A 47,564-nucleotide genomic window follows, 5' to 3' on the forward strand; every position below is an offset into this window, starting at 1 on the left:
GCGACGGCGGGGTGGCAGGAGCCGTAAACGCAACCTGCCAACGCTTTCGACGACCGTGGAGGTCAGCCCGGTGAGCGTGAACATCAAGCCGCTCGAGGACAAGATCGTCGTCCAGGCCAGCGAGGCCGAGACCACGACCGCTTCCGGCCTCGTGATCCCGGACACCGCGAAGGAGAAGCCCCAGGAGGGCAAGGTCCTCGCGGTCGGTCCCGGCCGGATCGACGACAAGGGCAACCGCATCCCCGTGGACGTGGCTGTCGGCGACGTCGTCATCTACTCCAAGTACGGCGGCACCGAGGTCAAGTACAACGGCGAGGAGTACCTGATCCTCTCCGCCCGCGACGTGCTGGCCGTCATCAACTGACGTTCCGGCCGGACACGTGGAGAACGCCCCGGCGGCCTCGGAGAACCGGGGACACCCCGGGGCGTTCCGCGCATCTGAGAGAGGCTAGGTATGGCCAAGCAGATCAGCTTCGACGAGGACGCTCGTCGGGCTCTTGAGCGCGGCGTGAACAAGCTGGCGGACACGGTCAAGGTGACCCTGGGTCCGCGCGGCCGGCACGTGGTGCTCGACAAGAAGTTCGGTGGGCCGACGGTCACCAACGACGGCGTGACCATCGCCCGCGAGATCGAGCTGGAAGACGCCTTCGAGAACCTGGGCGCGCAGCTCGCCAAGAGCGTGGCCACGAAGACCAACGACGTGGCCGGCGACGGCACCACGACCGCGACCGTCCTGGCCCAGGCCATGGTGCGGGTCGGTCTGCGCAACGTCGCCGCGGGCGCCAACCCGACGTCGCTGGGCCGCGGCATCCAGGCCGCCGCCGACGCCGTCGTGGACGCCCTCAAGGCCAAGGCCACCCCGGTCAAGGGTCGGGACAACATCGCGCAGGTCGGCACCGTCTCCTCGCGCGACGCGTCGATCGGCAACCTGCTCGGCGAGGCCATCGAGAAGGTCGGCGAGGACGGTGTGATCACCGTCGAGGAGTCCTCGACGCTGGCCACCGAGCTGCAGATCACCGAGGGCGTCCAGTTCGACAAGGGCTACATCTCGGCGCACTTCGCGACCGACCTGGAGGCCCAGGAAACCGTCTTCGAGGACGCGCGCATCCTGCTGCACCGCGAGAAGATCAGCGCCCTGGCCGACCTGCTCCCGCTGCTGGAGAAGGTGGCGGAGGCCGGCAAGCCGCTGGTCATCGTGGCCGAGGACGTCGAGGGCGAGGCGCTGTCCACCCTGGTGGTCAACGCCCTGCGCAAGACGCTGCGCGTGGTCGCGGTCAAGGCCCCGTACTTCGGCGACCGCCGCAAGGCGTTCCTGGACGACCTCGCCGTCGTCACGGGCGCCACGGTGATCTCCGCCGAGGTCGGCCTGAAGCTGGCCGAGGCCGGGCTGGACGTGCTGGGCTCCGCGCGGCGGGTCGTGGTGTCGAAGGACGACACGACCATCGTCGACGGCGCCGGCGCCAAGGCCGACGTGGCGGGTCGCGCGGAGCAGCTGCGCCGCGAGATCGAGGCGACCGACTCGGACTGGGACCGCGAGAAGCTGCAGGAGCGGCTGGCGAAGCTGTCCGGCGGCATCGCGGTGATCAAGGTCGGCGCGGCCACCGAGACCGAGCTGAAGGAGCGCAAGCACCGCATCGAGGACGCGGTGGCGGCGACCAAGGCGGCGGTCGAGGAGGGCATCGTCCCCGGCGGCGGTTCCGCGCTGGTGCACGCCTCCAAGGTGCTGGACGGCGGTCTCGGCCTGTCCGGTGACGAGGCGACCGGCGTCGCGGTCGTGCGCGAGGCCCTGGGCTCGGCCCTGTTCTGGATCGCGGCCAACGCGGGCCTGGAAGGCGCCGTGGTGGTCAACAAGGTCCGCGAGCAGGACTGGGGCTTCGGCCTCAACGCGGCGTCGCTGACCTACGGCGACCTGCTGGAGGCCGGGATCATCGACCCGGTGAAGGTCACCCGCTCCGCCGTGGCGAACGCCGCGTCGATCGCGCGCATGGTGCTCACCACCGAGAGCGCGGTCGTGGAGAAGAAGGAAGAGGAGCCCGCCGCGGCCGGTCACGGCCACGGTCACGGCCACGGCCACTGAGGCCGACCGGCTCCACGCTCGTCCGAAGGGGGCGGCACCCACACGGGTGCCGCCCCCTTCGGCGTTCGAGCGGGCGCGCTTCGGCGGTTGGGCCTGGCGGTGGTTGGGCCTGGCGGGCCTGGTGGCGGCCGGCCTCAGGTCGACGGGTTCGGCGGCTGGGCGGTGTGCCGGCCCGGCGGCGGGGTGGGCCTGGCGGACAGTGGCCAGCCCGGCGGTTGGCGAGTCCGGCGGTGGGGGCTGCGGGTCCGGGCGGCGTGGTGTGTGTCGTGGGGGCGGGTCGTGAGGTGGACATGGCGGAGGGGCGGCGTGCGGAGCGCCGCCCCTCCGGCCGGAGGTGGTCTTCCCCGTTCGCGTCAGGCCATCGCGGGCTGGCGCTTGCGGGCCTTGATGATGCTGTCCCGCTCGGACTCCGAGAGACCACCCCAGATCCCGTAGGGCTCCTGCACCGCCAGCGCGTGGCGCCGGCACATCTCCAGCACGGGACACGTCAGGCACACGGCTTTGGCCCGTGCCTCCCGCCGCGCCCGCGCCGGACCGCGTTCCCCGTCCGGGTGGAAGAAGAACGCGCTGTCCATCCCGCGGCACGAGCCGCGCATCTGCCAGTCCCACAGGTCGGCGTTGGGACCGGGAAGCCTTCGGGTGTCCGCCATCGAGACCGCCTCCTTGGCCCACTGACGAGAACTGCTCCATTCGGCTTAACGATGATCCACCGTAGAACCGCGCCAAAACTTGTTCAAGGGGGTGGGCCGCACAAATGCGCAATTCATTCGATGGGTGATCAGTCGAGGTCACCCCCGGAGTTGCCCGTGACGTCAGGTGAACGGACGATGTCAGCGTGATGACGCCCCCCGAGCCCACCGCGGCGCCGCTCGACGACGCCCAGGAAACCGTTGCGGCAGAAGACGATCCTGCGCATTCGGTGCCCCTGTCGGTGGCCGCGGTCGCACGGCGGCTGGGCGTCGCGCCGGCCACGCTGCGCACCTGGGACCGGCGGTACGGCCTCGGACCCAGTGATCACACCACCGGGCGACACCGCAAGTACGCACCGCACGACGTGGCCCGGCTCGAACTGATGCAACGGGCCCTGCTGCGGGGCGCGTCGAGCGCCGAGGCGGCCAAGTACGCCCTCGCCACGCCCGTCCCGCAGCCCCGGCTGGTCCGCCGGACCGTCGCCCCGCCGCCCGTGCTGACCGGCGGCGAGTTCGACACCGGCGCACCGCCCGCCGGCGGGCGCGGGCTCAAGCTGCCGGGCGCGAGCCGGCTGGCGCGCGGGGTCGGCCGGGCGGCGCTGGCGATGGACTCGGCCGCCGTCCAGGTGCTGCTCGCGGACTCGATCGCGCAGGACGGCGTGGTCGCCACCTGGGACGACGTGGTCCGGCCGGTCCTCGCCGCCATCGCCGCGCGCTGGGAGCACTCGGGCGCGGGCGTCGAGGTGTCGCACCTGTTGGACGAGTGCGTGCTGGCCGCGATGGTCCGCGCGACCCCGATCGTCGCCGAACCGCGCAACCACCGGCCGGTGCTGCTCGCGTGCATGCCGGAGGAACGGCACAACCTGCCGCTGTACCCGCTGGCCGCGGAGCTGGCCCGGCGCGGGATCGACGTCCGGCAGCTCGGCGCGGCCCTCCCGCTGGACGCCCTCGCCAACGCGGTGAGACGGACCGCGCCCGCCGCCGTGGTGCTGTGGGCGCAGTTGCCGCGTTACGCCGATCCGGGTGCCGTGACGGCCCTGCCCCGGACGCGGCAGCAGGTGCGGCTGTTCGTCGGGGGACCGGGCTGGGAGCGCGGGGTCGTGCCGTCGCCCGCGGAGCGGATCAACGGCCTGGCCGAGGCGGCGGACGCCGTGGAACGGGCGGTGTGCTGACCCCGCCTACAGTGGCCGGGTGGACGAGCTGCGAGCTGCGGCGTTCGGCGACCGGCCGGGCGCGGACGTGTGGTGGGCCCTGGCCGGGACGCCGCGCGAGCGGTGGCTGGCGGCGGTCGCGCTCGGCGGCCGGGGGCACTACGCCGCGGCGGCCACCGCGTTGGGCGGACTCCTCCGGTCCGGTGATCACTTGATCGTCTCCCTGGCGGCCTCGACCCTGGCCTCCCACCGCCGCCAACTGGGTGGCCACACCGCCGCCCGCCCACTGGACGCCCTGGCCCTGACCGCCGCCGCCCACGCCGCCGCAGCCGCCGCCCCGCCCGCCGCCGGCGCGACAACCGCCCCGCCCGCCGCCGCCCCGACAACCGCCCCGACAACCGCCCCGCCCGCCGGCGCGACCGCCACCGGCCCCGCGACCACCGCCACCGACCCCGACGGCGTCGATCCCGCCGGCGCCCGGGCCGACGCGCTCCTGGGCCTGGCCGCCGACGCCCTGGGAGCCGGTCGCACCGACGAAGCCCGCCGCCTTCACGCCCGCGTCACCCCCCACTCCTGGCGCACCCGCGTCCGGCACGGCTGGGTCGCCGCCGAGATCGAGCTGGGCAGCGGTCACGCCCAGCGAGCGGTCGGGCCCGCCGAGGCCGCTCTCCGGCACGCCGAGGCCGCCGGCGCGACGCGACACGTCCTCAAGTCCAAGCTCGTCCTGGGGACCGCATTAGTGGTGTGGGGGACACCCGAAAGCGTCGATCGGGGCGTCCGCCTGCTACAGTGTGACCTAAATCACACCAACCACCACGGCCTCTCCTCGTTGATCTGGCCGACGGCGCTCGTGCTCCTGACCAGCCCGGCAGTCCGCAATAGTGCGGAGACCGCCGAGCTCCGGGAAACCGCCGCCAACGCTCTGAGCTGCGTGTTACGGAGAGCTGATCCGATCAGCCGACGAATCGCCGCCTCTTCGCCGTGGGTCCCGGCATCGCTGCTCCGTTCCGGGGAACCCCCGAACGCAGACGCTGAGACGAACTTCTTGACGGATTAAGCACCGGATCGTGTCAAGGTTCCGCCCCTAGCGTCCGATAGGGGAAGTGGAACGTCACTCGGCTGCAGGAAGGAGTCCCCGTGACCACGGTCCTTATTTGCGACGACCGGCGCAGTGTGCGGGAGGGTCTCACCCGCGTGATGTCGGCTGTCCCCGGGGTTAGCCGCATCGACTGCGTAGCGCACGGTGACGAGTTGTTGGCGCGTTTCTCCCGGCAGCCGGTCGACGTGGTGCTGGTGGGAACCCAGCGCGCCGTCCCGACCGGGGTCGAAGCGACCCGGCGACTCGTCTCGGCCAACCCGCAGGCAAACGTCATCGTCTTCGGGGCGCCCGACGACGCGGGGAGCATCGCCGCCGCCATCGCCGGCGGCGCCCGCGGCTACCTCCGCTGGGACGCCTCGCGTCCCGAGCTGGTGGCCGCGCTCGCCCACACCCTCGCGAGCACGTCCGTGCCCGCGCCGCGCCAGCCGTCCGACCCGGGGGTCCAGCTCACCGAGCGGGAGCTCCAGGTGCTGCGCGGGATGAGCCAGGGCAAGTCCAACGGGCAGATCGGCCGCGAGCTGTACCTGTCCGAGGACACCGTCAAGACCCACGCGCGCCGGCTGTTCCGCAAGCTCGGCGTCCGCGACCGCGCGCAGGCCGTCGCGCACGGCTTCCGCCGCGGCCTGGTGTCCTAGGACATCGGGACTCCCTCCTTCGCCGATTCGACTGATTCGGCCCGGTGACGTCACCGTCGCCGGGCCGGCTCGTTGTTAGGGCGTGTCGGCAGGTCAGATGGGGTCCAAAGACCCCTTTTGCGTGCATCCGGTCCCGCGACCGGTACGGTGAGTGTCACCGGTACGGGCGACGTCCGTCGCACCGTGCTGTTCGTTGTCGGTACGCCTACACGTAACACCAGGGCTGTTGTCTGCGATGACCAACTTGGGGGACGGACTGGACGCCGAAGTGGGCGCGGCCGTCGATGGCGACCGCCACGCGATCGAGCGGCTGCTGGCATCCATTCGTCCCTTGGTGGTGCGGTACTGCCGCGCCCGAGTCGGAAGGCAGGAGAGGTCTTTCGCTTCGGCGGACGACGTGGCCCAGGAGGTGTGTCTCGCGGTGCTGACGGCCCTGCCCAGCTATCGCGACCAGGGTCGGCCGTTCTTGGCGTTCGTCTACGGGATCGCAGCGCACAAGGTGGCCGACGCGCATCGCTCAGCTGCCCGGAACCGGTCCGAACCGGTGCCGGAGGTGCCCGACGCCCCCGAGACGGAAGCCGGTCCCGAGCAGCGCGCCATGCAGGGCGAGCTGTCCGGCCGGATGGCCCAGCTCCTGAAGATCCTTCCGGAGAAGCAGCGGGAGATCCTGCTGCTTCGCGTGGTCGTCGGCCTGTCGGCCGAGGAGACCGCCGACGCCGTCGGCTCCACGCCGGGCGCCGTTCGAGTGGCGCAGCACCGCGCCTTGGCCCGCCTCCGCAAGTCGTTGGCAGCGGAGGAGGTGGTCTGAGTGGCCGACCAGCACGAGAAGGGCGATGGAGAAGTCGTGCGCGGACGAGATGAGAGAACCCCGCTCACCTCGGATGACCCCTTGGTGGAGCCCGGTGACGACCTCGCGGGGATCCGAGCGGATGACGCTCTGCTGGACGCGCTGGGCGGGCGCGGACACGCGGAAGGGCTCGTCGAGGACGAGCTGAACGCGCTGCTGCTCGCGTGGCGGCGCGAAGTGGACAGCCGCCCGGTGGGCGAACTGGTCGACACCGACACCGCGGTGGCCACGATCGCCGCCGCGCAGCCCCAGCAACGGGGCCGCCACCGGTTCCTGATCCCGCTGGCGAGCGCCGCCGCCGTGCTGGCGATCGCGTTCACCGGCGTCAGCCTGGTGGCCCGCGACGCCCAGCCGGGTGACGCGCTGTGGGGTCTGACCAGGGTGTTGTACTCCGACCACGCCCGGTCGGTGGAAGCGGCCGTGACGGTCCGCACCGACCTGGAGACCGCCCGCGCCGCGCTGCGCGAGGGCCGCTACACCGAGGCCCGCGAGCTGCTGGACAAGGCGAGCACGGTCCTGCCGTCCATCTCCGCCGACGACGGCAAGGCCGACCTGGCGCAGAAGCACGAGTCGCTGGTCCGCGAGCTGACCAGCACCAACCCGGCGCCGACCAACCCGCCGGCGAGCCACTCGCCGTCGACGACCTCCGTGCTGCCGACCGAGCCGAGCACGCCGTCGTCCACGTCGCCGACCACGACGACCCCGGAGCCGACCACGACCACGGCCCCGACCACGACGACGACCGTGCCGACCACCGACGGCACCGCCGCTCCGCCACCGAGCAACGACCCGCCTTCGGGCGGCGAGACCCGCAACGAGCCGGGTTCAGAGCAACCGAACGCGAGCCCGACCGGCAATTGAGCGGTGTCGGATTGCGCGCCTCCGGCGCGCGGCCTCGCAAAACGAAGCCCGCCCCCAGGTAGCAGGGGCGGGCTTCGTCACATTCGGGCCGAGTCTTCCGTCACACGGCTCAGCGCGCGCCCTCGGTGGCGGTGACCCCATCCGCGTAACCGCGGCAGTACTCCCACGACACGTACGCCGTCGGGTCCGGGTCGTAGGCGGGCTCGTGGGGGCGCATCCGGCCGTCGGAGAGCAGCTGTTCCAGCGACGACCGCAGCAGTGCCCAGTCGTGGTAGTGCGGCTCCTGGCACTCGCCGCAGTCCACCACGATCCCCCGGACACCACGGTGTTCCAGCAGCGCCTGGTAGACGGCGAGGTCGCTCAGGTCGCCGATCAGCTCGGCCCGCTCGACGTCGTCCATCGGCGGGTGGTCGTGGTCCTCGTCGGGCGAACCCAGGGACAACGCCGGGTCCTCGGGGTCGCCCGCGAACGGGTCTGGTGGCAACGCGTCGTGCGGCACGACCCCGCACGGTACCGAAGAGACCCCCGACCACGTCCAGATACCATGGGCTGAACCCATCGCCGCCTGCGGAAAACCCCACTTCGCGGTCGGCGGGATCGCCGCACGACGGAAAGGCTCACCGGCCGCCATGACCAGCGAGTTGAACGCTGACGGAGTCCCGAGCAAGTTCGCGATGCTGGGACTGACCTTCGACGACGTGCTGCTGCTGCCGGCCGAGTCCGAGGTCGTGCCGAGCGGCGTGGACACCAGCACCCGCATCTCCCGCAACACCACCCTCCGCGTGCCGCTCGCGTCCGCCGCGATGGACACCGTCACCGAGAGCCGGATGGCGATCTCGATGGCCCGCCAGGGCGGCATCGGCGTGCTGCACCGCAACCTGTCCGTCGAGGAGCAGGCGCGGCAGGCCGAGACGGTGAAGCGGTCCGAGGCGGGCATGGTCAGCGACCCGGTGACGTGCTCCCCCGACGACACGATCCGCCACGTGGACGAGCTGTGCGCCCGCTACCGGATCTCCGGCGTCCCGGTGACCGACGCGCAGGGCAAGCTGGTGGGCATCATCACCAACCGCGACATGCGCTTCGAGGTGGACCACTCGCGCAAGGTCAGCGAGGTCATGACCAAGGGCCCGCTGGTCACCGCCCAGGTGGGCGTGTCCGCGGAGGCCGCGCTGGGCCTGCTGCGCCGCCACAAGGTGGAGAAGCTGCCGATCGTCGACGGCGACGGCAAGCTGCGCGGCCTGATCACGGTCAAGGACTTCGTCAAGACCGAGCAGTACCCGAACGCCTCGAAGGACCCGGACGGCCGCCTGCTGTGCGCCGCCGCGATCGGCGTCGGCGAGGACAGCTTCACCCGCGCCATGACCCTGGCCGAGGCGGGCATCGACGTGATCATGGTCGACACCGCGCACGGCCACCAGCGCAACGTGCTGGAGATGGTCGCCCGGGTGAAGAAGGAGCTGGGCGACGAGGTGGACGTGGTCGGCGGCAACGTCGCCACCCGGGCCGGCGCGCAGGCGCTGGTGGACGCGGGCGCGGACGGCGTGAAGGTCGGCGTCGGCCCCGGCTCGATCTGCACCACGCGCGTGGTCGCGGGCGTGGGCGTGCCGCAGATCTCCGCGATCTACGAGGCGTCGCTGGCGTGCCGCCCGGCGGGCGTGCCGGTGATCGGCGACGGCGGCATCCAGTACTCCGGCGACATCGCCAAGGCGATCGCCGCGGGCGCCAGCGCGGTCATGCTGGGCAGCCTGCTGGCGGGCACCGCCGAGTCGCCCGGCGACCTCATCCTGGTCAACGGCAAGCAGTTCAAGACCTACCGCGGCATGGGCTCGCTGGCCGCGATGCAGGGCCGCGGCGACCGGAAGTCCTACTCCAAGGACCGCTACTTCCAGGACGACGTGCTGTCCGAGGACAAGCTGGTGCCCGAGGGCATCGAGGGCCGCACGCCGTTCCGCGGCCCGCTGTCCCAGGTCGTGCACCAGCTCGCGGGCGGTCTGCGGGCGGCGATGGGCTACACCGGGTCGCGCACGATCGCCGAGCTGCAGGACAAGCAGCTGGTGCGGATCACGGCGGCCGGCCTGAAGGAAAGCCACCCGCACGACATCACGATGACCGTGGAAGCGCCGAACTACACGACCCGCTGAGCTAGAGTCCACGGGTTCCGCAGGTCAAGGAGAGGACGACACAAGGTGCGCGATCTGGTCGAGATCGGCATGGGCCGGACCGCGAGGCGGGCCTACGAGCTGGACGACATCGAGATCATCCCGTCCCGCAGGACCCGTTCGTCGAAGGACGTCTCGACGGCGTGGCAGATCGACGCCTACCGCTTCGAGATCCCGCTGATCACCCACCCGACGGATGCGATCGTCTCGCCCGGCACGGCGGTGGCGGTGGGCGAGCTGGGCGGTCTGGGCGTCCTCAACGCCGAGGGCCTGTGGGCGCGGCACGGCGACGTGGAAGAGGCGCTGTTCCGGCTGGTCCAGTCGGTGGAGGACACCGACGACCCGGCCGCGCCGGTCAAGGTGCTGCAGGAGCTGCACCAGGCCCCCGTGCGGATGGACCTGATCGCCGAGGCGATCAAGCAGGTGCGCGAGTCGGGCGTCACGGTGGCGGTGCGGGTCAGCCCGCAGCGGGCCGCCGAGCTGACCCCGGACCTGCTCGCGGCGGGCGTGGAGATCCTGGTCGTGCAGGGCACGATCATCTCCGCCGAGCACGTGTCGCGCGACGGCGAGCCGCTGAACCTGAAGTCGTTCATCGCGGACCTGGACATCCCGGTCATCGCGGGCGGCGTCGGCGACTACCGGACGGCCATGCACCTGATGCGCACCGGCGCGGCGGGCGTGATCGTCGGCTACGGCTACACCCCGGGCGTGACCACGACGGATTCGGTGTTGGGCATCGGCGTGCCGATGGCCACGGCCATCGCGGACGCGGCGGCGGCGCGCCGGGACTACCTGGACGAGACCGGCGGCCGGTACGTGCACGTCATCGCCGACGGCGGCGTGCTGACCAGCGGTGACGTGGCCAAGTCGATCGCGTGCGGCGCGGACGCGGTGATGCTGGGCGAGCCGCTCGCGGCGGCGGCCGAGGCGCCGGGGCAGGGCCTGTACTGGACGGCGGCGTCGGCGCACCCGTCGGTGCCGCGCAGCCACGTGTCCACCGGCGTGGACCAGGTGGTGGACCTGCGCAGCCTGCTGTTCGGGCCGTCGGTGGACCCGCGGGGCGTGACGAACCTGTTCGGCTCGCTCAAGCGCGCGATGGCCAAGACCGGCTACTCCGACATCAAGGAGTTCCAGAAGGTCGGCCTGACCGTCCGCGGCTGACCGATCCCGTGCGAAACCCCTCGTCCACGGGCGGGGGGTTTCGTGCGTTCGGGGGACTGAACCGATTGGGACTAGCTGTTACTTCGGGTTACGCCTAATCTGCCCCTCATGGGTGAACTCGCCGGTAACATCCGCACGGACTACGACGTCGTGGTCGTCGGCTCGGGCTTCGGCGGCAGCGTCGCCGCCCTCCGGCTGACCGAGAAGGGCTACCGCGTCGCCGTGCTGGAGGCCGGCCGCCGGTTCGCCGACGACGAGTTCGCCACCACGTCGTGGGACCTCAAGCGGTACCTGTGGGCGCCCGCGCTGGGGTGCTACGGCATCCAGCGCATCCACGCCCTGCGCAACGTGATGATCCTGGCCGGGTCCGGCGTCGGCGGCGGGTCGCTGGTGTACGCGAACACCCTGTACCGGCCGCTCAAGCCGTTCTACAACGACCGGCAGTGGGCGCACATCACGGACTGGGAGTCCGAGCTGGCCCCGTTCTACGACCAGGCCGGCCGGATGCTCGGGGTCGTGCCGAACCCGAGCACCACCCCGTCCGACGAGGTCATGAAGACCGTCGCCGAGCGCATGGGCGTGGCCGACAGCTTCCACCCGACGCCGGTCGGCGTGTTCTTCGGCGCGCCGGGCCAACCCGCCGAGGACCCGTACTTCGGCGGCGCGGGACCGGCCCGCACGGGCTGCACCGAGTGCGGCGAGTGCATGACCGGCTGCCGGGTCGGCGCGAAGAACACCCTGGTCAAGAACTACCTGTACCTGGCCGAGCGCAACGGCGCGGAGGTGCTGCCGCTGACCACCGTCACCGGCCTGCGCCAGGCGGCGGACGGCACGTGGTCGGTGGACACCCGGCGCACGGGCGCCAAGCTGCGGCGCGGCCGGCGCACCATCACCGCCGGTCAGGTGGTGCTGGCGGCCGGCACGTGGGGCACCCAGCAACTCCTGCACCGGATGCGCGACGAGGGCGCGCTGCCGAAGTTGTCCCGCAAGCTGGGCGAACTGACCCGCACGAACTCCGAGGCGATCATCGGCGCCGGCCGCTTCACGGTGGACGAGGACCGCAACTTCAGCCAGGGCGTGGCCATCACGTCGTCCATCCACCCCGACGAGCAGACCCACATCGAGCCGGTGCGCTACGGCAAGGGCAGCAACGCGATGGGCCTGCTCCAGACCCTGGCCACCGACGGCGCCAAGTCCACGCCCCGGATCCTGCAGTTCCTGGTCCAGGCGGTGCGGCACCCGGTGCGGCTGGCGCGGCTGCTGTCGGTGCACCGGTGGAGCGAGCGGACCGTGATCCTGCTGGTCATGCAGAGCCTGGACAACTCGATCACGACGTACACCAAGAAGGGCGTCTTCGGCCGGAAGCTCACCTCCAAGCAGGGCCACGGCGAACCCAACCCGGCCTTCATCCCGGCCGGCCACCGGGCGAACCTGCTGGCGGCGGAGACCATCGACGGCGTGGCGGGCGGCACCTGGGGCGAGCTGTTCAACATCCCCCTGACCGCCCACTTCATCGGCGGCTGCCCGATCGGCTCGGACCCGGAGTCGGGCGTGATCGACCCGTACCACCGCGTGTACGGCTACCCGGGCCTGTCGGTCGTGGACGGCGCGGCGATCTCGGCCAACCTGGGCGTGAACCCGTCGCTGACCATCACGGCGCAGGCGGAACGCGCGTTCTCGCTGTGGCCGAACAAGGGCGAGGCCGACCAGCGCCCGGCGCAGGGCGAGGGCTACCGGCGGGTGCCCGCGGTGACCCCGGTGCGGCCGGCCGTCCCGGCCGACGCTCCCGGCGCCCTGCGGCTGCCGATCGTGGAGGTCCGCACCAAGGCGTGAACCCGCTCGAACTCGGCCGGGGCAGCGGGTGGTGGCCGCCCCTATGGTGGGAGGCGTGGCAGCGAAGCCGTTTGCGTCCAGTGCCGACCTCGCACCCAAGGACGAGGAGTTCGTCCGCCTCGCCGAAGGCGTCTACGCCCTCACCGCCGAAGGCGACCCCAACGTCGGCGCGATCGAGGGCGAGGACTTCCTCGTCTGCGTCGAGGCCCGCGCGACACCCGTGGCCGCCCGCCGGTGGCTCGACCTCCTGCGCGAGCACACCGACAAACCCGTCCGCCACCTGGTCCTCAGCCACTACCACGCCGTCCGCACGCTGGGCGCGAGCGCGTTCGGGGCCGAGCAGGTCATCGCGCACGAGAACACCCGGGCCCTGATCGCCGAACGCGGCGAGCAGGACTGGGCCAGCGAGTACGCCCGCATGCCGCGCCTGTTCGAGGACCCCGCCTCCGTCCCCGGCCTGACCTGGCCGACCCTGACCTTCACCGACCGCCTCACCATCCCGCTCGGCGGCGACCGCGGCGACCTCGAACTGCGCCACTGCGGACGCGGCCACACCGCCGGGGACATCGTGGCGTGGCTGCCCCAGCAGCGGATCCTGTTCGCGGGCGACCTGGTCGAGAGCCGGGCCGCCCTCTACACCGGGGACGCGTTCCACGACGAGTGGGCCTCCACCACGCTCGACGCCGTCGCCGCCCTGGGCGCGGAGCAGTTGGTCGGCGGCCGGGGCGCGGTGGCGCGGGACCGCGGCGAGGTCGAGGCGGCGATCGCCCAGTCCCGGCACTTCCTGGACGAACTGCGCCGCACGGTCGGCACCGTCCACCGCTCGGGCGGCACGGTCGCGGAGGCCTTCCGGGCCGCCCACGACGCCCTCGCGCCCCGGTACGGCCGGTGGCCGATCTTCGAGCACTGCCTGCCGTTCAACGTGCAGCGGTACTGGGACGAGTGCGACGGCGTCGACTGGCCGCGGATCTGGACCGCCGAACGCGACCAAGAGGTGTGGGCGGCGTTGCGGTGACCCCGGTCGTGGTGGTCGGCGCGGGGCCGGTGGGCATGACGGCGGCCCTGTTGCTGGCGCGCGCCGGGGTGCCGACGGTGGTCCTGGAGGCCGCCGACGCCCGCACCGCTGTCGGCAGCCGGTCCATCTGCTTGCAGCACGACGTCCTGCACGTCCTGGAGCGGGTCGGCGTGGGGCGGTCGGTGGTCGAGGCCGGCGTCACCTGGTACCGCGGTCGGACGTTCTTCCGGGGGCGCGAGGTGCTCACCCTGGACCTGCCGCGGCGACCGGGCTTCCCGCCGTTCGTGAACACGCCGCAGACGGAGGTGGAGCGCATCCTGGAGGCACGGGTGCGGGCCGAGCCGCTGATCGATCTCCGTTACGGGCAACGGGTAGTAGGCATCTCGCAGGACGATGACGGAGTCACTTTGTCTACTGTGGACAGTGTCGTTGTCGGCACCCACTGCATCGCCGCCGACGGCGTGAAGTCCACCATCCGCGACCTGCTGGGCATCTCGTTCGAGGGCCACTCGTTCCGGGACCTGTTCGTGATCGCGGACATCCGGGTGGACCTGGGTCATGCGGAACCCGAGCGCCTGTTCCACTTCGACCCGCCCTGGAACCCGGGCCGCCAGGTGCTGCTGCACCCGCAACCGGGCGGCGTGTACCGCATCGACTGGCAGGTCCCGGAGGGTTTCCGGCTGACGGACGAGCACATCAGGCGCATCACGGGCGAGCGCCCGTACGAGGTGCTGTGGCAGTCCACGTACCGCTTCCACCAGCGTCGGGCGGAGCGCTTCCGAGTGGGTCGGGTGTTCCTCGCGGGGGACGCGGCGCACGTCATGAGCCCGTTCGGCGCGCGGGGCTTGAACTCGGGCATCTGCGACGCCGACAACGCGACGTGGAAGATCGCCCTGGACCGGGCGGGTGAGGCGGGACCGGCGTTGCTGCCGTCGTACGAGATCGAGCGCGGCGCGGCGGCTGATGAGAACTTGCGGGTGACGGGCGCGACGATGCGCTTCCTGGTGCCGTCGACGGAGGAGGAGCGCCGGTACCGCCTGGAGGCGCTGGAACGCGGCGACAAGGCTCGCATCGACTCGGGCAGGCTGTTCGAGCCGTTCCCCTACCGGGATTCACCCCTGACGTCCCCGGGCTGCACCGGCGAACTGGCCCCCGCCGGCTCCACCTACGGCCCAACCTTCACCCTGACCGCCAAATCCCTGATCCGCCCAGACGGCCACTACGCCACCCACCACCTCCCACCCGAACCCGCTCCCACACCCTCTCCCACTTCCGTACCCCCAGCCTCGACCCCCTCAACCTCGACGCCCCTAGCCTCCGCACCCGCCGCCTCCGCACCCGCCGCCTCCACACCCGCAACGGAACGCGTGGGCCCGCATATGCCCGCGCGCATGGCCGCCGCCCTTCAGCGAGCTAAAGGTTTCACTTCACTGAACTAAAATTTTCACCCAAGGATGGCGGCGCAGGGAGAGCCAAGCCAAGCGGCACCACCCCCGCGCCGCACTCATCTGCGCCCCGTCCGCGCCGCCCCGTCCGCGCCGAGCCATCCGCGCCGCCCAACCGACCCAATCGCGCCGAGCCCAGCCATCCACGCAGTGCTCTGCCGATCCGCGCCGCGTCCGGCTCATGCATGCCGCGCCCGGCCGGCCCGCGCCCAGCTAAGCGAGGCCGCGCCGAGCTTGCCCGTGCCGAGCCCGCCCGCGCCGAGCCCGCCCACGCCGAGCCCCGCCGAGCCAAAGGCCCGCCGGTCACCGACGCCGAACGGTCAACCTGAACCCCTCCGGTTTCAAGGTCAACATCTCCACCACCCGCAACCGGTACTCCGGATCCGGCGTCAACTCGTACCGCCGCAACACGGCCCCCAACGCCAACGTCGCCTCGTGCAACGCGAACTGCCGCCCGATGCAAGCCCGCTCCCCGGTCCCGAACGGCTTGTAGACGTGCCCCGCCCGCGCCCGGACCGCCTCCGGCGCGAACCGGTCCGGATCGAACCGCTCCGGTTCCGGCCACACCGTCGGGTCCCGGTGCACCAAGGGCAACAACACCAACGCCCACTGCCCCGCGCGCATCGGGTACCGCGAATCCAGCACGGTGTCCACCCGAGCCTCCCGCGCGTACCCCGGCGCGGTGGGCCACAGGCGCAGGGCCTCGTCCAGGATTCGGCGCACGTACCGCAGCTTGGTCACCTGCTCGAACGCCGGCGCCTCGACGTCGCCCCACACGGCATCGATCTCCGCGCGCGCCTTCTCCACCACCGCGGGGTTGCGGGACAGGTAGTACAGCGCGAACGACAGCGCCCCGGACGTCGTCTCGTGCCCCGCGATCAGGAACGTGATGACCTGGTTCCGGACGTTCACCTCGTCCAACGCCCCCGACGCCAGCATCAGGTCCAGCAGGTCCGGGCGGTCCGTCGACGGGCCCGACGCCACCCGCGCCCGGATCACCTCGTCCACGACCTCCGCCAGGTACGCCACGTCCGCCCGGTAGCGCGATTCGGCCGCTCGTCCGAAGAGCTTCGCCGCCAACGGGAACTGGAAGCTCTTCCGCTGCGCATGGCGCAACGACCCGATCATCGCCCGCACGAACGGGTGTGCCTGCTCGCGTCGGAACGAGTCGAACGGGTAGCCGAAGCCGACCCTCCCGATGGTCTCCAGGGTCAGGTTGGTCATGTCCGCCGACACGTCCACCACGCCGCCCCGGTCCCACTTGCCGACCAGTTCGCCCACCACGTCCACCATCGCCGGGTGGTACGCGCGCATGGCGCTCTGCGTGAACGCCGGCATCAGGACGTCGTGCGCGGCCTTCCAGTTCGGTTCCTCGTTGTACGCGGTGAACAGGCCGTCGCCGCCGATGACCCGCAGTTCCTCGACGCCCAGGGCGAGGTGCTTGGCGAAGCGCTTCTCGTCGGACAGCTCGGCGGTCAGGTGGGCCCCGCCGATGAAGACGATCTCCCGGTCCAGGAACCGCCGCGTGAAGATCGGCCCCAGGTCGCGGCCCTGGCGCATGGTGTCCTGCACGGGGGTGCGCCGGGACGTGCCGATGACGTCGCCGATCAGCGGCACCCGCCAGCGCGGGTGCGGGATGGTCGACGTGTCCATGACCGGGGCGGCCATCAGCGCTTGGCCTTGTTCGACGCGGACATCCGCTCCATCACGTCGTCCGCGCCCGTGCGCCGCTGGATCGCCTCCACGAACCCCGGGAACGCCCCGCCGAGCGTGCTGGCCACCCGCAGCTCCACCGGGGCCACGTTGACCTCGGCGCGGTTGCGCTCGATCGCCTCGACCACGCCGGCGGCGACCTGCTCCGGCGACACGGTCCGCATGCCGGCCGGCGGCTTGGCCCCGGTGTCGGCGAACATCCCCGCGTCCCGCACGAACCCGGGCTGCACCACCGACACCCCGACGCCCGTGCCCGCCAGGTCCTGCCGCACCCCCAGGCCGAACCCGCGCAGCCCGAACTTGGTGGCGTTGTAGAGCGACGCGTAGGGCGAGGTGACCTTGCCCGCCAACGACCCGATCAGCACGACGTGCCCACGCCGGCGTTCCACCATGCCCGGCACCAGGGCGTGGGTCAGGGCGATCGGGGCGTCCAGGTTCACGCTCAACGCCCGCCGCACCTCCTCCGGGGTGAAGTCGGTGAGCTTCCCGTTGGCCGGCAGGGCCGCGTTGGCGACCAGCACGTCCACCTCGCCCGCCGCCGCCACCAGCGCCCGCACGCCGTCCGGCTCGGCGAGGTCGGCGACCAGCGCCCGGCCACCGGTCTCGGCGGCCAGCGCCGTCAGCTCGGCCTCCTTGCGGCCCGTGAGCACGAGCCGCGCACCCCGTGCGGCCAAGGCGCGGGCGATGGCGTGCCCCAGGCCGCCCGTCGCGCCGGTCAACAGCACGGTGCTTCCCCTGACGTGCATCGCGGTCCTCCCGGGTGAATACTGTTCGTTCGAACGAACAGTATCCGAAATCGCACGCGGCGACGACCGGGCCACTGGTCCGGTGCGGGAAGATGGGGACATGACCAGACCGGCCGAGACGCGGCAGCGGATCATCAGCGCGGTGCTGCGGATCATCGGCGACGACGGCGTGGCGGGCGTCACCAACCGCCGCATCGCCCAGGAGGCCGGGGTCTCGCTCGGCTCGGTCACCTACCACTTCGCCACCCAGCAAGACCTGCTGCGCGCCAGCCTCCTGCACTTCGTCGACTGCGAGACCAGGCACTTCGGGCAGCTCGCCCGGCAGACGCAGGGGGAGTGCGCCGACCTCGGGCACGTGGTCGAACTGGTCCGCGAGGTGGCCAACACCGTGCCGCAGGACAGCGAGCGCATCGCCCCCTACGAGCTGTACCTGCACGCCGGCCGGGACCCCGAGCTGCGCGACGCGGCCTCCGCCTGCTTCACCGCCTACGACAAGCTGGCCGCGACCGTGCTGACCGCGCTGGGCGTGCCGGACGCGGAGAAGGTGGCGGGTGCCGTCGTCGGGCTGATCATGGGCATGAAGCTGCGCGCCCTCGCCACCGGCTCCGGCACGGACGACCTGGTGGACGGCCTGTTGATGCTGGTCAAGGGCGCGGCGGAACCGCCGCGCCACGACTGACCGGGCTCAGACCAGGCGGCGGTCCGAGGCCCACCGCGAGAGCTCGTAGCGGTTGGACAGCTGGGTCTTGCGCAGGACGCTGGACACGTGCGTCTCGACCGTCTTCACCGAGATGAACAGCTCCGACGCGATCTCCTTGTACGCGTAACCGCGCGCGAGCAGCCGCAGCACGTCCCGCTCCCGGGGCGTCAGCAGGTCCAGCTCGGGGTCGCTGATCGGGGCCGCGCCCGGCCGGTCCGCGAACGCGTCCAGCACGAACCCGGCCAACCGGGGGCTGAACACCGCGTCGCCCTCGGACACGCGCACCACCGCGCGCACCAGCTCCTGGCTGGAGATCGTCTTCGTCACGTACCCCCGCGCGCCCGCGCGGATCACGGCGATCACGTCCTCCGCCGCGTCGGACACCGACAGGGCCAGGAACACCACCTCGGGCAGCGTCGTCCGGACCTGGCGGAGCACCTCCGCCCCGCCGCCGTCGGGCATGTGCACGTCCAGCAGCACCACGTCCGGGCGGACGTGGTTGATGCCCACGACCGCCTCGCCCACGGAACCCGCCTCGCCCACCACGTCGACCTCGTCGGTGATGGAGTCCAGCTCGGCGCGCACCCCGGCGCGGAACAGCGCGTGGTCGTCCACGAGGAACACCCGCACCGGCGTTTCCCGGCCTGTCACGTCCGCACCCCTCCTAGTTCCCGGACCTCGGCATGTAGAGCTGCACTTCCGTCCCCTCGCCGGGGGTGGTGCGCAGCCGCACCTCGCCGCCGTGCCGGTCCATCCTCCCCCGGATCGAGTCCGCGAGGCCATGCCGGTCCTCGGGGACGGTGTCCGGGTCGAAGCCCTTGCCGCGGTCGCGCACGAACACGGTCACCCGTTCGGGTTCCACCTCACCGTAGACGCTGATCTCGCCGACGCCCGCGTGCTTGGCCGCGTTGACCATCGCCTCCCGGGCCGCCTGCACCAGGGCGAGCAGGTTCGGGTCCAGCTCGCAGTCGCCGACGACGACCTGCTGGACGGTCAGCGCGAAGTGGTCCTCGACCTCGCCGGAGGCCTTGGCGATGGCCGCGGACAGGGTGGTCGGCTGGTTGTTGTCCTCGACGTTGCGCCCGTAGAGCCACTCGCGCAGCTGGCGCTCCTGGCCTCGGGCCAGGCGCTTGACCTCGCGCGGGTTCTCGGACTGCTTCTGGATCAGCGCAAGCGTTTGCAGCACGGAGTCGTGCAGGTGGGCGGCGATCTCGGCGCGTTCCTCGGTCCGGATGCGGACCCGGCGCTCCTCGCCCAGGTCGTTGATCAGCTTGATCCACAGCGGCACGGTCAGCACGGCCACGCCGCCGAGCGTGGCGACCACGGCGAGCAGCGCGAACCTGAGCTGGTCGATGCCGTAGCTGTTGACCAGGAGCACGCCGATGCCGATGGCGACCAGGGCCACGCCCGCGAGCACCCGCACGACCGCCGACCGGCCGCTGCCGAGCAGCCCGGACCGCGCGCCGTCCCGCCAGCGCCGCCGCTGGGCCTCGTCCGCCTCGCGCCACACCACGGCCGCGCCGACCAGGGCCACCGCGAGCGGTCCGACGATCCAGCCGCTGACCGGCCCGGACACCAGCCCGCTGATCACCGCCGCGCCGATGCCCAGCGCGACCAGTCCGAGCGCCTGTTGCCGCTCCTTGGACCCCGAAGGCCGTTCCGGCGCGTCCACGTCCCGCTGCGGCACGAACAGCCACAGCAGGCCGTAGGCGACGATGCCGACGCCGTTGAGGGCGGTCAGGGCCGCGAACGCCGCGCGCACCCAGAACACGTCCACGCCGAGGTGGTCGGCCACGCCCCCGGCCACGCCGGCGACGACCCGGCCGCCGCGCCGCCGGCGCACCGGTTCGGGCAAGCGGGACGGCCTGGCCGCGGTCGGTTGCCTGTCCACGGTCTCCACCACCTGCGAGGTCACGGTCCGATCGTCACACGAGCGGATTTCGGATTCATCAGGGTTCCACCCGATGCCGGGTTCAGGGTGGGTCCCCGATGCGCATCGTGCCCGGCAACGGCGATGCTCGTCATCGTGAGCGGGAACCTGAGCACAGCCGGCGTCGAGCAGACGCTCAAGGACTTCTGGGTCAGCAGGCCCAGGCGGCCACACGAGGGGCGCAAGGTCGCCGGTGTCGCCGCCGGTATCGCGGAGCGGTACCAGATCGACCCGGTCATCGTCCGGGTCGCGTTCGTGGCCATGGCGCTGTGCAACGGCGCGGGCATCCTGATCTACCTGTTGGGGTGGTTGTTCCTCCCCCAGGAGGGTGACGAGACCTCCGCGGCGGAGGCGTTGGTCGGCCGGGGCCGCAGCTCCACCCCCGCGCCGCTGACCGTGCTGCTCGGGCTGGCGGTGCTGCCGGCGTCCGGGCTGTTCGTGGACGGCGGTTTCACCATGGTCGGCGGGCTCCTGCTGTCCGTCGGCGCCATCTACGCGCTGCACCGAGGCCGCGGCGCGCTGAACCGTCCCGCTCCGATCCCCGAGGTGAGCCCCGTGGACACCGCAGACGCCCAGACCACCCGCGTCACGCCGCCCGCCTGGGACCCGCTGGGCGCCGCGCCGTTCGCGTGGGACCTGCCCGAGCCGACCCCGACCACCCCGCCCGTGCCGGTCACCCCGGCCCGGACGCGCCGCAAGTCGCGCGTCGGCGGGGCGACGTTCGGGCTGGCGCTGGTCGTGCTGGCCGGGTCGATGGTGGCCGCCGGGTACAGCGACTGGTTCACCGCGCCGCACGTCATCGGCCTGGTGGTCGCGACGCTCGGCCTGGGGATGCTGGTCGGCGCGTTCCGCGGTGGCGGCGGCAAGGGCCTGATGGGCCTGGTCGTGCCGCTGAGCGTGGCCGGGATCGTGATGACGACGGTGGACTTCCCGGAGTGGAGCGAGTCCGACCGGTACGGGGACGTGTCGGCGCGGCCGACGGCGGTCGTGGACGTGCAGCAGAAGTACGAGTCGAACATCGGCACCGTGGACGTGGACCTGACCGGGCTGCCCGCGTCCGGCACGGTGCGGACGGCGGTCGAGATCGGCCTGGGGGAGGCGCGGGTGATCGTGCCGAAGAACGCGGACGTGGTCGCGGTGTGCCACGCCGACATGGGCGCGGTGACCTGCCTGGACAAGCGGGCGGACGGCAAGGGCCCGACCGAGCGGGTGACCGACAACGGCCCCGACGGCGAGGGCGGGCTGAAGATCGAGCTGGACGTGAAGGCCGGCATGGGAGAGGTGGTGGTGAGCCGTGGCTGACGGGGAACTGAAGGAGAAGCGGGGCGTCGACGTGGTGGGCGCGGTGTTCGGGGTCGCGGCCCTGGTCGCCGCCGCGTACATGCTGTCCGACGGGGCGGCGTGGCCGGACTTCCTGGACCTGCGCTGGGCCCTGGCGGGCGCCGCGATGGTCATCGGCCTGGGCCTCCTGGCCGGCTCCGCCCGCCGCCGCTGACGACGGCGACAACCCCCACAACGCGAAGGGCCGCTCCCCACGAGGAGCGGCCCTTCTGCACGTTCGCGGTGGGATCACTCCCACTCGATGGTGCCCGGCGGCTTGCTCGTCACGTCCAGCACGACCCGGTTGACCTCCGCCACCTCGTTGGTGATCCGGGTCGAAATGCGCTCCAGCACGTCGTACGGCAGGCGCGTCCAGTCGGCCGTCATGGCGTCCTCCGACGACACCGGCCGCAGCACGACCGGGTGACCGTACGTCCGCCCGTCGCCCTGCACGCCCACGCTGCGCACGTCCGCCAGCAACACCACCGGGCACTGCCAGATCGTGCGGTCCAGGCCCGCCGACGTCAGTTCCTCGCGGGCGATCGCGTCGGCCTTGCGCAGGATCTCCAGGCGCTCCGCCGTCACCTCGCCGATGATCCGGATGCCCAACCCCGGCCCCGGGAACGGCTGCCGCTGCACGATCGTCTCCGGCAGCCCCAGCTCCGTGCCGACCCGGCGCACCTCGTCCTTGAACAGCGCCCGCAGCGGCTCGACCAGGGTGAACTGCAGGTCGTCGGGCAGGCCGCCGACGTTGTGGTGGCTCTTGATGTTCGCCGTGCCCGCGCCGCCGCCGGACTCGACCACGTCCGGGTACAGCGTGCCCTGCACGAGGAACCGGTAGTCGCCCTCGGCCTTCAGGTCGCGCTCGGCCTGCTCGAACACGCGGATGAACTCGCGGCCGATGATCTTGCGCTTCTCCTCCGGGTCCGTGACGCCCTTCAACGCGCCCAGGAACCGCTCGCGCGCGTCCACGGTGACCAGCTTCACGCCGGTCGCGGCCACGTAGTCCCGCTCGACCTGCGCCCGCTCGCCGGCCCGCAGCAACCCGTGGTCGACGAACACGCAGGTCAGCCGGTCGCCGATGGCGCGCTGCACCAGGGCCGCCGCGACGGCGGAGTCCACGCCGCCGGACAGGCCGCAGATGGCCTTCCCGTCCCCGACCTGCTCGCGGATCCGGGCGACCTGCTCGTCCACGATCGACGACGTCGTCCACTGCGGCCGGATACCCGCGATCTCGTGCAGGAACCGCCGCAGCACCTCCTGGCCGTGCGGAGAGTGTCCCACTTCCGGGTGGTACTGGACGCCCGCGAACCGGCGCTCCCGGTCCTCGAACGCGGCCACCGGCGCGCCGTCGCTGGACGCCGTCACGGTGAAGCCCTCCGGTGCCCGGGTGACGCAGTCGCCGTGGCTCATCCACACCGGGTGGTTGCCGGGCAGCTCCTCGTGCAGGAGACCCCCGTTGGCCTGGACGTTCACCTCGGTGCGCCCGTACTCGCGGGTCCCGGTGTGCTCGACGGTGCCGCCGAGAGCGCCCGCCATGGCCTGGAAGCCGTAGCAGATGCCGAACACCGGGACACCCACGTCGAACAGCTTCGGGTCCACCTGCGGGGCGCCCGGCTCGTAGACGCTGGAGGGGCCGCCGGACAGCACGATGGCGGCCGGGTCCTTCTCCACCAGCTCGGCCACGCTCGCGGTGTGCGGCACGACCTCGGAGTACACCTGCGCTTCGCGCACGCGACGGGCGATCAGCTGCGCGTACTGCGCACCGAAGTCAATGACCAGAACGGGGCGGCTGCTGCTCTCAGACACGGCTGACATCGTCTCAGACCTGCACCGGGTGCTCAGAACGGCCTAGGTTGTGCCCCATGGACGCGTTCACCCCGCAGCCACGCCCCTGCTGGATCGCCGGACGTCCGGAGCAGGGCGCCGGGGCCACCACCGTCACCCACCCCTACGACGGCACGGAGGTCGCGTCGGTCGCCGTACCCGGTCCCGACCAGGTGGAACGGGCGGTGGCCGCCGCGGCGGCCGTGGCCAGGGAGTTCCGCCGCACCCCCGCGCACGTCCGGGCGAAGGCGCTGCTGCACGTCTCCCAGACCCTCGCCGAGCGCGCCGAGGAGATCGCCGAGACCATCACCGCCGAGAACGGCAAGCCCCTCAAGTGGGCGAACGTCGAGGTCCAGCGGGCGGTCAACACGTTCCGCTTCGCCGCCGAGGAGGCCCGGCGGTTCACCGGCGACCTCCAGCGCCTGGACACCGACGCGAACGGCGAGGGCCGCCTGGCGGTGGTCCGCCGGGTCCCGCGCGGCCCGGTGCTGGCCGTGGCCCCGTTCAACTTCCCGCTCAACCTGGTCGCGCACAAGGTCGCCCCCGCGCTGGCGGTGGGCGCCCCGGTGATCGTGAAGCCGGCCTCCGCGACGCCGCTGTCCGCGCTGCTGCTGGGCGAGGTCCTGGCCGAGGCCGACCTGCCCGAGGGCGTCTTCTCCGTGCTGCCGGTGCGCGGCGCGGACATGAAGTCGCTGGTCACCGACGAGCGCCTGCCGGTCATCTCGTTCACCGGCTCGACCGAGGTGGGCTGGTCGCTGACCGACAGCGCGCCGCGCAAGCACGTGGTGATGGAGCTGGGCTCGAACAGCGCGGCCATCGTGTGCCCGGACTGGCCGGACCTGCGCTGGGCGGCGGCCCGCATCGCGACCTTCGGCAACTACCAGGCCGGCCAGTCGTGCATCGCGGTCCAGCGGGTCCTGGTCCACCGGGACGTGGCGGACGAGTTCGTGCCCGAGCTGGTGGCCGCGGTCCGCGCGCTGAAGACCGGCGACCCGCACGACCCGGAGGTCGAGGTCGGGCCGCTGATCGACGAGGACAACGCCCGCCGCGTGGAGGAGTGGGTGGCCGAGGCCGTGTCCGGCGGCGCGACCCTTCACGTGGGCGGCGGCCGGACCGGGACGTCGGTCGAGCCCGCCGTGCTCCAGGACGTGCCCGCGGACGCCCGGCTGTGGCACCAGGAGGTCTTCGGGCCGGTGCTCGCGGTGTCCGTCGTGGACTCGGTGGAGGAGGCGTTCGCGCAGGCCAACGCCACGCGGTACGGCCTGCAGGCGGGCGTGTTCACCCGGGACGTGACGGTGGCCTTCGAGGCGGCGGCCGAGCTGGAGGTCGGCGGGGTGATCATCGGCGACGTCCCGTCCTACCGCGCGGACCAGATGCCCTACGGCGGCGTGAAGGGGTCGGGCACCGGGCGCGAGGGCGTGCGGTCGGCGATGGAGGACTTCACCGAGGAGCGCACGATGGTGCTCACCGGCATCACGCTCTGACCGCCCGCGGTCAGGCGACGCGTTCGGACGCCAGGATCCGGAGGTCACCGGCCACCGGCTGCACCAGCAGCCGGTAGGTCTCCACGGTGGGGGTGCCGAGCTGGACGAACGTCAGCTCCACGTCCGCCGTGAAGTGGTCGTCCTCCCGGGACACCACGACGTCGCCCACGTGCACGGTGTCGTACTTGCCCCAGAACTCCGCGTACTCGCCGAAGTCCGGGCGGAAGTCCGGGGACAGGTTCTCCCAGGCCGCCGACGGGTCGTCGGCCACCAGCGCGTAGTGGGCGCGGACGAAGTCGCCCACGGCCGAGTCGTCGAAGGCCGGCGGCGCGACGACCCGCGCGTCGGTCTGGCCGGGGGGCGGGGTGGGCGCCGACCGGTCCGCGGTCAGCGACGCGGCGGCGATCGCGCCCGCCGCGACCACCAGGATGACGGTGGCGATCGCCGGCGCGAGCCAAGTCGGCCGCGGGCGGTCCACCGGCGGGTCGGCAAGCAGGTCCACGGCGTCGGCGGCCGACGGGCGTTCCGCCGGGTCCACGGCCAGCAGGCGGTTCAGGACGCCGGACAGCGGGCCCGGCGACGGCGGGGTGATGTCGGCCCGCGCCGCCTTGTAGAGCAGGGCGAGGCTGTTGTCGGTCACGCCGTAGGGCGGGGTGCCCTCGGTCGCCGTGTAGAGGGTCGCGCCCAGGGAGAACACGTCGGCGGCCGTGCCCGGCTGGTCGCCGCGCGCGACCTCGGGCGCCAGGTACGCGGGGGTGCCGGTGAGCATGCCGGTGTCGGTGAGGGTGCCGTCGTCCACCGAGCGGGAGATGCCGAAGTCGGTCAGCTTCACCGCGCCGTCGTGGCCGATCAGGACGTTGGACGGCTTCACGTCGCGGTGGATGATGCCCGCCGCGTGGGCCGCGGCCAGGGCCGACGCCACGAGGCCGCCGATGCGGGCCGCCTCCGCGTGGTCCAGGGTGCCGCGTTCGGCCAGCAGCCCGGCCAGGCTGCGCGCGGGCACGTACTCCATCACCAGCCAGGGCCGGTCGTCCTCCACCACCACGTCGAACACCGCGACGGCGTTCGGGTGGTGCAGCCGGGCGGCGTTGCGCGCCTCGCGCAGCGCGCCCTCGTCGGGCCGGCGGAGCTGCTTGACGGCCACCTCGCGGTCCAGCAGCGCGTCGCGCGCCCGCCAGACGATGCCCATGGCACCGCTGCCGACCCGCTCGACCAGCGCGTACCGCCCGCCGACCGTCGTCCCCGCCTCGTGCACGCGTGGAGGGTAGCGGCCGGGGTCAGTTCGTGGAGACGAGCTTGGCCAACTCGCGGTCGAAGTCGATCCACAGGTCCTCCTCGCCGGGCTGGACCACGTCGTAGGTGAGGTCCAGGAACTCGGCGATGTCCTCGGCCTGGGCGGACAGGATCGCGAAGCCGGTCGGCGCGTTCAGCTCCAGCAGGACCCGCTCCGGGTCGTCGGCGGCCGGGCGGACCAGGATGTCGCCCTCGCCGGACGCGGTCAGCAGACCGTCGGCCAGCAGGTCCCGGGCGAAGATCCACTCGACCTTGCCCTGCCCGGTGTGGAACAGGACGGCGACCGCGTACGGGTCTTCCGGTTCGTAGTGCAGCTCGGCTTCCACCGGGGCCGGCGCGACGCCGGGGACCAGCAGGTGGAACGTCGTCGTGGTGGTGATGCTCTCGGCGCTCATGTCTCTGGGATTCCCTTCTCGGTTCGACCCTCTCAGGAGAGGAGACGTCCGGGAAGGTGAATCGGGACGTGGTTCGCCTGAACACCACGCGATCGGGGGAGACCTGCGTCTCAGGTCCACCCGTTTGCCCACATCGCCCGTCTCAACTGGCCGTACCGGCGAGTAACACTGCGTTATCGCAGGTCACTTGAGCGTAGTCGCGGGCTCCTGCGGGACCGGGACGATCGCCGTCGCGGGCTGCTTGCGGGTCAACCCGACGCCGACGAGCACCACGACCATGCCCAGCACGACCCGGAGGTTGAGGTCCTCGCCGAGGAACGCGGCGCCGAGCAGGACCGACACCACGGGCAGCAGGTAGCCGACCGTCGTGGCGTTGGTGGGGCCCTCGTCCTCCACGATCCGGTAGTTGATGATGAACGCGAGGCCGGTGCCGAAGACGCCCAGGATCGCGACCGCGACCAGCGGCTGCCACGACAGGTGCGGCTCCTGCAGGCCGCCGACCGGCAGCACGAACACGGTCAGCCCACTGGCCAGCACGAGCTGCGTGGCGGAGATCTGCATGGACGTCAGACCGGTCCCGGAGACCGTGCGGCCGACGTAGGTGTACGCGACCGCGTAGGAGGCCGCCGCGGCGAGGCACGCCAGCGCGCCCCAGCTCGCCAGACCGGCCTTCTGCCACGGCGCGAAGATGAGCAGGGTGCCCGCGAAGCCCAGCACGAGCCCGGCGAGGCGGGCCGCGCCGCGCTGCTTCTCGAAGCCGAACGCCAGGCCGATGGCCAGCGCCCACAGCGGGGTGGTGGCGTTGAGCACGCCCGCGACCCCGGAGTCCACGGTCTCCTCGCCCACCGCGAACAGCACGAACGGGATGACGTTGCCGAACACGGCGGCGATGGCGAGGTGCCCCCACACCGCCCGCCCGCGCGGCAGCCGCTGCCCGCGCGCGAACAGCAACCCGGCCACGACGGCGGCACCCAGCACGGTGCGCACGAGGGCGATCTGGACCGGGGACAACCCGGTGAGCGCGATCTTGATCCAGAGGAAGCTGGAACCCCAGAAAAGGGCGAGGACACCCATCCTGACCAGCGTGCCGGGCTTGTTCACCGGGACATCGTGCGCCTTGCGAAGCTTCCAGGACAAGTGAATAGAAGTGCACGACCTTTAAGCACAGCTATAAGCTCGGTCCATGTTGGACGTGCGACGCATGCAGGTGCTCCGCGCCGTGGTCACCACGGGCTCCATCACGGCCGCCGCGGTCAACCTCGGGTACACCCCCTCGGCGATCAGCCAGCAGGTCGCGGCCCTGGAGAAGCAGGCCGGCCTGCCGCTGCTCGACCGCGTCGGCCGGGGCGTGCGCCCCACCCCGGCGGGCCGGATGCTCACCGAGCACGCGGCCCACATCACCGACCGCCTGGTGGAGGCCGAGGCCGCCCTCGCCGACCTGCGGGCGGGCCGGACCGGCCGGCTGCGCGTCCGCTACTTCGCCACCGCCGGCGCGGCGCTCGTGCCGCCCGCCGTGGCGGCGTTCAAGGAGAAGCACGCCGACGTGCAGCTCGACCTCAAGCTCACCGAGCCCGTGGACCCGATGACGGAGATCGCGGCCGGGCGCGCGGACGTGGCGCTGACCGTGTTCCCCCGGGACGTGGACGCGCCGCGCGGGGTGGCGTTCGTGCACCTCCTGGACGACCCGTACCTGGCGGTGCTGCCGCGCGGCCACGAGCTGTCCCGCAAGCGCGTGCTGGACCTCGCGGACCTGGCCGACGAGCCGTGGGTGGACGCGGTCAACCCGCCGGGGCCGTGCCGGGACATCGTGCTCAACGCGTGCGCGGGGGCCGGGTTCGCGCCGAACTTCGTGCTGGAGTCCGACGACTACCCGACCGCGCAGGGCTTCGTGGCCGCCGGACTCGGCGTGACGATCGTCCCGAAGCTCGGGCTGGGCGTCGTGCACCCCGGCGTGGTGGTCCGCAAGCTGCGCCGACCGGAACCGGTGCGCATGATCCACGCCGCGGTCCGCGAGGACGCCCTCGGCTCGCCCGCCGTGCGCACCCTGGTGGACGCGCTGAAGGCGGCCGTCGCCTAGGGCGTGTCCGACGGCCGGTCGGGCATGGTCGCGGATCGAGCCGCTGCTACCCGCCTGCGACGAGGGCGGCCGGCGGGGGCGACACCGTCCAACGCTGAACCAACCGACCCAACCGGTGGCGCGGCCCGGTCACCCGCTCCGACCGGCCCCAGCCCTACCTGGCCGCCGGACAACAAGGCACGGCCTAGGCGGCGCCCAGGTTCTGCTCGCGGAACAGGAACAGGCCGCCGTCCTTGAACTGCAGGACGATCAGCTTCCGCTCCTGGGTCACCGAGTTGTCCTTCTTGGTGATCGTCAGATCGACCTCGTAGGCGTAGTCGGAGTTCTCCTTGATGTTGGTCAGCTCGACCTTCTTCACGGAGCCCCAGTAGCTCTTGTAGCCGTTCGCGCCGCCCGAGCTGCCTTGCATCTCGGGGGCGAGGCGGCTGAAGCCCTCGTCGATGTGCGCGGGCAGCAGCGCGTAGTAGTCCCGGATGGTCTGCTCCATCTGGGGCTTCGTCGGGTCCACCGTGTACTTGGTCGGCGGGGCGACCGGCTTCTTCGACGAGGACGTCGACGGTTCACCGCCGCCCGCGACCGGCGTGGCCGACGTCGTCTGCCCGGCCTGGCCCTCGGTGCCGCCACCGCCGGAGAGCATGCTGGCCAGCAGGATGCCCACCACGGCCGCGCCGACGATCGCCAGCGCCGTGACCACGGTGGACCGCTTGCTCTTGATCGGGCCGCGACCCGCCGGGCGGGGGCGCGCCGGCGCGGCGGCCGGGCGCGCGGACTGCGGCACGGCGTGCACCGGGCGCGGCGGCGTGTGCGGGGCCTGCACCGGGGACCCGACCCGGGTCGCCTGCGGGACCGGGTTGTGCGGCGGCGCGGGGTTCTGCGGCGGCACGGGCGTCATCGCGCGCGTCGCCGGGGCCGGGACCTGGACCGGCGCGCCCTGCCACGACGGCGGGTGCGTCTGCGGCACGGCCACCGGGAACTCCGGCGCGGCGCGACCCGCGGCGACGGCGGCCAGCGCCTCCTTCGCCTCGGCCATCGTCGGCCGGTCCTCCGGCTCGGCGCGCAGCAGGCGCATCAGCAGCGCGGTCAGCGGACCGGCCTGCTTGGGCGGCGTGACCTTGCCCGACGCGACCTTGTGCAGCAGCGCGATGGTGTTCTCGTTCAGGCCGAACGGCGGCATGCCCTCGACCGCCGCGTACAGCGTCGAGCCGAGCGAGAAGACGTCCGACGGCGGACCCGGGTCGTAGCCCTTCGCGACCTCGGGAGCCAGGTAGGCGGGCGTGCCCGCGAGCATGCCGGTGGCGGTGACCGTGACGTCGCCGGTCGCGCGGGAGATGCCGAAGTCGGTGATCTTGACCGTGCCGTCGTCGCCGAGCAGCACGTTGCCCGGCTTGATGTCCCGGTGCACGATGCCCGCGTTGTGCGCGGCGGCCAGCGCGCTGGCGACCTGCGAGCCGATCGCGGCCACCTCGCGCGGCGGCAGCGTGCCGCGGTCGGCCAGCACGGTCGAGAGGCTGCGCGACGCCAGGTACTCCATGACCAGCCACGGCTGGCCGTCGTCCTCGGCCACGTCGTACACGGCGATCGCGTGCGGGTGCTGGAGGCGGGCCGCGATCCGGCCCTCCCGCATGGCGCGGCGCTTGGCCTCGTCCGTGTCCGACTCGGCGAGACCCGGCTGGAGCAGCAGCTGCTTCACCGCGACGGTGCGGTGCAGGCGCTCGTCGTGGGCCTGCCAGACGATGCCCATCGCGCCGCTGCCGATCCGCCGGCCCAGTCGGTAGCGGCCGGCAACCAGGCGGCCATCGTCGGTCACGGGTGCTCCAAAGCTGCTCGGGCCTACAGATCAGTGGCGAACACCGGTGCCATCGCCACTCGGACAAAGGACGTTGCATCACCCGATCGGGTTCAGCACCACCTTACGAGGTCTGCTATTGACCTTGGGCCGCGGTCGTCGTGGTCGTCGTGGTAGTGGTCGTCGTCGTGGTGGTGGTCGGTGCCTGCGACGACGGCTTGGTGGTGGTCGTCGTGGTGGTCGTGGTCGGCTGCTCCGTCGTCGTCGGCTGGGTCGTCGTCGGCTCCTCGACCGTCGTGCGCGGCGGCACTGTGGTGGTGGTCACAGCGGCGGACGACGTCGTCGGGGCGGGCGTGCTGGAGCTGCTCGTCCCGCTCACCGGCGGGACGGTCGGCTCCTTGCGGTCGAACACGTTCAGCGCGACCAGGATGAAGCCGATCAGCAGCAGCAGGCCCAGCACCGCGGCCGTGATGACCAGCGGGCGGGTGTTGTTCGTCGGCGGGGGCGCGACCGGGGCCGTGGGGCCGGTGGTGCGCGGGTTCGGGCGGACCACGCGGGTGCGCTCGGGGTCGAGCACCGACGTCGCGCCGGCGGGCACCGCGAGCGGCACCGCGTTCAGCCCGGACAGGCTCGGCTCCCGGCCCTGGGCGACCGCGTTGAGCAGGTCGCGGGCCTGCGCCATGGTCGGCCGCTGCTCGGGGTCGTAGTTGAGCAGGGCGAGCAGGACGTCGGTGAGCGGGTGGTCCAGCGTCGGCGGGTTGATCCGGCCGGCGGCGACCGCGTGCAGCACGCCCAGCGTGTTCTCGCTCAGCCCGAACGGCGGCTCGCCCTCGGCCGCCGCGTACAGCGTCGAGCCCAGGGAGAACACGTCCGAGGCGGGCGTGGGGTCCTGGCCGCGCGCGATCTCGGGGGCCAGGTAGGCGGGGGTGCCCGCGATCAGGCCGGTCTTGGTGACCGTGACGTCGTCGCTGGCGCGGGAGATGCCGAAGTCGGTGATCTTGACCAGGCCGTTGTCGGACAGCAGCACGTTGCCGGGCTTGACGTCCCGGTGCACGATGCCCGCCGCGTGCGCCGCCGCCAGCGCCGCCGCGGCCTGCGCGCCGATGCGGGCGACCTCCTCGGGGTCGAGGGGGCCGTGCTCGGCCATCGTGTCGGCGAGGCTGTAGGACTGCAGGTACTCCATGACCAGGCACGGAGCGCCGTTCTCCTCGACCACGTCGTAGACGGCGATCGCGTTGGGGTGGTGCAGCTTCGCGGCGATGCGACCCTCGCGCATGGCGCGCTGGATGGCCTCGTCCTGCTCGGTGGCGTCCAGCCCCGGGGCGAGGAGCAGTTGCTTGACCGCGACGATCCGGCCGAGGCGCTCGTCCTGGGCGCGCCAGACGACGCCCATGGCGCCGCTGCCGATCTTGTCCAGGAAGCGGTAGCGCTCGGCGATCAGCCGGCCTTCGGCGGTGCTCACCGGACCACCTCGCAAGGGCGTTGCGGGACCGCGGCGGGGGCAGCAGGTCTCACGCTCGTGCTCCTCGTCGTGCGGATCGGTGCGCGGACAGCCTACCCCGGCCGTGACGACGGCTTTCGGACCGTTGCGCAGGTCACGCGAGCTTTGTCCGGACCGGGAAGGGATACCCGAATCCAGTCCGGGAGGCCACCTGTTCGGGTGAAGATCGCGTCTTTTGACTCCGAACGGCCCAACACGGGCCGGACCGAGCGGGCCCCTTGCCACATCCAACCACGCCGGGTCGGGGTGCCGGCGGCGGGACACGGCGGTCGGGGCTGTCGCGGTGGTGCCGCGGGGTCGGGGCGGCGCGGTCGGTCGCGGGAGCTTCGCGGTTCGCTCGTCGTGGCGGCTGTCGCTGCCTGGGCGCTGCCTCCGGCCCCCGGTTCGATCATCGCACGGGGGTACGACATTTCGGGCGTCCCGCGTCCCGCGTCCCGCGTCCCGCGACCGGTGGTCGGGTCGGCGTGCGTGGCGCGGTCGTGGGTTACTCGGCCGGGGCGAAGAAGTCGAAGCCGCCGATCGGGGCCAGGATGCCGCCGAGGTCCAGGCCCAGGCCCGGCTTCGACGGCTCGGTCGAGGACGGCGGCGGGGTGGACGAGTCCGGCGTGGACGGGGACGACGGGGTCGTCGAGCTGCTGGACGAGCTGCTGGTGGGCGGCGGCGCGGTGTCGCTGCTCGGGGGCGTCGTCGTGGTGGTCGGCGCGGGGGTCGTGGTCGCCGGCGGTTGTTCCGGGGCCGGGGCCTGTTCCGTCGTCGTGGTGGTCGTCGGGGCCGGCTGCTGGGTCGCGCGCGGCTTCTGGGTGGCGGTCTGGGCCGGGGTCGTCGTGTCCGTCGTGGACTCCGCCGCCTGCGGCGCCTGCTGCTGCGCGGCGGCGGCCGGGGCCAGGTCCTTGCCGACCGTGTTGGTGGCCCGCGCGGCCGGCCGGGTGTCGTAGCGGACCTCCGCCAGCGGGCGCTCGTCCGGCGACGACAGGAGGTTGCTCGCGGTGAACGCGACCGTGCCGGCCAGCACCACGCCGCCGCTGGCCATCGCCACCAGCTTCGGCACGGAGAACCCGCCGCCGCGCTCCTCCTCGCCCGCCCGGCCCTCGCGCTTGAGCAGCTCGGTGACGTGCAGCTCACGTCCGGACAGGTTGGCCGTCGCCTTGAACCGGACGGTCTGCTCGTCGGTGATCCGCGGGATCGGCTGGGTTTCGGCTTCGCGCCGGGCGATCAGATCGGCGACGGACAGCTGGGCCGTCGTCCCGTCCCGTCGACGGCGTTTGTCGTCGTTCGACACCGAAGGTCACCTTTCCCGGAGAGTGCGTTGCGCTACCGGCCGGGAACATGGATACCGAATCGTGACCGAGTTCGTAACCCCTTCGGGCGAACTTTCCTCGACAACAACCCCGCGACGTCACTCCCCGTCAAGTCGCCGTTCAAGATCAATACCCACCGTCAACTGCGCTGGGCCGAAAGGACGCGGGTTCCGGTGATCCTCGGCTGGCTCGTCTCTGTGAGCCAGAACACCTGCTCGACGCGCATCCACCGACCGGTCCGCTCCTGCATCGAGACCACCGCGAGCACCGACCCGTCCGGCCGCGCCGAGGTCGACTCGATCGTGATCGACTGGATGCGGTCCCACGCCGCCACGAACTCCCCGGCGCTGCCGCCGACCAGCTCGGGCGAGAGCAGCCGGGCGGCCTCCGCGGGCTTGGCGGGCAGCAGCTCGTAGAACCGCCGCACCACGTCCACGTGCGGGTCGGGGCCGGTCGCCACGCTTGGCGGCGGCGCCACGGACGGCGCGACCGGCTCGTCGGCCGCCAGCGGCGCGGGCTTGACCTCGGCGGGACGGCCCGGCTCGGCGACGTCCCCGGTCCACGCCGACCCGCCCGGCTCGGCGGACCCGCCCAGCTCGGCGGACAGCACGTCCGGCCGCAGCGCGGAGTGCCCGCTGATCTCCCGGGGCGCGGCGGCCCGCGGGCGCTCCGGACCGGGCGCGCGGTGCCCGGCCAGGACCGCCACCGCCGCCACGGACGTGATCAGCACGAGCGCGCCGGTGACCAGCCCGGCGATCCGCGCGCCCCGCCGGGACGGCGGCGGCGCGGACCGGTGGACCGGTTCGCCCAGCAGTTCCGTGACCAGGCCCTGCGTGGCGGCCTGTTCCGGAGAGGGGATGCGCAACGGGGTCCGCTGCTTCCTGATCAGCTCGGCCACCGAGACCGAGCCCGTGCGGTTGTGCCTGCGACCGCTCGTCGTAGGGCGCTGCACTGGCGACTCCCTAACCCTGTGTCGTCAGGCAGAACACGTACCGCGCACACAACATCGGAATCCAGACGCAACACGAGGGTTCACCCGTTCGTGGCGGTCAACGGTCCCGGCGGGCCGTTCCACCGAGCGCCCGGTGGCGTGGGCACGAAACGCTGTACGTTCGCGAACGACCGCTAAACCCCGCCGAACAGCCGCTCGGCGTTGATCAACGGATCACCGCTCGTGGTGAACCCGAGCTGCCGCTTCTCGGTGGTGGTCGAGCCGTCCCTGTTCTTCACGTGCAGCGTGCTGATGGTGACGCCCCGGGCCGGGTCCACGCTGATCTCGGTCACCTCGATCGCCGAGACGTCCTTGAAGTGGCCCTTGAGCAGCGCTTTCGCGTCGGCTTCGAAGGTGTCGGCGACCATCTCCAGCGCGGTCGCGGCGTTGGCCACGGCCTGCTCGTAGAAGCTCTCGGTGCGCGCCGCGACGGCGACCGCGTCCACCACCGGCGCGCCGGAGCTCGGCACCGTCGTGACGGTGGGCGACGCGGACGGCGCGGACGACGCGGGAGCCGCCGACGTGCCGCCGACGGCCGTGGCGGGCACCTCGGGGGTCCGTTCGGGGGCCGCCGGCGCCTCGGGCCGCGCGCCGGGTTGGGGGCGGGCGGTCGGCGTGGGGGACGGCGTGCTGGTGCCGAACCCGGTCACGATCGGCGCGGACGTGGGGTAGCCGGGCATCCCCAGGCGGTCGGTCGGCGTGCCGGCCCCGACGAGCTTGATGGCGGCGTAGACCAGCCCGGCGAGGACCCCGGCCGATGACAGCACGGCGAACCACGCGGCCCGCTTCCACGTGCGGGGCGGGGTGACGGAGGCGGGCACGAGCCCGATGTTGAAGCTGCCCAGGCCGATCGACTCGCGGTCGGGGTGGGGGTCGCGCTGAGCCGGGATCGCCGCCTGGGGGGTGGGGGCCGGCGCCGCGGCGGTGGACACGCTCGCCGGGGCGGCGGTCGGCGCGGACGCTGCGGCGCTGCCCGGCGGACGCCCGCCGGCGGTAGCGCCGGGTGGGGGCGGTGCCGCGGTCACGCTGGGCGCGGCGGCGGTTCCGGGCCGGACCTGGCCGGCGGTGGTGCTCGGCGGCGGGGCTGCGGTTCCGGGCCGGGCTCGGTCGGCGGCGGTCGTGGTCGGCGGGAGGTGGCCGGTGGCGGTGGTGCCCGGTGGGCGTTCGGTGGGGCGGGCGTGTGGCGTGGGGGTCGTGCCCGGTGGGCGGTCCGACCGTGGTGCGGGGGCGTGGTCGAGTTCGCCGCCCAGCGGCAACCACGGTGCCGCGCCGTCCTCCAGCCGATGTCGACCCGATCGTTCCGGTTCCCCGATGTCCATGCCTGTGCAGACCCTCCCCAACCCCGGTCCTGACGCCCTCAAAGCCGCTGTTCACCTGTTCAGGGGCAGGGGATCGGGGGTGGGACGAACGAGACCCTGCGCCCACGCAGCAGCGTAGGTGCAGGGTCCGCGGGTGGCCCGACAGATCAGCCTTGTGACACCGAGTGACACTCTTCCGAGTGAGTTTCAGCTACCGCTGTTCAACCGTTTGCGACTGCTCTGCAACGCGTTCGTGGCAGCCAGACCCGCACCACCGGCCATCAACGCGCCGATGACGTCACCGGACACGCCCCCGCCCGACGTGATCAGCAGCCCGACCAGGGCGATGACCGTGGTCACGCCGGCCACCGTCCACCTGCTCCGGACGTACTGCGCGATCGGCGCGCCCGCCGCCCGCTTCGACTTGGCGGCCGACCCCAGCATGGCCAGGTAGCCGTCGTGGGCCAGCGTCGCCAGCACACCGAGGATTGCGATGAGACCCGTGATGAGACCGATGACGCCCATGCACCCAGTGTGCCCTCGGTTTTTCCGGTTGGAACATCGGTGATCGCCCTGATATCCCCCTGGTGTGGAGTTGTACTGGCACGACGCCTGCCTGGAGCACGACACCGGCACCGGCCTGTGGGAGCTGCCCGGCGACTGGACCTGGCTCGACACCCCCGAGCCGCACCCGGAGAACGCCGCCCGGCTGCGCACCTTCCGGCACGCCCTCACCCACGGCCCGGTCGCGTCGCACCTCACGTGGCACGAAGGCCGGTTCGCCACCGAAGAGGAACTGACCCGCGTCCACACGCCGGAGTACCTCTCGTCCATATATAAGGCGTGCAGCGGCCCCGAACGGGTGCTCCTGGAGACCAACACCGTCGTCGGCCCCGGCTCCTGGGACGCCATCCGCGCCGCCGCCGGCACCGCGCTGGCCGCGTACGAGTCGGTGGCCGCCGGCCGCACCCGCCTCGCCTACGCCCTGGTCCGCCCGCCCGGCCACCACGCGCAACGGGCGTTGCCCGACGGCTACTGCATGGTCAACAACGCCGCCCTGGTGGCCGAGACCGCCCGCCGCGCCGGCCACCGGGTGGCGGTCCTCGACTGGGACGTCCACCACGGCAACGGCACCCAGGACATCTTCAAGGACACCGACGACGTCCTCACCGTGTCCGTCCACATGCGCCACGGCCCGTGGGGCGCGAACCACGTGCAGACCGGCGGGCCGGAGGAGAGCGGGCCGACGAACCTCAACGTGGAGCTGTCCCTCGGCGCGGGCGACACGGCCTACCGCCGCGCGCTGGACGAGGTGGCCCTGCCGGCGGTCGAAGCCTTCGGCGCGGACTTCCTGGTCTGCGCCTCGGGCTTCGACGGTTCGGCGTTCGACCCCAACGGCCGGCACAACCTCACGGCTTCGGGTTACCGCGACATCGGCCGCCGGGCCGCGGGGCTGGGGCTGCCCACCGTGCTCACCCAGGAGGGCGGCTACCTCCGCGGGTACGCCGCCCTGTGCCTGCACGCCCTGGTCGAAGGGCTGGTGGGGGTCGGCCCGCTGGTCGACGACCCCCTCGCCTACCTGCCCGACGACACCCAGTTGATCGACACCGACCTGGCCCGCGCGGTCGGGACTAGCGGCCCAGCGGGCCCCGGCCCAGCTTGAGCAGGATCATCGCGAGGTCGCGGCCCTCGGGACCCAGTTCCTTGTAGCGGTTGAGGACGTCGATCTCGCGGTTGTGCACGATCCGGGTGCCGCCCGCCGCCATGCGGGCCGCGCCGATCGTCCGGGAGACCTCGACGCGGCGCTTGACCAGGCGCAACAGCTCCGCGTCGAGGTGGTCGATCTCCTCGCGCAGGGCGTTGATGTCGTGGGTCTCGGTGGGAGCGGTGTCCGTGCTGTTCATCGGGGTGACCTCTCGCTGGTGGGGTCCTGACCCTGGGAAGCAGCGAAGCCCCGGGGTCCGAGGACTCCGGGGCTTCGTGGTGGCTTTGCGCGCGCTAGCGGTCCACGGGAGCCGGAGTCCGGATCCCGTAAAAAAACTCGAAGTGGGCCATGCGCACGCCCACATCATGCCACAGGAGCCGCCCTGTCGGGGGTACCCGGTAACGTGAAGCCACGATGAGCGCCTTGTTCGACTTGCCCTCAAGTCCCCCCGCATCCCGGCCCTCCCGCCTGCTGGACGACCTCAACCCGGCGCAGCGCCGGGCGGTCGAGCACGCCGGGTCGCCGCTGCTGGTCGTCGCGGGCGCGGGGTCGGGCAAGACCCGCGTGCTCACCCGCCGGATCGCCTACCTGCTGGCCGAGCGCAACGTGCACCCCGGCCAGGTCATGGCCATCACGTTCACCAACAAAGCAGCCGCGGAGATGAAGGAGCGCGTCGCCGACCTGGTCGGCGCCCGCGCCCGGTCGATGTGGGTGTCCACCTTCCACTCCATGTGCGTGCGGGTCATGCGCCGGGACGCGAAGACGCTCGGCCTGTCGTCCAACTTCTCGATCTACGACGCCGACGACACGCGCCGCCTGATCACCCTGGTGGCCCGCGACCTCGACCTGGACCCCAAGCGCTACCCGGCCCGCACGCTGGCCGTCCACATCTCGAACCTGAAGAACGAGCTGGTCGGCGTCGCCGAGGCCAAGGAGCAGGCGGCCAACGACCTGGAGCGCCGGGTCGCCGAGGTCTACGAGAGCTACCAGCGGCGGCTGTCCACGTCGAACTCGCTGGACTTCGACGACCTGATCATGCGCACGGTCGAGCTGCTGCAGAACCACCCGGACGTGGCCGAGCACTACCGCCGCCGCTTCCGGCACGTGCTGGTCGACGAGTACCAGGACACCAACCACGCCCAGTACACGCTGGTCCGCGAGCTGGTCGGCACGGGTGAGGACGGCATCGAGCCCGGCGAGCTGTGCGTGGTGGGCGACGCCGACCAGTCGATCTACGCCTTCCGGGGCGCGACGATCCGCAACATCGTGGAGTTCGAGCGGGACTACCCGCAGGCCACGACGATCCTGCTGGAGCAGAACTACCGGTCCACGCAGAACATCCTGACCGCCGCCAACGCGGTCATCTCGCGCAACCCGAACCGCCGCGACAAGCGGCTGTGGAGCGACCTGGGCGAGGGCGAGAAGATCGTCGGCTACGTCGCCGACAACGAGCACGACGAGGCCGCGTTCGTGGCCCGCGAGATCGACCGGCTGGTGGACTCCGGCGAGGCGAACAACGGCGAGATCGCCGTGTTCTACCGGACCAACAACCAGTCGCGCGTGTTCGAGGAGATCTTCATCCGGCTGGGCCTGCCCTACCGGGTGGTCGGCGGCGTCCGGTTCTACGAGCGGCGCGAGGTGCGGGACGCGTTGGCGTACCTGCGGACGCTGGCCAACCCGGACGACACGGTGTCGTTGCGGCGGATCCTGAACGTGCCCAAGCGCGGCATCGGCGAGCGGGCCGAGGCGTGCGTGGCCCTGTACGCGGAGCAGGAGCGGATCAGCTTCGTGCAGGCGCTGCGGGCGGCCGTCGAGGGCCGGGTGCCGATGCTGAACCCGAGGTCCCGCAACGCGATCGCCGGGTTCGTGGAGCTGCTGGACGAGCTGGCCGTGATGGTCGACCGCGGCGACGACGTGGCCGACGTCCTGGAGGCCGTACTGGACCGGACCGCCTACCGGGCGGAGCTGGAGGCCAGCGACGACCCGCAGGACCACACCCGCGTGGAGAACCTGAACGAGCTGGTCACCGTGGCGCGGGAGTTCACCGAGCTGGGGTCGGCCACCCAGGTGCCCGCCGAGGACGAGGGGCTGCCCGCCGAGGGGTCGTTGGCCGCGTTCCTGGAGCGGGTGTCGCTGGTGGCGGACGCGGACTCGGTGCCGGACGCGGAGTCCGACGGCGTGGTCACGCTGATGACCCTGCACACGGCCAAGGGCCTGGAGTACCCGGTCGTGTTCTGCACCGGCTGGGAGGACGGCGTGTTCCCGCACATGCGGGCGCTGGCCGACCCGGTCGAGCTGGCGGAGGAGCGGCGGCTGGCGTACGTCGGGATCACGCGGGCGCAGCAGCGGCTGTACCTGTCGCGGGCGCTGGTGCGCTCGGCGTGGGGGCAGCCGTCGGCGAACCCGGCGTCGCGGTTCCTGGACGAGATCCCGGCGGACCTCGTGGAGTGGAAGCGGGTGGAGCCGAAGCGCTCGGCCCCGTCCACGGCGACGACGTGGGGCAGCAGGCGGTCGGACGGCCCGGCGCGGCCGGCCCCGACGAACACGGCGTGGAAGGACACGCCGGCGCTCAAGCTGGACGTGGGCGACCGGGTGAGCCACGACAAGTACGGGCTCGGCAGCGTCATCGCGGTCGACGGCTCGGGCCCGCGCGCGACGGCGACGATCGACTTCGGCACGGCCGGCAAGGTCCGGCTGATGCTCATCGGCGGCGTCCCGCTCGTGAAGCTGTAGCCCGCTTCGGCGGCTGAGCACCGTCGAGAGCGCTTCACACCATCGAGTGCACAGGATCACCCCTCCGGGTGGTCTTTTGTGCGTGACGGGTGTGCATGCAGGCACATGCAAGTCGCGTGCGTCACTCGGTCGGATTTGGTTGGAATTCGTGGGCAACCCGGGAACAGGTCGGGCGTCTTAAGGGTTGTCACAAGCGGGATGGCTCGGGGCATTCGGGGTGAACCGGGCAGAGGGAGCCGCTTGACGACGGGGAGGCGGCGACCGCGTCGGGGGCGGGAGTCGTGACCGAGGGGATAACCGCGGGGGCGGTCCAGGGGGATGGCCGGGTCGCACAGCGACCCGGCCTTTCACTTGCCCGGACGCGAACCCGGGCCGGATACGGCCGCTGCGACCTGGCGGGATACGCCCGAGCCCCGGCACTGCCCGCACTGCCCGCGCTGACCGCGCTGCCCTGGGCGCTGCCCGCCCTGCCCCAGGGGCGCTGCCGGCGCTGCCCCAGGGGCGCTGCCCGCTCTGCCCCGGGGGGCGCTGCCCGCACTGCCCGCGCACCTGCCGCCCGCTACCTGCCGCCCGCCACCTGCGCGATCGCCCCGCCGCGTGGCCCAGCCGTCATCGTCTCCGTCGGCGCACACGCGAAAGACCCCGGGTACGACCGTGTCGCCGCCCGGGGTCTTCCGCCAAGCCTTCGCTCAGACGCTGATGCCCTTGGAGTTCAACCAGGACAGCGGGTTGATCTTCATGCCGTCCGGGTTCCAGACCTCGAAGTGCAGGTGCGGGCCGGTGGAGAAGCCGCGGTTGCCCATGCGGGCGATCTGCTCGCCGGCCTGGACGCGCTGGCCCTTGCGGACCGAGTAGGAGTCCACGTGGCCGTACACCGTGACCGTGCCGTCCTCGTGCTCGACCTTCACCCACAGGCCGAAGCCGCTGGCGGCGCCCGCCTCGATGACGACGCCGTCGGCGGCGGCCAGGATCGGGGTGCCGATCGGGCCCGCGATGTCGATGCCGTAGTGCATGCCGCCCCAGCGACCGCCGTAGCCGGACGTGAAGTCACCGCTGGCGGGACGGGCGTACTTGGGGCGCCGGGCCTCGGCCTCGGCGGCTTCGCGGTCGGCCGCGATCTGCGCGCTCTTCGCGAGCTTCTGCGCCTCGGCGGCGGGGTCGGTCGTCTTCGCGACCGGGAGGATGTGCGGGGAACCGGCGTGGCCCTGGCCACCGACACCGAACGCGGCGGCGCCGTCGGCGGCGCTGGCGAGCGGGGTGACCTCGTCGGACGGCGTGTCCGACGAACCCAGGGCGTGCAGCGTCTGACCTGCGCCCGCGGCGGCGAACGCGCCGACCGCGACAGCGGCGACCACGATCCGACCACGCAGCGCCGACGGGGGCGGCGGGAGCCGGTGTGATGCCACCGCGCGCACGGCGAGGCGTTCGGTCGCCTCTTCGAGCACTGCGGAACTGCTATGGCCGCCGGGGGAGCGGTGACGAGACAAAACCAGGCCTTCCGTCTTCGGGGAGTCCGGTCGGGACGCCGGGCGGGGGATCCCGGTGAGCCGGTCGGGGTACCGGCTCGGTGTCCTTCTGTGACCAGACCGTGACAACGGACCGGGGGACAGTAACGGGGCGGAAGGCGCGAAGGCAATCCCCGTCCACGATGTCTACCGTTTAGCGGTTAACGTCAACGCCGGAAGTGTGCGCTGTGACGCTAGGTCACCCCGCCGCCGCCAAACCCCTCACTTACAGGCACGATGTCGTGCGACACGCCGTCATCCGATCGAGTGATTGCGGTCACGACCGCGTGCAAAGCGCGCCTGTCAACGGGCAGCGAAAGGTGACCTGAATCACGTATCCGGTGCTCCTCGACGAGCAACGACGGGTGCTCCAGGCGGCCGTTCCGCTGCGGGATCACGACCTGGTCCATCTCGCTCCACACCACGACGAACCGCGTCCGGCACGGCCGGCAGGGTTCGGCCAATTCGGACAACAGGTCCGAACCCGGGCGGAGTTGCCTGGTCAGGGCGGTGGGGAAGAGGTAGGCGGACAGCGTCCCGCCGTGCGGGGTGCCGAGCGTGACCAGCGTCCGGACCCGCGCGTCGCCGTGCAGGCGCTGCACGTAGTACCGGGCGATCAACCCGCCCAGCGAGTGTCCGACGACGTGGACCCGCTCCGACCCCGTCTGCTCGCAGATCCGCTCGACGTGCTCGCCCAACAGCGCGGCCGACCGGCGGACATCCCCCGTCAACGCCGTCAGCACGCTGTAGTTCACCGCGTGTACTACCCCGAAGCCCCGCCTCCGCAGTGCCCCCGACAGCACCGCGAAGGCGGAGCGGTTGTCCCCGATCCCGTGCACCAGCACGATCGGGGTGCCCGCCGCGTCCATGGCCGAAACAACGAGCCCGCGGGTCCGGGGCGACAACTGATCGGTTCGGTAGTGCCTCAGATGCCCTTCGGGGCGCAGTTGCTCCTCGACGACACCCCACGGGTACATCGCGGCGCGGGACGCGAGCCAGGCCGCCTCGACCACGGCACCCCACGCCCCACCTGGGGAAAGAGCCGCGCGGGCCACGCCCAGGGCGCCGCCGAGCAGGTCCCGGCCGGTGGCGGCGCCGGTCTCCACCGCGCCGTTCAGCCCGGTGCCCACCCGGTCGACCAGGGACCTGGCCCACCGCTGAACTTCACCCATAGGGCTGACGGTAGGTGAGATTTCCACAAGTTCGGGAGTACCCGAAGCAGCTTCTCGCCATTCCGGTCGGAGTGGCCCGCCCTGCTAGTTTCGAGCCGATGATCCGCACCGCCGAACCGGTCGCCCCCGCGTCCACCGGCCTCCGCGCGGCGCTCGGGCTCGCGGTCGCGGGCGCCGTGTGCGGCGCGGTCGGGCCCGTGCTCCACGTCGTGGACGACACCGCGCCGCCCGCCTTCACCGCGTGGCCGCTGCTGGCCCTGCTCGCCCTGCTGCCCGTCGCGGTGGCCACCTACTACTACGCGCGCGGGCGCGCCACGACCGGTGCCGCGGTGCTGGTGCCGCTGGGCGCGTTCGCGGTGTGCCGGTTCCTGGTGGACCTGGCGATCGCGCTGGACCCGGTCGGCGTCTCGCGGCCGGAATTGCTGCGGGTCACGACGCTGGCCGCGCCCGAGCCCGCCGCGGGCCTGTGGGTGCTGCTCGCCGGGCACGTGCTCACCGCCGCCGCGGCCGTGGTCGCGGTGAGCCGGCTGGAGACCGAGGGCGGCCGGGGTGGCCGGTTCGGCCTGGCCACCGCCGCCGCCGTGGTCGCGGTGGCCGGTCTGCTGTCGCCGCCGTTCGCCTCGCTCGACCCGTTCCTGCGGGCCGGGAGCGTCCTGGACGGCCCCGGGCCGGCCCTGGTCGGCGGCCTGCTGCTGCTCGTGGCCGTGCCGGTGGCGACCCTGCTGGCGGCCAGCTCCGCCGACGACGACGTGCGGACTGGCGGCCTGCTCGGCGTCGCGCTCACGCTGCCCGCCCTGGTCGCGCCGGGGTTGGCCGCCGTGGCCGTCGTGGACGAGATCTTCCTGGGCGTGGGCGCGGTGACGGTCATGATCGGCGCGGCCGGCCTGGTCTTCGCCGCCCTGCTGCCCGAGCACGTCCTCAAGGAGCGCGAGGGCGCGCTGCCCGGACTGCGCCGGCTGAACCTGGTGGTGGCCGTCCTCGGCCTGGCGGCCGGGGCGTTCCTGCTGGTCGGGGCGCTCACGCCGCACCTGAGCGTGCCGGCGGGCCTGAGCGCGCCCACCGACTACGCGGCCCGCCTGCTGTGGCCGGCCGCCGCGTTCACCCTGCTCGCCCTCGCCCCGAAGGCCCGCCCGGCGTTCATCGCGGCGACCGCCGCCATCCCGCTGGCGGCCGGCCTCTCCCTGGACGCGGTCTTCGCCGCCACTCAGGTCGCCACCGTCCTGCCCGGACCGGGCGTCTGGTCCACCACGGTCGGCGTGGTGCTCGCCATCGCCGCCGTGATCACGGCCGTGGTCGCCGGCGCGGCCGAGCGCGACGAGGAGGACGTCACCACGACCTCCCCGTCCCTGCCCCTGATCGCCGTGGCGCTGATCGCGGGCCTGGTCGCCGTCGGTGCGTTCGCCATGCCGGTCGTCCGCGCCCCGGACCTCACCCCGATCACGGCCCTGGGCCTGCGCGTCGGCTCGTGGGGCCTGCTCATCGCCCTGGCGGGCGTGCTGGCCGCGATCGGGCTGGCCCTGGCCTCGCGCCCGGTCAAGGGCGCGGCGCTGCTGCTGGGCGCGGCCGGCGTGACCCTGACCCGGGCGCTGGAGTACCCGCTGACGGCGTCCCGGGCGGCGGACACCTCGCCGGGGCCGGGCCTGTGGCTGGCGGTGGCCGCGACGGTGGCCCTGGTGATCGCGGCGGCGGTCCGGACAGCCCGCTGACCGCGAGGCCGCCGTCGGCTTGTCGCGTCGCCTTCCCCGCCGATCAGCTCTTCCGATCGGCGGGGAAGGCGACGTGACGAGCCGACTTCCGGGCGGCCGAGCCGCGCGACGGAGTCGCGCCATCCAACACAGTGATCGACCTCACCACCTTTGAGACGGACCTCACGGGTGTGGGGTGCGAGGTGGTCCGCGCAGGTCGATAGTGTTCCTCGCAGCCGCGTCGAGCCGGTCCCCCCACGGCTATGCCGGCGTTCCAGGTGATGCCTGGTACGTGTGGGCACCAGGCCCCAGCCTGGAGCGCCGGACCACGAGGACCGCACCACGGACGCGGTGTCCGACACCGACGTCGCAGGAGACCCGAGTGGACCTGTACGAGTACCAGGCGAAGGACCTCTTCGCCGCCCACGATGTCCCGGTGCTGCCGGGCGACGTGGCGAGCACCCCCGCCGAGGCCAAGGCCATCGCCGAGCGCTTCGGCCAGACCGTCGTCGTCAAGGCCCAGGTCAAGACGGGTGGCCGGGGCAAGGCGGGTGGCGTGAAGCTCGCCGAGACCCCGGACGAGACCGCCACCAAGGCCGAGGCGATCCTGGGCCTGGACATCAAGGGTCACGTCGTTCACCGCGTGCTGGTGACCCCCGCGTCCGACATCGCCGAGGAGTACTACTTCTCCTTCCTGCTCGACCGGGCGAACCGGACCTTCCTCGCGATGGCCTCCGTCGAGGGCGGCATGGACATCGAAGAGGTGGCCGCCACCAAGCCCGAGGCGCTGGCCAAGGTGCCGGTGGACGCGATCAAGGGCGTGGACCGCGCCAAGGCCGACGAGATCGTCGCCGCCGCGAAGTTCCCCGCCGAGGTGGCCGACCAGGTCGCCGACGTGATCGTGAAGCTGTGGGAGACCTTCGTCGCCGAGGACGCGACGCTGGTCGAGGTCAACCCGCTGGTCCGCGACCCCGAGGGCAAGATCGTCGCGCTCGACGGCAAGGTCACCCTGGACGAGAACGCGTCGTTCCGGCACCCGCAGCACGAGGCGCTGGTCGACAAGCAGGCCGAGGACCCGCTGGAGGCCAAGGCCAAGGCCAAGGGCCTGAACTACGTCAAGCTCGACGGCCAGGTCGGCATCATCGGCAACGGCGCCGGTCTGGTCATGTCCACGCTGGACGTCGTCGCCTACGCCGGTGAGAAGCACAAGGGCGTCAAGCCCGCGAACTTCCTGGACATCGGCGGTGGCGCGTCCGCCGAGGTGATGGCCAACGGGCTGGACATCATCCTGCACGACCCGGACGTGCGCAGCGTCTTCGTGAACGTCTTCGGCGGCATCACCGCCTGCGACGCGGTGGCCAACGGCATCGTCGCGGCGCTGGGCATCCTGGGCGACGAGGCCACCAAGCCGCTGGTGGTCCGCCTGGACGGCAACAACGTGGAGGAGGGCCGGCGCATCCTCGCCGAGGCCAACCACCCGCTGGTGACCGTTGTGGACACCATGGACAACGCGGCCGACAAGGCCGCCGAACTCGCGGCTGCGGGGGTCTGACGATGGCTATCTTCATCACCAAGGACAGCAAGGTCATCGTCCAGGGCATGACCGGCGCCGAGGGCACCAAGCACACCAAGCGGATGCTGGCCTCCGGCACGAACATCGTCGGCGGCGTGAACCCGCGCAAGGCCGGCGAGAAGGTCGACTTCGACGGCAACGTGCTCCCGGTGTTCGGCTCCGTGGCCGAGGCCATGGAGGCCACCGGCGCCGACGTGACCGTGATCTTCGTGCCGCCGGCGTTCGCCAAGGCCGCCGTGATCGAGGCGATCGACGCGGGCATCGGCCTGGCCGTCGTCATCACCGAGGGCATCCCGGTGCACGACACCGCCGCGTTCTGGGCGCACGCCGTCGCGACCGGCAACAAGACCCGGATCATCGGCCCGAACTGCCCCGGCCTGATCAGCCCCGGGCAGTCCAACGCGGGCATCATCCCGGCCAACATCTCCGGCGCGGGCAAGATCGGTCTGGTGTCCAAGTCGGGCACCCTGACCTACCAGATGATGTACGAGCTGCGGGACTTCGGCTTCTCCACCGCCATCGGCATCGGCGGCGACCCGATCATCGGCACCACCCACATCGACGCGCTGGCGGCCTTCGAGGCCGACCCGGAGACCGCGGCGATCGTGATGATCGGCGAGATCGGCGGCGACGCCGAGGAGCGGGCGGCGGCCTACATCAAGGAGAACGTCACCAAGCCGGTCGTCGGCTACGTGGCGGGCTTCACCGCCCCCGAGGGCAAGACGATGGGCCACGCGGGCGCGATCGTGTCCGGCTCCGCCGGCACCGCGCAGGCGAAGAAGGAGGCCCTGGAGGCCGCGGGCGTGAAGGTCGGCAAGACGCCGTCCGAGACCGCCGCCCTCATGCGGGAGATCATGCAGTCGATCGGCTGATCGCTCACCCGTTCGTGAAGGCCATCTCCCGCGGGAGGTGGCCTTCACGGCGTTGTGGCGTGCGTCAAGCCACGCGTTCGGGGGAACCGAGGACATCCGGTCGTCGTCGGAGAGTGTGCATCGGCTAGCGTTCTGTCGTTGCCTTTGGTCCGTCGGTGGAGGAGGAGACCTCACCATGTCCGTGCCGTACGGCGCCCCTCAACAGCAGCCGGGTCCGGCGCAGCAACCGGTGGGCGTGAACCTGAACTTCATCCTCCCGCTGGTCGGCGCGGGCCTCGGCCTGATCGCCTACCTGCTCGCGTTCGCCGACGACGTGTCCACCTCCAGCATCGACCTCCTGCTCGCGGCCGGTGTCCTGTCGGGCCTGTCGGTGCTGCCGAAGATGCCGCGCCTGCTCCCCGCCGCCGCGGTGCTCACCGCCGTGCCGACGCTGCTCTTCCTCCAGGGCATGATCAAGAGCGAGGCCGACACCAAGGGCATGCAGATCGTGCTGCTCCTGGTCGCCCTCCTGGAGACGGCCGCGGTCGTGGCGAGCCTGTTGCTCGACGCGGGTGTGCTGAAGCTGGAGCCCAAGCCCGCCAGCCCCTACGGCCAGCCCGGTGGCTGGAACCCGCAGTCCGGTGGCTTCCCGCAGCCGGGGCAGCAGCCGCCGCACCAGCCGCAGCCGGGGCAGTTCAACCCGCCGTCGGGCCAGTTCGGGTCGCCGGTGCAGCCCCAGCAGCAGCAGCCGGGCGCGCCGCAGCCCACCTCGTACATGCCGCAGCCGGGCCAGTTCAACCAGCCGGGCCAGCAGCAGCCGGGCACGCCGCCGGGCGGGTTCGGCCAGCAGCCGCAGGCCTGATCGTCTTCTCCGGGAGGGGTGGGGGGGGGGGGGCCGGGGGCCCCCCCCCCCCCCCCCGGGGGCGGGGGGGGGGGGGGCCCCCCGCCCCCCCCCCCCGACCGGGTCAGCGGCTGGAGCGCGACCACCACACGCGGGCGTCGGTGGTCG

The 47,564-nt window shown here is 72.5% G+C and carries 42 protein-coding genes; 23 read left to right on the forward strand and 19 right to left on the reverse strand.

The window, feature by feature from the left end:
* The first annotated feature begins 70 nt into the window (after positions 1 to 70).
* A complete protein-coding gene (groES, locus tag AB0A74_RS08990) occupies positions 71 to 364 on the forward strand; it encodes a co-chaperone GroES (RefSeq protein WP_158844728.1) in 294 nt (97 codons plus the stop codon).
* Between the two features lie 90 nt (positions 365 to 454).
* Positions 455 to 2,077, forward strand: coding sequence for a chaperonin GroEL (groL, locus tag AB0A74_RS08995; RefSeq protein ID WP_358248281.1), 1,623 nt, complete (start codon positions 455 to 457; stop codon positions 2,075 to 2,077).
* Positions 2,078 to 2,430: 353 nt separating this feature from the next.
* On the opposite strand, the gene AB0A74_RS09000 is transcribed toward groL, so the two are convergent.
* On the reverse strand, positions 2,431 to 2,727 hold the full coding sequence (locus AB0A74_RS09000; protein ID WP_121225031.1) for a WhiB family transcriptional regulator: 297 nt from the start codon (positions 2,725 to 2,727) through the stop codon (positions 2,431 to 2,433).
* 281 nt (positions 2,728 to 3,008) lie between these two features.
* Between AB0A74_RS09000 and AB0A74_RS09005 the strand changes: the two genes are divergently transcribed.
* From AB0A74_RS09005 to AB0A74_RS09025, 5 genes are all read left to right on the forward strand, one after another.
* Positions 3,009 to 3,938, forward strand: a complete 930-nt coding sequence (locus tag AB0A74_RS09005) for a MerR family transcriptional regulator (RefSeq protein ID WP_358248282.1) — start codon at positions 3,009 to 3,011, stop codon at positions 3,936 to 3,938.
* Between the two features lie 19 nt (positions 3,939 to 3,957).
* On the forward strand, positions 3,958 to 4,974 hold the full coding sequence (locus tag AB0A74_RS09010) for a hypothetical protein (RefSeq protein ID WP_358248283.1): 1,017 nt from the start codon (positions 3,958 to 3,960) through the stop codon (positions 4,972 to 4,974).
* An 80-nt stretch (positions 4,975 to 5,054) separates the two neighbouring features.
* Positions 5,055 to 5,651, forward strand: a complete 597-nt coding sequence (locus AB0A74_RS09015; RefSeq protein ID WP_015805222.1) for a response regulator transcription factor — start codon at positions 5,055 to 5,057, stop codon at positions 5,649 to 5,651.
* Positions 5,652 to 5,886: 235 nt separating this feature from the next.
* Positions 5,887 to 6,459: a sigma-70 family RNA polymerase sigma factor gene (locus AB0A74_RS09020; RefSeq protein WP_121225037.1), complete on the forward strand. Its 573-nt coding sequence runs from the start codon at positions 5,887 to 5,889 to the stop codon at positions 6,457 to 6,459.
* An 84-nt stretch (positions 6,460 to 6,543) separates the two neighbouring features.
* Positions 6,544 to 7,359 (forward strand): anti-sigma-D factor RsdA, encoded by an 816-nt coding sequence (locus tag AB0A74_RS09025; protein ID WP_358248284.1) that lies wholly within the window; start codon positions 6,544 to 6,546, stop codon positions 7,357 to 7,359.
* 109 nt (positions 7,360 to 7,468) lie between these two features.
* On the opposite strand, the gene AB0A74_RS09030 is transcribed toward AB0A74_RS09025, so the two are convergent.
* On the reverse strand, positions 7,469 to 7,918 hold the full coding sequence (locus tag AB0A74_RS09030; protein WP_309115159.1) for a DUF5319 domain-containing protein: 450 nt from the start codon (positions 7,916 to 7,918) through the stop codon (positions 7,469 to 7,471).
* Positions 7,919 to 7,988: 70 nt separating this feature from the next.
* Between AB0A74_RS09030 and guaB the strand changes: the two genes are divergently transcribed.
* From guaB to AB0A74_RS09055, 5 genes are all read left to right on the forward strand, one after another.
* Complete coding sequence (gene guaB / locus AB0A74_RS09035) at positions 7,989 to 9,500, forward strand: IMP dehydrogenase (protein WP_358248285.1); 1,512 nt, start codon at positions 7,989 to 7,991, stop codon at positions 9,498 to 9,500.
* Positions 9,501 to 9,545: 45 nt separating this feature from the next.
* Complete coding sequence (locus AB0A74_RS09040; RefSeq protein ID WP_309115161.1) at positions 9,546 to 10,679, forward strand: GuaB3 family IMP dehydrogenase-related protein; 1,134 nt, start codon at positions 9,546 to 9,548, stop codon at positions 10,677 to 10,679.
* A gap of 108 nt (positions 10,680 to 10,787) precedes the next feature.
* Positions 10,788 to 12,512 carry a GMC family oxidoreductase gene (locus tag AB0A74_RS09045; protein WP_358248286.1) on the forward strand — a complete coding sequence of 575 codons (1,725 nt, stop codon included), beginning with the start codon at positions 10,788 to 10,790 and terminating at the stop codon, positions 12,510 to 12,512.
* Positions 12,513 to 12,567: 55 nt separating this feature from the next.
* Positions 12,568 to 13,527, forward strand: a complete 960-nt coding sequence (locus AB0A74_RS09050) for an MBL fold metallo-hydrolase (RefSeq protein WP_358248287.1) — start codon at positions 12,568 to 12,570, stop codon at positions 13,525 to 13,527.
* Positions 13,524 to 14,966, forward strand: coding sequence for an FAD-dependent monooxygenase (locus AB0A74_RS09055; protein ID WP_358248288.1), 1,443 nt, complete (start codon positions 13,524 to 13,526; stop codon positions 14,964 to 14,966). Before AB0A74_RS09050 ends, AB0A74_RS09055 begins: the two co-directional genes overlap by 4 nt.
* A gap of 309 nt (positions 14,967 to 15,275) precedes the next feature.
* Here AB0A74_RS09055 and AB0A74_RS09060 read toward each other — a convergent pair whose 3' ends face one another.
* Entirely contained in the window at positions 15,276 to 16,640 is a 1,365-nt protein-coding gene (locus AB0A74_RS09060; protein ID WP_358248289.1) for a cytochrome P450, read from the reverse strand.
* The gene (locus AB0A74_RS09065) at positions 16,640 to 17,431 is read right to left on the reverse strand and encodes an SDR family NAD(P)-dependent oxidoreductase (RefSeq protein WP_358248290.1); all 792 of its coding nucleotides are present in this window, start codon (positions 17,429 to 17,431) and stop codon (positions 16,640 to 16,642) included. The genes AB0A74_RS09060 and AB0A74_RS09065 overlap by 1 nt, the downstream gene beginning before the upstream one ends.
* A 100-nt stretch (positions 17,432 to 17,531) precedes the next feature.
* On the opposite strand from AB0A74_RS09065, the gene AB0A74_RS09070 reads away from it, so the two are divergent.
* Positions 17,532 to 18,110, forward strand: a complete 579-nt coding sequence (locus AB0A74_RS09070) for a TetR family transcriptional regulator (RefSeq protein WP_358248291.1) — start codon at positions 17,532 to 17,534, stop codon at positions 18,108 to 18,110.
* Between the two features lie 6 nt (positions 18,111 to 18,116).
* Here the strand turns inward: AB0A74_RS09070 and AB0A74_RS09075 are convergent, their stop codons facing one another.
* Positions 18,117 to 18,782 carry a response regulator transcription factor gene (locus AB0A74_RS09075; protein ID WP_337729239.1) on the reverse strand — a complete coding sequence of 222 codons (666 nt, stop codon included), beginning with the start codon at positions 18,780 to 18,782 and terminating at the stop codon, positions 18,117 to 18,119.
* A 13-nt stretch (positions 18,783 to 18,795) separates the two neighbouring features.
* Positions 18,796 to 20,022, reverse strand: a complete 1,227-nt coding sequence (locus AB0A74_RS09080) for a PspC domain-containing protein (RefSeq protein WP_358248311.1) — start codon at positions 20,020 to 20,022, stop codon at positions 18,796 to 18,798.
* Positions 20,023 to 20,157: 135 nt separating this feature from the next.
* On the opposite strand from AB0A74_RS09080, the gene AB0A74_RS09085 reads away from it, so the two are divergent.
* Together AB0A74_RS09085 and AB0A74_RS09090 are read left to right on the forward strand one after the other, a co-directional pair.
* Complete coding sequence (locus AB0A74_RS09085) at positions 20,158 to 21,363, forward strand: PspC domain-containing protein (protein WP_358248292.1); 1,206 nt, start codon at positions 20,158 to 20,160, stop codon at positions 21,361 to 21,363.
* On the forward strand, positions 21,356 to 21,556 hold the full coding sequence (locus AB0A74_RS09090) for a hypothetical protein (protein WP_343935418.1): 201 nt from the start codon (positions 21,356 to 21,358) through the stop codon (positions 21,554 to 21,556). Before AB0A74_RS09085 ends, AB0A74_RS09090 begins: the two co-directional genes overlap by 8 nt.
* Before the next feature lie 74 nt (positions 21,557 to 21,630).
* Here the strand turns inward: AB0A74_RS09090 and guaA are convergent, their stop codons facing one another.
* A complete protein-coding gene (guaA, locus tag AB0A74_RS09095) occupies positions 21,631 to 23,199 on the reverse strand; it encodes a glutamine-hydrolyzing GMP synthase (RefSeq protein ID WP_358248293.1) in 1,569 nt (522 codons plus the stop codon).
* A gap of 47 nt (positions 23,200 to 23,246) precedes the next feature.
* Between guaA and AB0A74_RS09100 the strand changes: the two genes are divergently transcribed.
* The gene (locus AB0A74_RS09100; RefSeq protein ID WP_358248294.1) at positions 23,247 to 24,692 is read left to right on the forward strand and encodes an aldehyde dehydrogenase family protein; all 1,446 of its coding nucleotides are present in this window, start codon (positions 23,247 to 23,249) and stop codon (positions 24,690 to 24,692) included.
* Between the two features lie 10 nt (positions 24,693 to 24,702).
* Here the strand turns inward: AB0A74_RS09100 and AB0A74_RS09105 are convergent, their stop codons facing one another.
* From AB0A74_RS09105 to AB0A74_RS09115, 3 genes are all read right to left on the reverse strand, one after another.
* Positions 24,703 to 25,947 (reverse strand): serine/threonine-protein kinase, encoded by a 1,245-nt coding sequence (locus tag AB0A74_RS09105; protein ID WP_358248295.1) that lies wholly within the window; start codon positions 25,945 to 25,947, stop codon positions 24,703 to 24,705.
* 22 nt (positions 25,948 to 25,969) lie between these two features.
* On the reverse strand, positions 25,970 to 26,380 hold the full coding sequence (locus AB0A74_RS09110; protein ID WP_121225067.1) for an SsgA family sporulation/cell division regulator: 411 nt from the start codon (positions 26,378 to 26,380) through the stop codon (positions 25,970 to 25,972).
* Between the two features lie 183 nt (positions 26,381 to 26,563).
* Entirely contained in the window at positions 26,564 to 27,481 is a 918-nt protein-coding gene (locus AB0A74_RS09115) for a DMT family transporter (RefSeq protein WP_358248296.1), read from the reverse strand.
* 82 nt (positions 27,482 to 27,563) lie between these two features.
* Here AB0A74_RS09115 and AB0A74_RS09120 point away from each other — a divergent pair, with 82 nt between their 5' ends.
* Positions 27,564 to 28,457: a LysR family transcriptional regulator gene (locus AB0A74_RS09120; RefSeq protein ID WP_358248297.1), complete on the forward strand. Its 894-nt coding sequence runs from the start codon at positions 27,564 to 27,566 to the stop codon at positions 28,455 to 28,457.
* 184 nt (positions 28,458 to 28,641) lie between these two features.
* Here the strand turns inward: AB0A74_RS09120 and AB0A74_RS09125 are convergent, their stop codons facing one another.
* The 6 genes from AB0A74_RS09125 to AB0A74_RS09150 all read right to left on the reverse strand — a co-directional run bounded on the left by AB0A74_RS09125 (position 28,642) and on the right by AB0A74_RS09150 (position 35,856).
* On the reverse strand, positions 28,642 to 30,264 hold the full coding sequence (locus AB0A74_RS09125; protein ID WP_358248298.1) for a serine/threonine-protein kinase: 1,623 nt from the start codon (positions 30,262 to 30,264) through the stop codon (positions 28,642 to 28,644).
* Between the two features lie 115 nt (positions 30,265 to 30,379).
* Positions 30,380 to 31,705, reverse strand: coding sequence for a serine/threonine-protein kinase (locus AB0A74_RS09130; protein WP_358248299.1), 1,326 nt, complete (start codon positions 31,703 to 31,705; stop codon positions 30,380 to 30,382).
* A 523-nt stretch (positions 31,706 to 32,228) separates the two neighbouring features.
* On the reverse strand, positions 32,229 to 33,023 hold the full coding sequence (locus tag AB0A74_RS09135; protein WP_358248300.1) for a hypothetical protein: 795 nt from the start codon (positions 33,021 to 33,023) through the stop codon (positions 32,229 to 32,231).
* 158 nt (positions 33,024 to 33,181) lie between these two features.
* A complete protein-coding gene (locus AB0A74_RS09140; protein WP_358248301.1) occupies positions 33,182 to 33,994 on the reverse strand; it encodes a hypothetical protein in 813 nt (270 codons plus the stop codon).
* A gap of 173 nt (positions 33,995 to 34,167) precedes the next feature.
* Complete coding sequence (locus tag AB0A74_RS09145) at positions 34,168 to 35,352, reverse strand: hypothetical protein (protein WP_358248302.1); 1,185 nt, start codon at positions 35,350 to 35,352, stop codon at positions 34,168 to 34,170.
* A gap of 186 nt (positions 35,353 to 35,538) precedes the next feature.
* On the reverse strand, positions 35,539 to 35,856 hold the full coding sequence (locus tag AB0A74_RS09150) for a hypothetical protein (RefSeq protein ID WP_358248303.1): 318 nt from the start codon (positions 35,854 to 35,856) through the stop codon (positions 35,539 to 35,541).
* A gap of 64 nt (positions 35,857 to 35,920) precedes the next feature.
* On the opposite strand from AB0A74_RS09150, the gene AB0A74_RS09155 reads away from it, so the two are divergent.
* The gene (locus AB0A74_RS09155; protein ID WP_358248304.1) at positions 35,921 to 36,994 is read left to right on the forward strand and encodes a histone deacetylase; all 1,074 of its coding nucleotides are present in this window, start codon (positions 35,921 to 35,923) and stop codon (positions 36,992 to 36,994) included.
* Here the strand turns inward: AB0A74_RS09155 and AB0A74_RS09160 are convergent.
* Entirely contained in the window at positions 36,963 to 37,235 is a 273-nt protein-coding gene (locus AB0A74_RS09160; RefSeq protein WP_343935429.1) for a chorismate mutase, read from the reverse strand. The genes AB0A74_RS09155 and AB0A74_RS09160 overlap by 32 nt on opposite strands.
* A gap of 215 nt (positions 37,236 to 37,450) precedes the next feature.
* On the opposite strand from AB0A74_RS09160, the gene pcrA reads away from it, so the two are divergent.
* On the forward strand, positions 37,451 to 39,769 hold the full coding sequence (gene pcrA / locus AB0A74_RS09165; protein WP_358248305.1) for a DNA helicase PcrA: 2,319 nt from the start codon (positions 37,451 to 37,453) through the stop codon (positions 39,767 to 39,769).
* A 689-nt stretch (positions 39,770 to 40,458) separates the two neighbouring features.
* Here pcrA and AB0A74_RS09170 read toward each other — a convergent pair.
* Together AB0A74_RS09170 and AB0A74_RS09175 are read right to left on the reverse strand one after the other, a co-directional pair.
* Complete coding sequence (locus AB0A74_RS09170) at positions 40,459 to 41,214, reverse strand: M23 family metallopeptidase (protein ID WP_358248306.1); 756 nt, start codon at positions 41,212 to 41,214, stop codon at positions 40,459 to 40,461.
* Between the two features lie 254 nt (positions 41,215 to 41,468).
* Positions 41,469 to 42,446, reverse strand: coding sequence for an alpha/beta fold hydrolase (locus AB0A74_RS09175; RefSeq protein WP_358248307.1), 978 nt, complete (start codon positions 42,444 to 42,446; stop codon positions 41,469 to 41,471).
* A gap of 98 nt (positions 42,447 to 42,544) precedes the next feature.
* Here AB0A74_RS09175 and AB0A74_RS09180 point away from each other — a divergent pair, with 98 nt between their 5' ends.
* The 4 genes from AB0A74_RS09180 to AB0A74_RS09195 all read left to right on the forward strand — a co-directional run bounded on the left by AB0A74_RS09180 (position 42,545) and on the right by AB0A74_RS09195 (position 47,417).
* Positions 42,545 to 44,152: a hypothetical protein gene (locus tag AB0A74_RS09180; RefSeq protein WP_358248308.1), complete on the forward strand. Its 1,608-nt coding sequence runs from the start codon at positions 42,545 to 42,547 to the stop codon at positions 44,150 to 44,152.
* Between the two features lie 361 nt (positions 44,153 to 44,513).
* Positions 44,514 to 45,683, forward strand: coding sequence for an ADP-forming succinate--CoA ligase subunit beta (gene sucC / locus AB0A74_RS09185; protein WP_343935434.1), 1,170 nt, complete (start codon positions 44,514 to 44,516; stop codon positions 45,681 to 45,683).
* A 2-nt stretch (positions 45,684 to 45,685) separates the two neighbouring features.
* The gene (gene sucD / locus AB0A74_RS09190) at positions 45,686 to 46,576 is read left to right on the forward strand and encodes a succinate--CoA ligase subunit alpha (RefSeq protein ID WP_343935435.1); all 891 of its coding nucleotides are present in this window, start codon (positions 45,686 to 45,688) and stop codon (positions 46,574 to 46,576) included.
* A 175-nt stretch (positions 46,577 to 46,751) separates the two neighbouring features.
* Positions 46,752 to 47,417, forward strand: coding sequence for a DUF5336 domain-containing protein (locus AB0A74_RS09195; protein ID WP_358248309.1), 666 nt, complete (start codon positions 46,752 to 46,754; stop codon positions 47,415 to 47,417).
* Positions 47,418 to 47,564: the final 147 nt, after the last annotated feature.

This window comes from Saccharothrix sp. NPDC042600, from assembly GCF_040647305.1.
GTDB lineage: Bacteria > Actinomycetota > Actinomycetes > Mycobacteriales > Pseudonocardiaceae > Actinosynnema > Actinosynnema mutabilis.

Coding starts and splice junctions, on each gene's coding strand:
- groL (WP_358248281.1), top strand. CDS start 455: ATGGCCAAGCAGATCAGCTTCGACGAGGACGCTCGTCGGGCTCTTGAG.
- AB0A74_RS09000 (WP_121225031.1), bottom strand. CDS start 2,727: ATGGCGGACACCCGAAGGCTTCCCGGTCCCAACGCCGACCTGTGGGAC.
- AB0A74_RS09020 (WP_121225037.1), top strand. CDS start 5,887: ATGACCAACTTGGGGGACGGACTGGACGCCGAAGTGGGCGCGGCCGTC.
- AB0A74_RS09030 (WP_309115159.1), bottom strand. CDS start 7,918: ATGGGTTCAGCCCATGGTATCTGGACGTGGTCGGGGGTCTCTTCGGTA.
- guaB (WP_358248285.1), top strand. CDS start 7,989: ATGACCAGCGAGTTGAACGCTGACGGAGTCCCGAGCAAGTTCGCGATG.
- AB0A74_RS09045 (WP_358248286.1), top strand. CDS start 10,788: ATGGGTGAACTCGCCGGTAACATCCGCACGGACTACGACGTCGTGGTC.
- AB0A74_RS09060 (WP_358248289.1), bottom strand. CDS start 16,640: ATGGCCGCCCCGGTCATGGACACGTCGACCATCCCGCACCCGCGCTGG.
- AB0A74_RS09065 (WP_358248290.1), bottom strand. CDS start 17,431: ATGCACGTCAGGGGAAGCACCGTGCTGTTGACCGGCGCGACGGGCGGC.
- AB0A74_RS09070 (WP_358248291.1), top strand. CDS start 17,532: ATGACCAGACCGGCCGAGACGCGGCAGCGGATCATCAGCGCGGTGCTG.
- guaA (WP_358248293.1), bottom strand. CDS start 23,199: ATGTCAGCCGTGTCTGAGAGCAGCAGCCGCCCCGTTCTGGTCATTGAC.
- AB0A74_RS09100 (WP_358248294.1), top strand. CDS start 23,247: ATGGACGCGTTCACCCCGCAGCCACGCCCCTGCTGGATCGCCGGACGT.
- AB0A74_RS09110 (WP_121225067.1), bottom strand. CDS start 26,380: ATGAGCGCCGAGAGCATCACCACCACGACGACGTTCCACCTGCTGGTC.
- AB0A74_RS09120 (WP_358248297.1), top strand. CDS start 27,564: ATGTTGGACGTGCGACGCATGCAGGTGCTCCGCGCCGTGGTCACCACG.
- AB0A74_RS09145 (WP_358248302.1), bottom strand. CDS start 35,352: ATGGACATCGGGGAACCGGAACGATCGGGTCGACATCGGCTGGAGGAC.
- AB0A74_RS09150 (WP_358248303.1), bottom strand. CDS start 35,856: ATGGGCGTCATCGGTCTCATCACGGGTCTCATCGCAATCCTCGGTGTG.
- AB0A74_RS09160 (WP_343935429.1), bottom strand. CDS start 37,235: ATGAACAGCACGGACACCGCTCCCACCGAGACCCACGACATCAACGCC.
- pcrA (WP_358248305.1), top strand. CDS start 37,451: ATGAGCGCCTTGTTCGACTTGCCCTCAAGTCCCCCCGCATCCCGGCCC.
- AB0A74_RS09175 (WP_358248307.1), bottom strand. CDS start 42,446: ATGGGTGAAGTTCAGCGGTGGGCCAGGTCCCTGGTCGACCGGGTGGGC.
- AB0A74_RS09180 (WP_358248308.1), top strand. CDS start 42,545: ATGATCCGCACCGCCGAACCGGTCGCCCCCGCGTCCACCGGCCTCCGC.
- sucD (WP_343935435.1), top strand. CDS start 45,686: ATGGCTATCTTCATCACCAAGGACAGCAAGGTCATCGTCCAGGGCATG.
- AB0A74_RS09195 (WP_358248309.1), top strand. CDS start 46,752: ATGTCCGTGCCGTACGGCGCCCCTCAACAGCAGCCGGGTCCGGCGCAG.